The sequence below is a fragment of the Streptococcus suis genome (assembly GCF_046032535.1).
GTDB lineage: Bacteria > Bacillota > Bacilli > Lactobacillales > Streptococcaceae > Streptococcus > Streptococcus suis_AK.
The window spans coordinates 1-57,027 of the sequence record NZ_JARQPL010000008.1; the positions used below are offsets into that span (position 1 = coordinate 1).

Genomic DNA, 57,027 nt, shown 5'->3' on the forward strand with positions numbered 1-57,027 from the left:
ACGCTCGCTTTATCAATTTTAATGTTTGTAAATGGCTAACCTCACACGTTGCTATTAAAACATCAAAGTTAAAACAGACTTATAAAATTTGTTTTTCAGACGCTGTTTATGCCTGTCGAAAATTTCTTAGAAACAAACTCACTTCCTTCCAATTAGAAACCTACATTGCCAAGCATTTATCCATCATCCGACCCAATCGAACGTTCCAAAGAAAGATAAAAAGCAAGGCACCTGTAAGCTTCACTTATAGAGTAACATAATAGTTGAAAAATAGGGGTAAAAAACCTCCTTTTTGTGCGCCCTAAATACAAAAACTATTCCCGTTTGGTCATGAACTGCTCAGACGAGAATAGTTTCTTTAGTTGCTTAAATGCTTAACTTAATGACATTGAGGTGGTTCTACTCTCTCATACTCCTTACCCCATGTCCCCACCTTGTGTCTACGGAAATAAATCCCTCTAAAATCCCCCAGCATTTCAACCACCTCAACTGAGGTAGTCACTTTGATACTACCCCACCCAAAAGCAAAAAGCCTTGTCTCCAAGGCTTTTTAACATGCTTTCGTTCAAAGGTTTCTAAGCTTTCACCAGCAGACCAACTACCTCAACGTGATGCATATTTGGGAGTTCAAAGGTCCTGTGGACCTTTGAAGCAGCTTGCCAGAAAACAAGAGAGCAAGCTGGATAATCTAATTACGTTTTTCTAACAGACTCACAACTTCAACGTGTGCTGAGAGCTTTCTTCTATACTAATAGACGAAAGGGAGTGGAAATGATTTTAAGATTATACTGTGGAACGGAACAGTAGCCCTAATATTGACTATCTTTCTAAAATCTCCTCAATAAGTGGTTCTACCCCTGTAGCTAATAGTTCCTCAATTTTATCCCGTGCATGGAACCTATTAACGTCATAGGCTACATACCTTAGCATATCTGCTGCAACCTCATTAACTGGGTAGGGATAGCTCCCCTTCAATATCTGATAAGAGAGATTCGCAAATACATCAGCATCTTCAAAATGTTTTAGAAAATCCTTATCGCTTGAATGGATTGATTGAATCAACTTTTTACCCTGTTCCTCATCAATTTGCATATAGTGCAACAATGCTATTACAAGAACACTATCTTTCAAAATACATTTTTTACACAAATCTGCACCTGTCATTTCATAGATATGCTTTTTCTATCAAAAAGACTAGCAAAAAATCACCACCTCAAAACGAAACGGCGATTCTGTTATTTATTTAATTCTTTGTAAAGCTCAATCCCTTCTTTCTAGTATTATTGACTTTTTTATAGCCTGCAGATTTCTGTGCTCCTAGTTTTTCAGCCTCTTTTATCTGCATCAAGCAATCTCTCCCAAATTGCACCTATAATTTCATCATCTTCAGCAGCAACTAATACTACTTCTCGATCTAAATCAATCGTCTACTTCTATTAACACGATTTTACAAAGAGCCAGTACTTACATCTCTTTTTCTCCTGTAAAACTATTGTATCTTGATACTTCAAGGAGTTTCAATCATTCGATCTGTTAACCGTTATTTTTTGGATCTAAACTTAATAACATAGCATTAATGGCGACGATGACTGTTGACACAGACATTAGGATTGCTCCTAATGCAGGGCTTAATGTGATACCAATAGGAGCCAAAATTCCTGCAGCTAGAGGGATAGCTATAAAGTTATAACCAGCTCCCCAAAATAGGTTTTGTTTCATTTTACGAGTTGTTTTGTGTGCTAATTCAATGAATGATTCAATATCTCCTGGATCGGATTGAGTCAATATGACATCAGCTGAATCCAATGCAACTTGAGTTCCAGCACCTATAGCTATACCAACATCTGCTAAGGCAAGAGAAGGGGCATCATTTACACCATCACCTACCATGATAACTTTCTTCCCTTCATCTTTAAGTGTTTTAACTAACTCATATTTGTCTTGTGGAGATTGATTTGATCTATATTCAATCCCTAAATCTACTGCCACGCCTTGAGCCGCTCTTTCATTATCACCTGTTGCCATAATTGGTCGAATATTGTTCTTTTTAAGAGCTTTAATTAACTCTTTACTCGTTGGTTTTAATTCGTCCCCTAAAGCTACAGCACCAATGGCATCATCGTTTTCTACTAAGACACTAAGAGTTGCTCCTTTTGGAGTATCCATATCAAGATTACGTCCATAGGCTTTTTGACTGATTAATTGGTAACGGTGCCCACCTGCTTTACCCTCTACTCCAGAACCGGAAATCACATCAATCGAATCAAAAGATGCTGGACGTATATTTTGCTGCTCGGCGAAACTTATAATTGATTGAGCAATTGGGTGGCTAGATCCTCCTTCAATACCTGCCAATAAGGCAATGATTTCCTCTTTTGTATATTTGTCATTAAGAAGTTTTACATCTAATACTTTAAATTCACCAGTTGTTAAAGTACCCGTTTTATCTAAAATCATCACATCTGCATCTTGAGCTATTTCTAAGGCTTGGCGGTCTTTTACTAGTAAGCCACGGCTAGCTCCTAAGCTTGTGCTACGGGCGGTTACCAATGGAATAGCCAGACCCAGTGCGTGCGGACAAGCAATAACTAATGTAGTAATAGTAAATATAACTGCCGTTGGGATATCTCCAATAATCATCCACACTACAAAAGCAATTAGCGCGACAATAACAGCAATATAGAAGAGCCACCCTGCAACCTTTTGAGCAATATTTTCTGCTCTGGAAGGCTGACTTTGAGCTTGGCTGATTAAATTCTGAACTTGAGAGATGAAGGATTGATCACCTGTCTCATTAACTTTAATATAAAGAACCCCTTCTCCATTTGTTGAGCCTCCGATTACTTCATCGCCAGGGCCTTTTTTTACTGCTTTTGACTCCCCAGTTAGAAGAGCTTCATTTAAACGTGATTCGCCACGCTCGATAATCCCGTCTGCTGGCACATTTTCTCCGGCTTGAACACGAATTGAATCACCTACCTTTAAGTCAGTAACTGGACGTGTTTCAATTGAATCGTCTTCTAACACAACGTGAGCATCTTTTGGTACCAACTTAGCCAATGCTGCTTGTGCGTCTCCTGCTTCTCCAATAGCTTTCATCTCAATCCAGTGACCTAATAACATGATTAATAATAATGAAGCAAATTCAAAGAAAAAGTCCATCACGTGTCCACCCGTTACGTAGGTAATGATAACAGCATAAATACTGTATAAATATGAAACACTTATACCTAAAGAAACTAGAGCCATCATTCCAGGTTCTTTTTGTTTAAATTCGTCAACTGCGCCTTGATAGAATGGACGTCCACCATAAATAATTAATATAGTAGATAAAATAGCTACTACAATATCAGAATATGGAAAAGTAAACTGGAATGGTAGTTCAAATCCATGCATAGGGGATAAGAGCATAATAATGATTCCTAGTGGCAATGACTTTAAGAAAAGTTCCTTAAAGCTTCCGTGATGATGGTGGGCATGCCCACTGTGTCCGCTGTGATTATGCCCACTGTGCCCGCTGTGATCATGTCCACTGTGCCCGCTGTGATCATGTCCACTGTGCCCGCAGTGATCATGCCCAGCATGATGTACTTGATGTTGATCCTTATGGTATCCATGTTCATCTGTGATTCCATGCTCGTGTTTTAACTTATCCATGTTGTCAGTATTCATTTTAAATTCCTCCTTATGCTTGATGATGTAAATGACATTCGCATTGTCCTTCTGGACAATTGCAATCCACTTCTTCTACTGCGAAAGATTTTTTCATTTCTAATATTTTTTCTAGTCGATCTATATCATCGAAGCTTAAAACATGATCTTCAATGATGCTTCCTATTACATTTCCGACTTTCTTATTGCAAATCCATTTAAAAATATCTTCTGCATAATCCCTTACGGCTTCTGTCTCTTCAATATTGGCAGTGTAAATAAACTTTCTACCTTCATGCTCTGTATTTAGTACGCCTTTTCCAACTAATCGACCTAAGATCGTTTTGATAGTGGATTCTGTCCAGTCCATTTTTTCTTTCAATACAGAGATGACTGTTTTACTAGTTACTCGATCATTTGCCCAAACTACACGCATTACTTCCCATTCAGCATCTGTGATAGAAGTATTAAGTTCTATTGTGCTCATTTTCCTTTCCTCCTTGTTGTTTACGGATGTAAACGAATATGTTTAAAATAAGTCTACTATTGTAAACGAAATATGTCAAGTCTTTTTTATAAATGTAAACAATGATATTATTGTAATTAATGTTACGACGAGGATTTCAAACAATCGTTCGTTAATCTCTATCAAACTGGTAAAACACAGACTGAATTTTTCTTGAATATTCTTCTTTAAATTTTTTACTGAACAACATTTTTAATATTCTCATATCCTTATCCTGTCCTCGTAATTTCTATATTAGAATCTTACACTTAAATTGTGGGAGCATTATGAAGATATAAAATATTATTTATTATTCTACTTTAATTTGTCCCATCATACCTGCTTCTTCATGTTCAAGAATGTGACAGTGGTACATATAAGTACCCTTCTTATTAAACTTAACTATAAGTTTTACTTTTTCGTTAGGTTCAATATATACAGTATCTTTCCATCCGCTCTCCTCTGGAGAAGGCGCATTACCGTTTCTTGATAGAATTTGAACCTGTGTGCCATGAATATGGAATGGGTGCCCCATTTCATGCATCATAGATCCTGGGTTTGTAATTTCCCAAATCTCTGTATCTCCAAGCTTCACTGTTTCATCAATTCTATTCATATCAAACTTTTTACCGTTTATTGATACCATTTGACCCATACCTTGAAGCTCAAAGCTTCTTATCTTAGTAGCTTGTGTTTCTGACATTCTTTCTATATTCGTTAAAGTGCTAGGTACTTCAGTATCATCTTTCCCATCGCCTTTAACATTAAAGGTCATAATGGCTTCCTTATTACTCATAAGTGATAGCTGCGTTCCCTTTTCATACTTTGAAAAGTCCACTATTATCTCTGCTCTTTCCCCAGGTGATAACATAATATTTCTCTGGCTAACCGGTTTTTCTAAAAATCCACCATCAGATGCTATTTGATAGAATCCATCTCTATTATCTAACTTCAAATTATAGTTACTTGCATTAGCACCATTAACTATTCTAAATCTCATCTTGACTCTATTCACCTCTAAATTAGGTTTAATAGCTCCGTTAACTATGATAGTATCCCCTGTTGCTCCATCCATCATATTTGTATTATAAATAAAACTGCCGTCCTTGCCAAAGCTTCTATCTTGAATTACTAAAGGTATATCATTTACTCCATATTCCTTAGGAATATTTAAGCTTTTTGATACTTCATCATCCACATAGAATAGTCCTGCTAAACCTTTATAAACTTGGGTAGCAGTATTTCCTCCAAAGTGCGGATGATACCACAATGTTGCAGCCTGTTGATTTACTGTAAAACTAGGCTCCCAAGTTGTTCCTGGTTCAATTCCTTGATGAGGGCCCCCATCCTTTTCTCCTTCTACCTCTAGTCCATGCCAGTGAACTGTAGTTGCTTCTTTTAGCTTGTTATTTACGTGCACATTTACTTGCTCACCTTTACTTACTCTGATGACAGGGCCTAAGAAGCTTCCGTTGTAACCCATAGTTCGTGTCTTGGTATTTGGTAAAAATGAAGTTTCTCCTTCTTGAGGTTCTAAAGTAAAATCCGCAATATTAGGATCTGGATTTTTATCCTCTAATAGTGGTGGTATAGGAAGTGTACTTTTTGTTTTACTTGTTTGAATATCTATATTAACTGCACTCTGGTTTATTTTAAAATAACTAATCATTGGTTCTAAAAGTGTAATATATCCAACTGCAGTTAATCCGACTGTAAGACCAATACCTAATAACATATGTTTATTCTTACTCATTTTTATTCCTCCATAAATTATTATTCTAATTTTCTTTCAATACAGAGATGACTGTTTTACTAGTTACTCGATCATTTGCCCAAACTACACGCATTACTTCCCATTCAGCATCTGTGATAGAAGTATTAAGTTCTATTGTGCTCATTTTCCTTTCCTCCTTGTTGTTTACAGATGTAAACGAATATGTTTAAAATAAGTCTACTATTGTAAACGAAATATGTCAAGTCTTTTTATTAAATTCTCACTTTTTTGGGGTCAGTCCCTTAAAACTGAAAGTTTTTAAATGAAATTAGCCATCTACCTATACTGTGAGATGAAGGCTACGACTCATTCTGATAAGTCATCGATTTCATTTGATGACAGGTTTGGAGCTGTTAGGCAAATTTGCCAAGGCTAATCATAGCCTTGCTTTAGCCCAAAAAAGACATCCAAGAGATTTCTCTTGAATGTCTGTAAACGCTGATATAATCGTAGGTCGCTTTGCTTTAAATTATACTTTTTTCTTAAACATTTGATACGAGTAGGTATTTCTTGTGAGTAATTTTCATCAAAAATTTCATATATAATCTCCCTATAATCATGGAAAAGTAGTAAAAATAGTTGTTATCCTAGTTGATTAAAAAAATCTCTGATTTCCTCATCTTTTATAAAATAATATATAATTTTCCCCTCTCTTCTAGTGTCCAAGATGTTTTGATTGGCTAGTTTACGAAGATGGTGGGAGGCAGATGCCATACTGAGATTTAATAAACAGGCTATATCGCAGACACAGAGTTCTTCGACGGCAAGGAGATAAAAGATGATATTTATCTGTTTATTATCGGTAAATTTTGATAAAATGCGAAGTGATTTTTGGACTTTTTCCTTTTCAAGGTAGTTCGTTGCGGTTGTAACATTTTTTTGATTTATAACATTCACATGGCAGATACTATCTTTTTTCAAAATATTTTCTCCTAGCCTAACACAGTCCATAGCATGTCAAAGCTGTTGTTTTCAATCAGGATATACATCCCCAATCCTAAATAGACAACGGCAATAAACCATCTGCTATATTTTTCCAAAGTTTCTCCAACAGAAGGGACTTGTGCTAATTTTTGGGCAGAAAAAACCAAGAGATAAATCATGACTAGAAAAGTAAGTAAAGTCACTATCAAATTCGCTAAATTTAAGGTGGTAAAATATGGGACAAAGACACCAATATTGTCAGCGCCACAACTTGCAAAAGTAATCATAGCGACTAGAAAAATCAGGTTTTTATTGTCTTTTCGCAAACCATCATTTGCAATAGCTTCTCCATCAGAATCTCCTAAAAGCAAAACTTTGAGGCCTAGGAAAATTGGAATCAAACCGAGTAATCCTAAAATCTCTTTACTAGGAATATAATTTAAGACAAATGCAAAAAGCAAACTTAGGAATATTAGACTAATAGAGCCTAGAAATTGTCCTAAATAGATGTTAATGATGTCCTTTCTACTTCTTCTTTTGGCAAAAAATAACATTAGGATAATAAGTAAGTCTACGGCTGTCCCAGAATACAGGATTATTGAAGTAACAATATTTTGAATCATAAAACACCTCATTCAAATACATTTTTGAATGTATTCTAACATTAAACTTTGTAGATGTCAACTTAAAATCCACCAATTAATAATTGCATGTCAATATTTGTATTGTGTAGTTTTAGAAATATATTGTAATTCAAATTGTAGAAAATTACATCAAATATTATAATGAAAAAAGAATCCAACAAAAATTGGACTACCTGTCTCCGGTTGAATACCGGAGACGGTAGCCCTAGGGTGTTTTTATTAAATTCTCACTTTTTGGGGGTCAGTCCCACGACCGTTGATTGAGCTTAAAACTATTTCGATTTGTGTGCCATTGGAAATCTCGTATGATGTATATATGTCTAATTGCAAACATTAACTAGAGTAATAGCCTAGTTACAAGTCTACCTCAGTTCCTTCTAAAAATCTGACAGTTATCTGTCCATCCTCTACAATTGTAATATTATCCAATGCCTGACACATCTCATACGAATCGAATTCCCAGGATGGCTTGTTTATTATATCAGCCATCTTTGTACTATAATGCTTTTCTAGCGGACGATTTTCTTCTATAATCTTATTCCACTTCCCATGCAACAGATCCACGTTCTCACTCAATAGTTCTACAGCCATTACTACGGCTTTCTCTAACGTTTCTTCATCAATATGGTTATTCTGACAGCCAATCTGTCCTTTGACCCTATATCGATTGTTACATTGCCAAACCTTGCGTTTACCTCGACTGGTGGTCCAGTTCTTCCGACCAAAGGCTGAACCACATTCTTTACAGAACACCTTAGTTGTAAAAGGGTTATCGTCATTTTGCATGATATAGGACTTGAGCTGATGCTCCTCTCGGTAGGCTTTCCTCCTTGCCAATTCCAACTGTACTAATTCCCAAATGTCTTTGTCAATAATAGCTTCATGGCTATTTTCTACATAGTACTGGTCAACCTGACCGTCATTTTGAACTCGTTTCTTAGTCAAAAAATCAACCGTAAAAGTCTTTTGCAATAGGGCATCACCTTTATACTTTTCATTTTGAAGCATTTTCTGTATAGCACTTGGATACCAGTTAGCCTTTCCAGTCCAACCAGGTATTTCATTGTCATTCAAATATTTAGCTATGGACTCAGGACTATACCCCTCTAAGAATTTCTCGTAGATAAATTTGACAGTTTCTGCTTGCTCTGGATTGATGATAAGTCTACCATTCTCATCCTTGTCATAACCCATGAACTTAGTGGTATTCACACGAACTTCACCACGTTCAAACTTCTTACGAATCCCCCAAGTCGCATTCTCTGATATGGAACGTGACTCATCCTGTGCCAAGGAAGAAAGTATCGTCAACAGAACCTCACCTTTCGAATCTAGGCTGTCAATATTCTCCTTCTCAAAAGTCACGCCAACCCCCAGTTCTTTCAGCTCTCGGACATACTTGATACAATCAAGGGTGTTTCTGGCAAACCGACTGATCGACTTGACCAAAATCCTATCCACCTTACCTGCCCTACAATCTTGTATCAAGCGGTTAAAGGCATCACGTTTTTTGGTATTGGTTGCTGAAATGCCCTCATCCGCATAGATGTCAACTAACTCATAGTCCTCGTGTTTAGAGATGAACTCTCGGTAATAATTTACTTGGTTTTCATAACTTGATAGCTGTTCTTCTTGGTCGGTGGACACTCGACAATATGCGGCTACCTTGATTTTCTTCCTGACCTGATGAAGAACGCTGGTCTGCACTTTCTTGGCCGGAATAACTGTAATACTTTTCCCCATCTATATCTCCTTCTATTACTGTAACTGGTGAGTTTATCTCCCAATTTGAAATATCTACTTCTGGTACTCGCATCCCCTGACAGGCTGCTTTTCCCTCTTTTATGTATTTGGAACAGCACCAAACAATTTTTTTCTTATAAGAAACCTGTCTCTTTAAAGTCGAACCACAATGCTGACACTTTAACAACCCTGTAAATTTATAGGTTTTGTTTCTACCTTGTTGCCATCTTCTACTATTTAGCTTATCTTGGACACTTTGCCAATCTTCTTTTGAAATAATGGCTTCATGATTATCTTCTATCAAGTATTGTTCAAGTTCTCCTTGGTTCAATTTTTTAGGACCATTCACACCATCATGGAAATACTTTTGCAGTAAGACTGAACCTTTGTATTTTTCATTGCTTAACATTTGACGGATTGTTGTGTCATGCCATTTAGCACCTGTAACAGTCGCAACTCCCTTTTCATTTAAGTGTTTGGCAATACGATGTGTACCATTTCCTGCAAGATAAAGTGCAAATATTTCCCTTACTATTAAGGCTTCTTCTGGATTAATAATCAACTCACCGTTTTCGTCAACATCGTATCCTAAGAATCGCTTGGTGTTAATGACCAGCTCTCCTCGTTGGAATTTCTTCTGAAAAGCCCAACGTTGATTGCCACTCATACTCCTTAACTCATCTTCTGCAATACTAGCTAATACTGAAAGCATCACTTCCCCCTCACTTGAAAGGGTATGAATGTTTTGCTCCTCAAAGAATATGTCTACTCCAATTGCCTTCAGTTCACGACTAATTTCAAGAACTGTAACCGTGTTTCTGGCAAAGCGAGCAATTGACTTGGTATGAATAACATCAATCTTGCCTTTACGACATTCTTCAATCATAGCTTGAAAATCTGGACGTTTATCCTTAGAACCAGATATACCTCTGTCATGATAAACACCCATAAAATCAATATCGTCTCTATTGGAATACAGTTTTTCAAAATACTGCTTCTGATTTTCTAATGAATCTAACTGACTTCCATTAGTCGTCGAAACTCGAATGTAGGCACAGACCCTCTTCCTATGTTTTTGTCTATTGACTCTAATCTTCTTTACGGACATTTACTCTCCTTCCTATATAATGGCACACTATATATCACTCTAAAAAGGATATTAGTCAAGTTATCAGACCAACTAATTCGACCTGATACATTTATGCCATAGTTCATGGAATACAAATATTCCTCCTACATTACTAGGTAGGTTTGGGAGTATTTTTTCCGCACTTATTGAAAAAAAAGTCAAAAAAATAAAGCCTGATGTTTCCACCAGGCTAATAACATAATTATGAAATTCTAAACCAACCTACAACTTTACCCAGTTTAACTGTTCCAGTTGAATCGTAGAGTGAGCCATCCGCCATCCATTGTCGTTTCACACGACGAGTGATACCTCCGCCACCAATTTCCAATTGGTCATTGATACCGTTCTTATTATGGTCAGAATACCCATCAATATTCTGTTCCACGCCATCAATACTTTTTCCATCTGAATCCGTCACACAGACACCAATGTGACCATATACCAAACCATCCGTCTGAATGACATAAAAATCGCCTGCTTTAGGATTCACACCCCAAGCATCGTAGATTACTTGGAAACCATTTGATTTTGCTTTCTTCAAACAATCAATGGCATTAGTATAGGACATATTCTTATCCGTAAGTTCTTGAACAATCTTATCCACCAAAGCAACACACTGTCCACCATATGGGTTAGATGGAACAGTCACCTTTTGACCGACCTTAGATAAAGCGGACGCAACCACACGACTTGCAACACTGGTTGGAATAGCTGTTGTTGTCCTTGAAGCTGCGTTGACCTTTAGAGTTTGTCCAACTCTTAAAATATCCGTTTTCTTCAAGCTATTTACCGCAAGAAGGGCATCAACTGTTAAACCAAACTTCCGAGCGATTCCATAATAGGTATCGCCTTTCTGTGCTTGATAGGTCTGCTCACTATGGCCTTTAGTTGTTCCTTCTACATCCTGTTCAAGCACCCATGACTTGATTCCATCAAGTAGATAAGCTCTCTTACTGTTGGACTGGTGAACATTCTTCACTTGGAGGATTTTGTAGGTGCGCCCCTTGACCCAGTTGGCGACTTTCTGACCAGTCTGATAATGAGTCGCATGAGGCAACACCCTAAGACTATCACCAACAAGATAGATTGGCTTTGAAGGAGTTCCTGAACTCCCAACGGTTGAACTGGGTGTCGAGGGAACTATGGTCTTGACTTCGACTCCTGTTATAGCTGATACAAGACCTCTCGCAATGTCCTCTTTCTTGTTCTCAAAAATCGACATATCTTGCTCATTATCGATGAAGGCAATTTCCACCAAACGATAAGTATAACCACGACTTGCTGCTTGGTTGGCATTATAGAGCCAATCTACCTTCTTAATGCCACGATTTTGGAAATAACATGAAAGGAGAGAGAGGATTGCCATATCTTCCTTATCTGCTTCTAAGGAGGATTGAATCAAGACTTCTGTTCCTTTGGCACTACCATTAAAGGCATTGAAGTGCAATTCAGTAATTGAGTCGTATCCCTTACCAATACTAGTAATACTCCGATAATCATAAACATTTTGTTCGGTAATAAAATCAATCTGTTGTCCACTGTACTTAGACATGATCTTGGCTAATTCTCGAACCTTTCCTGCTTCTGTGATGCCTAGTTTGGTATTCACAGCTCCAGGATCATAGCCTGTTCGCCCTTGCCCATGACCACAAATGACTAGATGTTTTCCCATATCTTCTCACCTCTCGTTGATTTGTTTTAAGATTGCTTGTAGTTTCTTTGGTATCGGTAAACCAATTCGAACGGTATTTTCTAGAATACTTAACCCCTCATTACTGAGATAAAAGAAAATGACCATGGTTCGAATGGTTCCACCCTGCTTGATAATTGCAGTATCAATCAGATGACCTAGAGAAACTAAAAATAAAATGGCTATCTTTTTAAAGATGCCACGAAAGCCGATACTACTAGACAATTGTTTCTCTACAACCGCCGCAAAAATTCCTGTTAGATAGTCAATAAAAATGAAGACAAGTAGGGCATATAGGATACCATCCAACTCTCCAAATAGACTACCAATCAAGCCTCCAATCATGGAAAATAAAATTTTATTAAGAGTTAACAGTTCCTTCATCGGTCACCTCACTTTCTACTGAACCTTCCTGCACAATGGTAGGGTCTGACCAATCCGGTTGACCGTTCTCATCAAACCGCATCAGATAAAAACATTCATGGAATAAATCAGAAAGGTTCAGAGTTAATGTCGTACTACCCCACTGATTAAAAGCCCAAACTGTTTCTGTTGTAACCAACTGCCGCTTTCCATTTTTAATAGCAGGTCGCCTTACTTCTTCAAGATACATGTAAAAATCCTGCTCTGCTGTCTTACAACGAATGAATTCTCCATTCTTACGCATGTAAACGAGAGCTGTCTCCAAATCAAATGGTTCTGTTACTTTGTCAATATTGAGTAATGCCATGATAACTATTCTCCTTTCCCTTCTTCAGGTTTTGTCTGAAATTCTAACAGTTCTGTCAATTCCTGTTTTTCTTTACGCAATAGGCTAAGTTCCTCATCCCTTTCCACCAATTGGATGGCAATGAGGTTCTTAGCGGTAATTTCATCAGATAGCTTGGTGACAAGCTCCTGGATAGTTAGTTTTAGTGATTGGTTGATTTGTTCTAGATTCATCTGTGAACTCCTTTATTTAATCGTGTCCCACGTCAAGATGACGTCACCTCGACCTGTGATATTTACTAAGTGTTTAAAATTGTGATTGAATTGATGAAGGACGTCTTTCAAGCTGACATAAGTTGTCCCATTTCGATAGATGCGGATATCTCCGATATTCAAAATGGAACTTGGTCGATCAGATGCTTTATAGGCATCAATACTCAGTCGGTTAGGCAACGTTACAATCTCCCACCCATCTGGATTGGTATATGGAGCACTGGCTAAACGTACTTTATCACCTACCACATCAATTTGGTCGGTATCAGTACCGTTCCATGCTCGAATCCCTACAAAGCCACCGTCATTGGCATTCCAGTTGTTCCATCGATTCGAACCGATAATGGTTACACCACATGGCTTACCATTTGATGTTCCTGTCTCAAAGGAAACCCATTGATGGGGATATCCACTAACCTCACGAGAAATGGATGGAGAGTTTGTAAAGAACTTGATATTTCCAAGTGACAGATTGATTTTCATGGCTCCGTTGATTGCTGACAAGATTCCACCAGAAATTTTGTTGGCAGATAGGGTTACTGACTGCACTTGGGTTATAAAGGCTGATTTGGCAAACAACTGCTTGAGATAGGCTTCTGTAGCCATAAACTTGGTAAAGAATGCTTGGTCAACCTTTAACTTATCCGCAGTGATTGCTTCTGCTCCAATACGAGCTGCTGATATGATGCCTGACGTAATCTTGCCTGCATCAAGACTTGCAATCTTACCACTTGCAATGACACCATCTTGGATATAGGTAGTTCCTGTAATTTGAACGAGTTTTCCATCAATCTTGACTGTGCCATCCTTATTGAGATTGAGCTGACTCAGGACTGTTCCCGCACTGGTCAAATTTCGAACCGACCACGACCCTGCAAGTGTTGAAACTTGAGTTTGAATGGCATTCACTGCCGCCATTGTCGCTCTACTTGTTTCTAGATTGCCCACTCGTGTCATAATCCCATTTGCCGTTTGAACAACCTGACTGATTTGATTGGTGTGATCTCCAATTGTTCGAGTGTGACTACTTACAGTATCCCGCACTTCATGAAAGGCGGTCACTGTCGTAAAGTCGTCTAATGACGGTGTCCAATAGTCTGGAAAGATATCACCAGTTGATACCATTAAAGCTCTCACATGAAACTTACCTGTCTTAACTCCATCAATTCTGACTTGAAGTTCAAATCCTTTAGAGTGTTGGTACATCTCTTGAGTGATGATAGAGGTTAGTTTAATTAACCGATAATTGTTACCCTTTGTAAGATTACTGCTCCACTTATTGTAGAAAGGGTGATACAAATTCCAGTTAGTCCATGTCCAAACATTTTGACTATCCAAAATTGAACCTTGTAGTTTCATAGAACGAGTCGTCACAGCAGGGTCAAAGGTAATCTCATCCGCTGAGATATGAACATATAAATGCACTTTTGACCCAACATAAATTCCACTACTATCCCCAAATTGCACTCTTCCTAACGATGCTATCCAGTTACTATTGGCATTTATCGTCTGATAAGCACTCCATCTATCCGAAGTACCAGCTATCAAGTTGCGATGTGAAACTGAGGTAGGGATTCTACTTTCCGTTTGACCGATTCGCTGGGTAAAACTATCAGAGGTGGTTCTAACCAAATTCTGCACACTAGTTGTCGTCGCATAGGGTTGGAGAGAACTGCTGGTTAGATAGCCACGACCAGTAATATTTGAATCAACCTGTGACTTGGTTTGGTAGCCTTTTGAGTTAATGGCAGATTCAACTTGCGTACTTGTTAGTCGTTGTTCAATTTGACCAGCTTGTGTTCGGATAGTGGTTTCTGCACTTGTTACTCGACTAGTCAAACTATTAAAATCAGTCTTTGCGACTTTCTGTGAGATGGCGTCATTGGCAATCCTTAAATCTGCCTTTGTTTGAGTAATCTGACTTGAGTTTGTATTGGCCTTAGCCAATGCGTTGTCAGCAGTTGTTTTGACCCCCTCAAGAACGGTCTTATCAGCCTTAAGCAAAATAGATTGTTGCGTCTGTTGGATGGATGTAGTATGTCCCTCAACAGTCTGTTTCAAGTTATTGAAATCCGTTTGACTGACCTTTGAGGATACATCCGAAACTAATTGTCGAATCTGGGTTTCACTACTAGAAATCTTTCCACTCGCCTCGGTTAATCTTGTAGAAACCTGCTCTACACCAGAAGCCGTTTGAGTGATGAGTGTCCGTTGGGTGTTCAATTCACCAGCAATATCTGCTGGATTTTCTGAATAGCCTGTGTCTAGTGAGGTCTTTGCGACTTTCAATCCTGCCAAATAGAATTTATTGCCATTTGGGATAGTGCTGCCATTGTACTCCGTTCGAAATTGGAGTGAACCATCAGATATGACATGAACTGTTTTCCAGTAGCGTTTCCAGTCACTTGTGACGGATATAATATCGTCCGATTCTCTTACTCTTGCCACTGGAGCACGATAGACACTAGAACCGGACCAAATCGCTGAAACTTTGATGGAAGAAAGTGGCTGATTCGCTTTGGCATAAAAGCTAAAAGTAATGACATCTCCTGCTTTCACAACAATATTCTGATGACTTCCGTTGAACCCTGCTTGGGTTGAACGAACAACCAGTCCTCTGAAATTCTCTGTTTCGGTAGACCAGTTGTTTCCTAAATGCCATGCATTTCCTTTATTTGACCAATCACGAGTACCAGTCATCAAATTGAGACCGTCTAGGCTAGTTGGAATTTTCGCATCCACTTGACTGATTTCAGTTGTTATACGATTCCCCAATTGCGTAATCGATGACTCGGCAGTTTCGATTCTCAGTTTCGCTTGGTTAAAATCACTGGTTTTTACACGCTGGGAAATTTGGTCTGCTTGCACTTGAATCATGGATTCTGCACCCGTTACTCGACCAGTCAGACTATCCACCAGTTGCTTACTCGCAAGAAATTTTATATCTTCCTTGGTTTGTGTGAGATTGGTACTGACAGTAGCTAACTGCCCACCTAATAGAGCTTTTGCTACATCAACCAATCGACTGGCTTCAGATATGGCTTGTGATTTTGCTGTCGCAATCTTTGACTCTGTTTGACTACGCTCCGTTACAGACAAGCGATTAGCTTCTTGAATGGCATCAAGCTTGGCTTGTTCTGCCCTTCTGAGGGCTTCAGTTGCCCCAGTTTGAGCCTGTTCTGCCTTCAGTTTGGCTTCTGTGGCTAGGTTGGTATTTACCCCAGCCTTTGCCATTAAATCACGAGTTGTACGTTGCTGCTCCTCTTCCTGTTGCCGCATCTATTGGTGAATAGAAGTAAGTTCATTATCAATGCTGGCCTTTAATCTATCCGCATAAACCTCCCCATGACTTTGAGCCTGTTCGATAGCGTTATCTATGGCTACTTGACGTTTCTCAAATTCTGCATCAAAGGCTCTGTTGGCATTCTCAAGGGCAATTTCTACGGCAACATCCTCACTCCGCTTATTCCCATCAATGAGATTATTTGCTAGTGTAGTTAGACTACCACCTGTTCTACCTGTACCGATACTTGCCTTATCATCAAATGTGATAGAGCGATAATTATTAGCTAAAGGATCATAATCATAGGCGATGGCTTTCTTCCTCACATCAATGCCGTGTAGCTTGCTTTTTAAAGTCACTGTATCGCCTAAATGAACTGTTTGTCCATCTAATTCAAATGCCTCAATGATGATGGCATCTTTTGGCTTATCCATTCCCTCTAAGCGAAACTTGCTACTAGCCCACTCTATTAACTCTTGACGAGACCTGAGGTTATTATTGGTATAGGTCACTTCATTGATGAATGGATAGGAGTTTATCAGTGGACTGTCTACTGTGACTTGAAGTACAGTTTCCCTATCCTGCCCCTCTTGTTTAAAACTTGAAGTGGCATGAATGCGAGTGATAATCTGTGAACTTTCTTTTGTTCTCTGATACTTTTTCAAATTGTAGTGAGTAGAAATGACCACCCCACGGTCTTGTCCTCGCTCACTTTTAATTGATAGGGCAAGGTTATCTCGAACCAATTCTCCCTCCCAAGTTCCAAGGATAGAGTGTTTACCATCCAGTAGTGTGGAGTAAAGCGTCTGTTCCTTGTCCGTTGTATAGGTTCTGTTCTTGACAATGTCGCTGGTAAAAGAAAAATCTCCCAATGGAGACTTGCTTGCCATGACCATGCTTGATAGTGCTGTTGCACAGGGTACCTGTTCACACCTAAATGGCGATACTAACCTCGTCATGATGTCATCTGAAATGTGATAGGCCACAACTTCAAGACTGGTGTCTCCTTCGATGACTTTCTTTATCCGAAACAACTGATGTCCCAATACTGGAACTGGGCTACGAACGAGGTAGTCCTCTTTTAACTCTCGAAATAGTCCGCTGTCTGTTATCGGATAGGTAAAGTTCAGGACAAAATCCCCATTCAAGGTTTCCTTGACACTTGCCTTAATGGTTTCTGGGAGTGGTTTTCCATGCCATTTTGCTGTTCGAACAGTTTTGTCTAATAATGATAGCACTATGCCCACCCCCAATTCGTTTCTATTGTTAATGATGTGATGCCAGAACCTAAGACAACTCCAACTGAGTCATTTCTGCCTGCATCAATGGTAATGAAATCGCCAGTCCATTTTACAGGCTGACCTCTTTGTGTCTTAAAACTTGGCTGACTAGGATTATTATCCATAATGAGTGTTTCCTGTAATCGCTCCAAGCGGATGACATCATCCCCAATCGTAAAGCTAGTTTCACTACTTGAGTTGCCACTTATGGTAATCTTTGGAAAAGCAATGGCTGAACCTTGACTTCTCAAAGTACCACTAGACCTAAACACCTGCGAGGTCGTCGTTTTGAACCACTTGGTTGGGTGACAAGAAAAGGTAACCTTAAGCTCATACACCCCCAGCTTATCCTTTTGAACTGGAGTATGGTGAACTTTGTAACACCAAAATCGTATAGTCTTGAAACTAGCGTTCTCAAGCCAAAATCCTTCTTTCAAAAATAGCTTCAAAAAGGAAAATAACTGTTCTTCACTAGGTTTTACAAGATAGAGGGTGTAGCTCAGTTCCATGACACTTCTGCGAGGATTGGTTTGAAGAACCGCTCCTGACAGGCCTTGGTGTTCTATCAATTGCGACTTACTTTCACTTACTGTGATAGAAGGGCTATCTTCCACGATTACCTTAAAAGGAAAACTAGACGTGGATACTCCACCAATGGTTAATGCATTATGTCTAATCATGGTTTCACTCCTCTCAATCCTTGTTGGCGTTCTAATTCATACACTAGTTTCTCTCCAACCATCTCTGCAAGTCGGTGAAGGTCAGTCTCTTCTCTAACTGTGTTACCTGAAATAGTGATGTGAATGGTTGGTAGATTACTTGTCATGGTCTTTGCGATTCCTCGACCAATTGCACCCAATGTTTGTTCATTCAAAGGCAACACCGCTTCTTTTCCTGCTTCACCACCAACCATCAGGCTATTACCATTCATTCCAAATGCCGTTGGTTTGGTTAAGATACCTCCCTTGGCATACCAATCAATAGAAATTCTTGGAATACCACCCTTCAACCAATCAAGAGGATTAGCAGATCCTGACACCCTAAAGTGAGGGAGGGGAATATGCGGCCAGCGAATTTGGAAGTTGAAGAGATTTTTGATGGCATTAATAGCGTTACTTACGGCATCTCTCGCTCCATTGATGGCATTTGAAATGGTATTCTTGACACCATTCCAAACAGATGACACCGTGCTTGAAATGCCATTCAAGACACTAGAGACCGTGTTTCGGATACCGTTCCAAATATTGGATACCGTGACTCCAATATTGGATAAGATATTAGATATGGTTGATTGGATTGCTGACCAAATGGATGAAACGACTGAACTGATAGCTGTCAGTAAATTTGAGATGGTATTCTTGATACCTGTCCAAGCAGTTGAGATGTACTGGGCGATGAAATTGAGGGCTAAGGAAATAAGGGACTTGATGCCCTCCCATGCCATCGACAAGACCTGTTTGATGGTTTCCCAAGCGCCAGTCCAATCACCAGTGATAACCTGCATGACTGCCTTGATGATACCAAGTACCACATTGATAGCAGTCTCGACCACAATCTTTATCATCTCCCAAGCGGCTGTGATGATGAGTTTGATATTCTCCCAACTTGCTTGGATGAGCGGTCCAAGAATAGTCATCACCGTTTGAATAACCGTAGTGATGGCATTCCATACCGTCGTTGCAGCATTTAGAATCAATTGCTGGTTTTCAGTCCACCATGTGGTTAGCGTTCCCCAGATGGACATAACAAAACTAGAAATCTGCTGGATGATCATGGACAGAAAGGCATAGATACTATTCCAGATTTCCGTCACAGCCGTTCGAAAGCCTTCGTGATTCGTCCAGAGTTCTTTTAACCCAACAATCAGTAAGGTAATGGCAGCTACAATACCAACAATAATCCCCACAATCGGCAAAAATGCCGTTATCATTCCAACAACGGTTGTCCCCATAGCAGCTGCTGCAACCTGTAAGCCCAAGAAAACAGGAAGTAACATCCCTACCACGGCTAAAATACCTGTGAAGATAATGACGACTTCCTTGATGGGACTGGATAAGTTGGTAAACCAAGTCGCTAGTTGACTAACAATGTCTGCCAAACTTTGAAAGACTGGAATAAGCATCTCCAGAATCGGTTGACCGATTGCTGCTAGAGCATTAGTTCCAGACTGTCTTAAGTTGCCCAGAACGTTTTCCAGTCCGTCTGATTCCCTTGCAGCTTGTCCCAAGGCTCCAGAGAGTTCATTGCCGTCCTCTACCATTTGAAGGAGGGTTAACTGCTTCTGAGCTTCTGATAGTTCATTGAAGGACTTTCCATAGAGCTTGTTCGCCGCTGTATTACGAGTGGTTTCTGTTGCAGAAATACCTAGAGCTGCGTCATTTTCATAGTTTCCTTTGAGGAAGGACTGCAGGTTTTCGGTGACTTCTTCGATGGATTTGTCGTAAAATGCTGCCCCATCAGCCGCTGCTCTGGTGGCACGAGTGGTCAGATCCAAAGCCTGAGCCGTATCCATCCCAGAGGTTTTGGCAAAGGAAGCCATCTGAGTGAAGGAGCCTTGAAGACGCTCTGGAACAATGTCCATCTCTTCCCCAATCTTATTGAGTGCATCCTTAGCAACATTCTCCATATCTCCAAAGACGGTAGAGAATTGGGCATTGCTGGCTTGAAGTTGCGCTGCCGCAGACATGGACTCTGTTCCGACTTCGAAGATTTTCTGAGAGATGTCTGCTAGCTTCTCACTGGTCGCTTGAAGTGCCTCAGCCCGAATGGTGTCAGACATGGCTTTCATGCCATCTTGAGCACCATCAGCAGAGGATTTGGTCTCATCCATCTCGTTGTTCAGGTTATTGAGAGCGGTCTTTGCTTGGTTCAACTCAGCTTCCATCTTATTGGCTTCAATGGAATTCTCACCATATTCACTCTTTGTCAAGGCTAGTTGCTTTTCGAGATTGGAAATTTGTTTAGAAACAATTTCTGACTGTGCTCCAATCTTTTGTTGGGCTATGGCATTGCGTTCTGCTTCGGAACTATTGGATGACAAAGCACTTTCTTGTAACTCAAATTGAGACGTGACCTTGTTCATCTCACTTGCTAACTGCCCCTGCTCCACTTGGAGTTTATCTAATTGTTGAGCCACTGAACTACTGGCTCGACCGTGATTCTCAAGTGTTGATGACACATCAGCTAACTTAGTTTCATAGGACGTCAGCAGTCTTTGAGTAGTTTCCACCTCACGTTGAAAGGCACGGTACTGGTCTGCCCCAATATCCCCAGCCTTAAACTGAGCCTCAACCTGATCCTGTGCTTGCCTTAATGTTGCTAGCTTTTCTCGAGTTGTTTCAACTTGTTTAGCTAATACTTCCTGCTTTTGAGTAAGGAGGGTGACATTGCCTGTATCAAACTTGAGAGCCTTATCAATCTGTCTTAATTCTTTGGTAGCTTCAGATGCTTGTTTGTTTACACCCTTAAGTGCATCTTGTAAGGGTTGGGTATCGCCACCAATTTCAATCGTAATTCCCTTTATGTTTCCAGCCATAATCCCTCCTTTCTACCATCAGAAATTATCAAAATCAGCCTGAGTTGCTCGTCGTGTTTGAGAAGTTTCTCGAGTACGCATCTCCACATAGTCCGTTTGGTAGTCAAGTGCCATCCCAATAGAGATATGTTTTAAATCGTCAATGGTCAGACCAGTCTCCTTACAACAGGAGAAATAACTCTCTACTGTGAAGATTTCTTCACTCGCTGTTTCTGTTTCATCTGCTTTTTTCTGGTTGACATCCCTTGGTTCAACATATTCATCAAGACAGGGGCTACTTCCTGAACTGGAAATTCCTCCAATTCCATGAAGAAATCCACAAAAGGCTTCACACGAGGATTGGCAGATTTGGCAAAAACCCAAAAAAGACGATGGAAAAATGTCATATCGAAATCAGATAAGATAGACACATCAACCTGACTTGCCTTGAGTTCTTCCCCTTCCTCCAGCTGGTCTAGCTTATCCAAGATAGCTTGACTATTGACCATAGAAAAGAGATCCTGAAAATAGTCCTTACCAAACTGCTCTTTATAAGCGATTGGGGTATAGGCATTGGTTGCTAACTCGTAGGTTGTTCCTGCTATGGTAATACTTTCTCTCATTGCCTACTCCTTACTTACGAGGTTCAAAAACTGCCTTGAACCAGTTTTGACGGATCTCATCACTCGTTTCCTCCGTTGTTCGTCTACGTACAACCTTATCAAGAGGGCGAGGACTGGCAGTAAAGGTCAACTCTACCTCATTGATATCCGAACCTGACTTGGTTTTTGAACCAACAGTCGGACGAGATGCGTAACAATAATACAAAACGTGTAGTGTTTCTTTTTTATCCCCTTCAAAACGGAACATCAACGCAAAATTTTTCTTTTCGCTATTTGCGATTTCTGAAATGGTATTTGTCGTCACATCCAACTGTTCTCCGAGGACTCGAGTCAAAAATTCCTGCGTTAGAAGAGCAACTTTTAGCGTTCCTTCATAACCATCGTTTGACTCCGTTGTATAAAAATTGATATTGTCTGCCTTATAAGAACCCTTGTCTCCTGTTGGTTCAAGGGTTAATTCTGCAGCACCACGAAGTCGTTCTACATTGCCGTATGTCAATGTACCATCAGAACCTTCGCTTGTAACTTCTGCCCAATGGACATCTTGTAGTCCAAAGGTGACCTTATTCTTTTCAGCCATACTATCCTCCATGTAATGTGATGTAATAGGTTATTTGGTAGAGTTTCTCTGATGAGATATAGGTCTCTACTTTTTCAAAATAAATAAGGTGGCTGTCAAATAATGACTCCACCTTGTGTTCAGTTGCTAAATCTTTCTTAGTGGTATAGAGTTCCACTTGCAGGTTATTCAGCTTATGATAGGTCCAATTGTCTGCACCATGATTATCTGAATCAGTCATCAAATATACTAGATACGGTGGTCTTGGACGACTCCCTTCTTCAAAATGATGGTAGGCGACTGGGAGCTGTAATTCTTTGAGAATGGAGTACATTTCACTCAGTAGCATGTCTTATCACACTCGCTTTCTCAGCTTTTCTTCTAAGGATTGTATCGCTTGTTTCTCAATGGGAGCGATATGCTTGATTCCCTCAACTCGCCCACCAGAGCTTTTGGCATGACCATTTTCTAATAGATGCGTCAAGCCTGGCGTTCGATTATGAATGGTTTTGGTTAAACCTGTACTGGTATCAATCGTTGCTTTACTCTTCCACCCTTTGGCATAAGATCCACTCTTTCTAGGTGACGTTGCTTTCAAGGTTTCGATGGATTCCTCAGTGACTTCCTCTACAACTTCACGCATCACCTCTGTTGTATCCTGCACATACTCAGCCAGCTCATTTGCGACGGCAGATTCTAGTGCACCCAATTCAATTCTAGTCATAACTCTCCTCCTTAATGGCGACGATGTAAATCAGTTGCCTTGGCACTGTATCTCCATCAATTGACTCAATCTCATAGGTTTGACCACGAAATTGAATGCGAGTCGTTAAGGAATGAAGTCCAAGAATCGCCTTTTCATACCTGAGGGTGAACTGGACTTTCTCTTGTTCCAGTTTTGTCACACTCCCATCCCTTTCGGTCAAGGTGAGAGGACGGCAAGAGCACCACCGTTCAAATAAAGGTATCCATGTCGAAGTTTCATTGCCAATATCATCTTGAAAAATCTGTCGAACATGAAACGACAAGCGTTCCCTCAAAGGTGCAATCTTCATCAGAACACATCCTTTCGTTCAGCCAACAATAAGTGATAAAGCGTCTCCTTCAACTCTCTATGATTTGCATCTTCTCTGTGTTCATAAAGATAGGCAACCCCGAATAGGATTGCCGTCTTTAGAACTTCTGAATAAATTGATTGTCGCAAAATATCTTCACAGAGTTGTTGACTGGTTTCAAGCAATTGCTCAATCAGTCCATCCTCATCATCGTGTTCCACTTTGAGATACAGTTTTACTTCTGCTAAACTGACCATCATTACTTAGCCTTCACAGTTAAAGTCTTAACGGCTTCAGGTAGGACTAACTTACCATCCACACGTTGTGAAGCAAGAAAACCAATCTGTCCATTATTGGCATAGAGTTCATTCAGTCGTTTGAAGGTACGACCCTGACGATCCGCAATCCAATAATAAGAAAAATCGCCAAATGCAATGGCTTTATTTCCTGCTTCAGGTAGTGGGGCAAAGGTTGATGTGTAGTATGGACGATTTAAAATCAAATCCGGTTGTCCAGCTTGTGTGGATGGCTGCCAAATGTAATTACCGTTATTGTCCTTGAGTTTACGGATAGCTTTGACAGTCGTATCATGTAAAATCCAAACTGCGTTCTTACGATAGGGTGCTGGTAGAGAATGATACAATTCAATCATGTCGTCAAAGGTAATATCCTTTGTAGCAGTCGTTGGACCTGTAACTTCTGCCTGAGTAAAGATTCCAGTTGGTTTCTTAGAACCATCACCAATCAAGAATGCTTTTTCTTCTTCCGTTCCAATACGACGCGCAAATTCAGCTGTCATATAGGATTCAAGGTCAAAGACTGAATCGTTAAGCAACTCTTCTGAAATGCGAATGGCAGTCCCAATCTTATGAGAGTCTAGTGTCACCTGACCAAAGGTTTCTTCTGTTTCTGGATAAAGACCATTTTCATCCATCCATGATGCTGAACCATGTCCAGTCACAACAGGAATCTTACGCTCACCACTAGAGGTTTTGATAACAGTCGCAAGGCTACGGAAGAAGTTTTCTTCCTGAAGACCTTGCACCAATTTCTTCTCGTATTCATCAGGGACAAGATGTCCACCTTCGGTATCTTCCCCAACTCGAAGGACATCTTTGACATCAAAGAAGTGACGTTTACGAACACTTGTCCAAAATGTCTTGGCATAGCTATCTGAAGCCACACCTTGCTTTTCCTCTTCAGTAGTCTTGTCATTCAAAACTGTAGTGGGCTGCCCAATTAGAGCCTGTGATGCTGGTTGAGAAAGTTCAAGATCAATCTTTTCTTGACGCTCCAACCGAGCAATCTCTTGATTGTAGAGGTTGATTTTTGCTTCCATTTCATCATAGCGTTTGGAATCTTCCTCTGACACCAGTCCGTCTTCTGAGCGAACAGAATCAAGGAAGGTTTTTGCTTGTTGCCAAGCTTGGTTACGTTTTTCTTTCAATTCAAGTAATTTAGACATCAGTTCATATTCCTTTCGTTATTTGAGCAAATTCAATCGTTTTTCCAACTGATTGAGAGGGATTGTTTTCTTTGGTTGTTGGACTTCAAGTTTCGCCTGCATTTTTACAAGTAAATCTTGTTGGGCGGCGGTTCGACTGAAGGAATAGCTCTTAGTCTCCAGTCCCTGATCCTCTTTTTTGTCAAAGAGAATCTTGTCCGCAAAGCCTAGTTCAATAGCCTTTTTAGCATTGAACCAAGACTCTGAGTCCATGAGGTGTGATAGCTTGGTTCTTGAAAGTCCTGTTCTTAGTTCATAGGCATTGATGATGGATTCCTTAATTTCTCCCAACATTTCAATGACCTTCTGCATGTCCTTGGCTTCACCTTGTGCGACTGTCCAAGGATTGTGAATCATCATCATGGCAACAGGACTCATGGAGACTGTTGTACCTGCCATGGCAATGACACTAGCAGCACTTGCGGCTAATCCATCAATCACTACATGGACATCACCTTTGTAATCCATCAACATGTTATAGATTTGAGCAGCCGCAAAAACATCACCCCCTGGACTATTAATCCAGAGGGTGATGTCTCCGTTTCCTGCATGTAAATCATTTTTAAATACTTGTGGCGTGACTTCATCGCCAAACCACGTCTCATCAGCAATCTGTCCTTCTATACGAAGTGTTCGACCACTATCATCTTCTGTAAAATTCCAAAACTTATGCATCTATATCCTCCTCAGATTGAGTTTCTTGTTCTGGCGGTGCTTGTTTCATAAAGCCACCCGCATCCTTCAGTTTCGTCATGTTTCCGTTTATCAAGTAGAGATTACCTCCTTCTTCATCTGAAAGGAGGTTCAAATCCTCAAGTTCACGAATATCATTCGTTGAGAGCCAGCCGTTTTGTCTACCAATCGCATAGCCATTCATTCGACTCTGATAGTCTCCACGTAGAAGACCATCCACATTGAACTTCACAAAGTAGGTTTTCTTTTCTTCAGGTAAAAAAAGAGACCTCTTGAAAGCCTGTTCTAGACGAACTACCCAAGGGTCTAAGGTATATTTAACAAATTCTAAAGACTGTTGCTCAATGTTTGAAAATGAGGATTTCTCCAAGTCACCAACCATATGAGGTGGAATTCGGTAGAGTCTTGCAATTTCATTGATTTGGAATTTTCTTGTCTGAAGAAACTGGGCTTCTTCAGGTGGAATGCCTACTTGAGTGTATTTCATCCCTTCCTCAAGAACTGCCACTTTATGGGCATTGGTTACCCCATTATAGACTGCATTCCATGAATCTCTCACTCGTTTGGGATCTTTGAGAATACCTGGGTGTTCCAAAACGCCACCCGGATTTGCACCATTCTTAAAGAATGAAGCTCCATAGTTTTCTGTAGCCAAGGTCATACCGATAGCATTTTTTGCAAGGGCAATTGGAGAATAACCTATCAAGCCATCAAAACCCAAACCAGGAACATGGAGAACATCATCTGCTTTCAATATAGCATCTCCTTTTTCCCTAAAGTTTGGATTTTCCTCTGACTGACGCTTGTATTTGTAATAGAGCTTTCCACTCTCATCTCGATGAACTGACATCTTATCTGGTAAAAGTGGGTAAAGACTTATAACTTGTCCACTCCTATCTCGGATAATCTGGACATAGGCATTGCCCCATATCAGTAGATGGGTCATCAAGGTTTCTCTGAAGACAAAGGATGACATCTCAGGGTTAGGTTCATCATGCAAGAGAAAATAAAGGGGATGTTCTACCTTTTTCTCCTTTCCAGTTGCCGTTCTCTCATAAACATGAATGGGTAGTGAAGCTACTGCTTCAGCCAAGATGCGGACACAAGCATAAACAGCAGTCGTCTGCATAGCTTTAAACTCATCCACATTTTCCCCACTGGTCGTTCGTCCAAACAGATAGGAAAAGTCCTGACCTTCATAACTATTTCGTGGCTTATCTCTAGCCCGCTTACGTCCCAGTAAATCTAGTAGTCCCATAGTTCCTCCTTTTGAGTACGAAAAAAGCACCTCGATTGAAGTGCTTATCGTTTGTTCTTAGATGTTTTTCATCTCTCCTTCTTCAAGAAGATACCATGTTCTATCACTTTCTTGAAAAAGATAAATGTAATCTGCCAGGGTATCCTCTGCCAATTGACTGATGTCACCGATGAAACGATGTTGCTGGGCATTCCCCTGTAAGTCATCGTGTTCAATTTTGTCAAGACTATCTTCAAGCTGAATGATATCACCTTTCTGAAGTAATGCACGAATTTCTTTGCTTGATTTAAAGTGTTTCTTCAGAAGTTCCCCAGTGTATTCTGGATATCCTTCATACGCTACCTCGATTGTTTGTGCTGTATGGTTTTTCGTCAATAATCCAATCCGTGCTTTTGTTGCCATTGTTTTGTTCCCCTCTTCTTTTTGTAGTCACATATTACCGTAGAAGCAAGGACTTATCAAGTCATTTTGGCGATATTATCAACTATTTTTTGAACACTTTGAATAGAAAAAGCACCTCCGCTTTGAGATGCCAATATTAGTTCACATCATTATCTTCTGCGATATCTCTCAATAATGCATCAATGTTAGAAGTACCATGTAATACTCGAAGTACAGTTACAACCTCTCCAACAAAACGATAAAATATAACATAGTTTTTAACAATAAGTTTTCGAATCACAATACCCTCACTCTCAAACCCTTCAAGAATAGGACAACGTTCTGGAAACGTTGATAAGGATTTGATGGATTGTTCAAAGAGATGGATATTTTTATCTGCTGTTAAGGGTGATTGTAGCTCTATCGCAATAAAGCGATAAATGGCAGTCAAATCGTCACTGGCTTGTTTTGTCAATCTCACGGGATATTCAATCATTAATTTACCCCTTTAATACCTTTGAAAAAATCTTCCGCCAATATCGTTTCTTCATGATCCGCTGAGTGATAGCTCTGCACCAACAGGTCTTTCAATTCACCAGCAGACAGTGGTGAGACATCCACAGAAGAAGGTGCTTGTGGTAAGGCAATATCAAACGGAATGCTTCGTGTCATAGAAACCTGCTTTAATAGTAGGGTAATCAATGTAGACATAGGCATTCCAAGCTCTTTCAAGACACTTTCTGCATTTAATTTATCATCCGAATCAACACGTACATTTAAAGTGGCTGTTTTTCCCATACTACTTCTCCTTTGAATTTTGTACTGCAATTGTAACGTATTTTGCTTTATTTTGTCAACTAAAAACTCAATATACCACGTTCATCATAAACACTTCCTTCTTCGGTTTGGTGACGAATACAACGGTCCAGCCCCATAATGAGTGCAACAATACCGTCAATCTTCTCGACTGACTTTTCCTTATCAGGCTTAATATTGCCAGCAGGGTCTTGTCTCATGACTACGTTTTGTCCCATCCATTTCAGAACTGGATGCCCACCATGTTGAATCTTGCCTTCCATCATAAGTTTATAGAGTTCCTTTGATGGTGGACTCATATCCTTGTATCCCTGACCGAAAGGCACCATGGTCAAGCCCATTCCTTCTAGATTCTGAACCATCTGTGTCGCATTCCAACGGTCATAGGCTATCTCCTTGATATGATAGATTTCCGATAAATCTTCTATAATCTTTTCGATAAAACCATAGTGAACGACATTACCCTCTGTAGTTTTGATGTAACCCTGACGCTCCCAAATATCATACATAACATGGTCACGTCGGCATCTCAGTTCCAATGTATCCTCAGGTAGCCAAAAGAAAGGTAGAACGATATAGTTTTCCTCTTCAAATCTAGGAGGGAACACCAAGACAAAAGCTGTTATATCTGACGTACTAGAAAGATCTAAACCTGCATAACAGCTACGACCCTTGAGACTTTCATATTGGATGGGATCATTTCCCTTCGCATAAACATGTTCTGGAATCCAAGCAACACTTGAGCTTGTCCACATATTTAGACGGAGCTGCTTAAATACATTCTCTTCTGCAGGATTGTCTAGTGCCTGTTGGTAGGCTTCTCTAACTCGGTCAATCCCAATAGTATGCCCTAGTGAAGGGTTGGCTTTGAGCCAGTTGGCTTCATCATTCCAATCATCTTCATCTGATAAACCATAAACCACTGGATAGAAAGATGTGTCTTTCTTTCTACCATTCAGAATATCCAATGCTTTGGTATGTAATTCATAACAGATAGAGTTTCTATCCGTTCCAGCTGTTGTGATAATAAAAAAGAGGGGTTGTTCCCTTGCGTCTCCTGACCCCTTGGTCAATACATCATACAAATGACGATTAGGTTGGGCGTGGATTTCATCAAAGACCAAGCCAGATACGTTTAGTCCATGTTTTGTCCCAGTCTCTGCAGAAAGAACTTGGTAAAAACCAGCGTTAGAATAATTTACAATACGCTTGGTTGCTCCCATTATCTTTGAACGCTTTTCCAAAGGGCGACTCATCTGCACCATTTGCTTGGCTACATCAAACACGATTGACGCTTGGTTTCGGTCACAAGCCGCACCATAAACTTCTGCACTGGCTTCATTATCCGCATATAGTAGATAAAGAGCGATAGCTGCCGCTAGCTCTGACTTGCCATTCTTCTTTGGAATTTCTATGTAGGCTGTCAGGAATTGACGGTTGCCATCTTCCTTGACAATTCCAAATAGGTCACGGACAATCTGTTCCTGCCACGGCAACAAATCAAATCGCTTTCCTGCCCACTTGCCTTTGGTGTGGGAGAGGTTATTGATAAATGTTACTGCCCTATCAGCCTTTGCCTTATCATAGTGTGAGGTTGGGAGCATGAATGGACTTGGTTCATAATGATAGCTCATAAAATTCCTCCTAACAAATCTTCCATTTCATCACCAGTACCAACTTCTGAATCCATCGTTGCTAGACGGTTACGTGCTGAAGGTGTCAAACCAAATTGTTCACAGAATTTAAGCATGATTTTGAGGTTGGTCTGGCTGATAGAGACTTGAGGGACTTGTTGGAGATAGCCATTCGGAGTTTTGATAATGGAGCCATGCTTGGAAAGGAACTCTTCCGCCTCTTTCCAGCGAGCGTAAGCTTGACAATAACCTGCAAATGCAGTCATGTCCATTTCGGTTAAAATTCCCATCTGTTCGAGAATTTTTCCCATCCGTTTCCACTCCTTCTTTGCATCATCTTCAAGCCACTGTGGGCAACGTGGGGCTTTTTGTTTGGGTTTGACTTCATTCGTAGGGAGTGGTCGCTTACCAGGATTTCCCTCTAGTATTTTCATATTCGTAGGCTTGGGTTTTCGCCCCCTGATTGCCACAATCTCACCTCCTTTAGAGTAAGAAAAAAAGAACTCAATTCGAGTTCCTTCTTAAAGTTCATTAAAGTTATCAAGAACAGCCTGACAAACTGTTCTATCAATGTCGTCCATGTTATCTATTTCATTCCCATATCTATATTGGTAGATATATTCACCATCACGTTTTATTGTCAGTATACTAATCCATGCACCGTCTATATTCCTTGGGTCTGTTGTGTCTTCACGGAGAAACTCACAAACGTAATGTCTGTCTTCAACCGTTCGAGTCATAATTTCCCACATCTCACATTACCTTTTCTACGATATCAATTCCATACAAAACATTTAGGCAACTGCCATTTTCCCACTTAACTAAGAGTGAACCAATGTCATCCACTCCAATAACTGTACCAAGTGTTCCTTTAGGAACTGGATGTGGGTCATCCATTTTTACTAATCTAACCTTAGTCCCAACAGGATAGATTGTCTTTAGGTTATTGAATATTTTTGCATCCATGTTATTCTCCAATCTTTTCAAATGCCCACTTAACTGCATGTCCAAAGTCTTCGAATGTTCCTGCTTCTTGATAAATACGGTCAAATCTGCGTTCGAAGTTATCAAACTCTTCAAGACTATCAACCGTTTCGTAAATCTCAACTTCTGTTCCTTTATATCCATTCGATGCAACGATGACCCAATCTTTGTAAGGAATGATACTTGCGGTTGCTAGGTAGATTTCGTAAAGTTTTTCAAGTGTTGTTGTCATGGATTTGTTCTCCTCTTCCTTTGTTGTGTACATATTAACTCTTAAGGAGACATATATCCAGTCATTTCTCGATTATTTTGAAGATATTTTCGATAATTCTTCGCTCGCTAGAATGGCACACCCAATGGCATAGACAACTGTTACCGTCACTCCATTTCCAGCTTGTTTATACAGTTGGGCATCTGAGTTTACTGCTTGAGCTTTCTCGAATAAATCATCTGAAAATCCTTGTAGACGAAAACATTCTCGAGGGGTTAAACGTCTGATTTTTACAACTCGATCATTCCAAACCACAGCACCCATTTGACCACCACAGGAGAGGTTATGGGCAATTCCCTTCCCAACTCTTGCTCGTCTCGTTGGAGAGTTTGGATAGGATAAATCCACCGAATCTCCAACCTCTGCAACTTGATAACCTTGCTTCGTACCATTTCTGACCTTGATGCCTTCAAGAACACCATGGCGGTCTTGAGAGGTCAATGTGAACATTGGCTCATCCTGTTCCTTGAGCCTACGTCCATTTTGACGTTTGTTGATTCGATTGGGTGTCAGAATGGGTTGTATTTCGAGTACTCCAGAATTCATCGCAGTCCGTTTTGTAGCTCCAGCAGTATATCGTGCAGTGATACAACGTGCCTCATCTGTCAACTTTGGTTCTGTCAAAGATTGGTCAATTAGATAAAGACCTGTTTTAGCACCTAGTCCTCCACCCTCACCAACAAGAGTTGTGGCAATTCCACTAGGGTCGTAGACACGGTAGCTTTGCATACCACCTACAAGTTGCTTAAGATGGCTACCGCTTTCTCCGCTGATAGGTAGTACTTTTCGTCGACCTCTACTTCTAAGATGTCCGAGAGTGTAGATGCGTTCTCGATTTTGGGGAACTCCGTAGTCTTTTGAATTGAACACTTGCCACTCAAGGTCGTACCCTGCTTCATCCAAGATAGAGAGATAGTCGAGATAATCTCGTCCCCCGCCACTTGATAAAAGTCCCTTAACATTTTCAAGGAGTATCCACTCGGGTTTATCTTCTTCCTCTTGGCTTTGGAGGAGGTCAACAAATGTAAAAAAGAGTCCACTTCGTTCACCGTATAGTCCTGCTCGCTTCCCTGCGATAGACACATTTTGACAAGGGCTTCCCGCAGTCCATAAATCTGCTTTTGGAAGTTGTGTTGGGTCAATGCTTGTGATGTCGTCATGAAACCATTCTCCTTTCGTGTCATACATTGCTTCATAAGATTTTCGTGCAAACTTATCCTTTTCACAGTAACCGATACATTTGAAACCAGCTAATTCCAAACCACGACGAAAACCACCCACACCTGCAAAGAAATCAAGAAAAGTTAAGGTCATACCGTCTCCTCCCTATAATTTGTTAAAGCGAATGACTTATAATTCCTACATATTTTCTCAACTTTATTACGAATCCAGTTTGGTACTTCAGGAACTTTGTTATAACGACCGTACTCACCAAACAACAATTCAATGCCAACATTCCTAGCTTGGGTTGCCTCTAGGAATGTATCATAATAACCCAGGTGAATATCACGTTGAGAGATTTTGATTCTGGCACGATATTTTTGTCTTGGTTTATAATAACTAACCCCTGTTACTCCAGAAGTATTATTTGATTGTAGACCTTGATTTATTTGGTTTTGTTGATGCGTACAAAAACGAATATTCTCAGAACGATTATCAAAGGTATCTAGATTAATGTGGTCGATTTCATATCCATGGCGATGACCAAATAAGTAACGATGAAGATATTTGCCTTTCGCACAAATAATGTACGACTTTGCATCTTCATCGTTACTTTTATTTCGGTAGAAGTTAATATCTTCTATAAGTGAGAATCTGTCTCTATCAAACCTAAATTGAGTGCCATCTTTCAAAGTTCCTATACCAATTGAACCAATAAATGAATAGTGAACATTAGACATTACATCCCCCCTAACTGTTTCACTGCTTCTTCATAACTGATTGATTGACCTTCACGGACTACCGTCACATCTGTATTGTCCGTTGCTTCCATGTAGCGTTTCACAATGACATCCACAAACTTCTCATCAAGTTCAATCCCATAACAGATACGTCCTGTCTGGTCTGCCGCAATGAGGGTTGACCCAGACCCAAGGAAAGGATCCAATACCAAAGTCCCTCTCATGGATGAATTTTGAATAGGGTAAGCCATGAGCTGAATCGGCTTCATGGTTGGATGGTCTTTGCTGGACTTAGGACGGTCGTATTCCCAAATGGTCGTCTGTTTACGGTCACTGAACCATTGGTGTTTGCCTTTTTGACGCCACCCGTATAAGACTGGCTCATGTCGCCATTGATAAGGACTACGTCCAAGCACTAATGAGTTCTTCTTCCAAATGCAACATCCACTGAGATAAAAACCAGCATCCTTAAATGCCTTACGGAAGTTCAATCCTTCCGTATCCGCATGAAATACGTAGATTGAGGCGTCGACTTCCATGTGGTTCTCAACTTGAGTAAACATAGCTAAAAGAAACTGATAAAATTCAGAATCACCCATATTATCATTTTGAATTTTACCTGCCGTCTTTTCAACATCGCAATTATACGGCGGGTCTGTCACAACAAGATTGACTTTCTTATCACCTAAAAGTTGGTCGTAGGTTTCTGCCTTAGTTGAGTCACCACAAATCACTCGGTGTTTACCAAGTTGCCAGACGTCCCCACGTCTTGCTACTGTCGGTTTCTTCAACTCCTCGTCCACATCAAAGTCATCTTCAGATAACTCCTTGTCATGAATGTTGGAGAGAATGTCATCAATTTCTGGTGGTTCAAAACCAGTCAGGTCGAGATTGAAATCCGACTCCTGTAAATCCAAAAGCAAATCCGCCAAAAGCTGGTCGTCCCATTGACCGGTGATTTTGTTAAGGGCAATGTTTAGGGCCTTTTCATCTTCCTTGGATAAATCGACAATAACACATTTGGCAGTTTCATAGTCTAAGTCCTTCAATACAGTTAATCGTTGATGGCCACCAATAACCGTCAAATCTTTATTGACGATGATGGGGTCAACGTAGCCAAACTTGAGTAGGCTTTGCTTAATCTTTTCATATTCCTTGTCACCCTTTTTGAGTTTTTTTCGAGGATTGTAAGAGGCTGGGTGTAGTTCAGATAATCGAATCTCTCTAATTTCCATTGTTGGTTGACTTGTCATTGATTTCTCCTTTATAAAAGCGTGATTGGATGTAACACGAATGGCTACAATATTTTCTATTTGGATTAGCATAAGATAAAAATGACCTGCCACAATGTTGGCAAGTCAAATCTTCATATGCAGTTTTTGATTTGTCGTGTTCGTCAGAATGAGTTGTCCACCAAACCTTACGACATTTATCCGAACAGAACTTCTTTGGTCTACCTATTTTGTGAGTTTTAAGTACTTGATAACACTGAGGGCAACGAAGTCCATCATTCTGGTCGGCTTTTGCCATCTGCTTTGTCGCAGCACCATGTCCAAGCAATTCTGGATTTCGTTTACAGTATTTCTTAACGGAATCTCTAGATAAACCTGTAACCTTACCGATGAAACCATAGCCAAGACCTTCTGCGCGCATTTTCCAGATTTGTTTACGTTGACTTTCGTCCATTTGTTTTCCTTTCCAGCAAAAAAGGACTAAAAACAACTATTTTCACCATTGTTTCTAGCCTTTTTCACTATTTTATTACCAAAATTACATACTAGGGAACGCTACATCCCCACATTAGAAACGTGATAACGGTGGGAAGGAACGTCAAAATTGAGCAATTTTAATGTACCCGCTTGCGAATTTTGCGAAATTGCACGTTTGAGGGGGCGTCGGTCTTAGTCTCCCAAGGGTTTAGAGATTTCATCCCCCCTCCCCCAATGGGTGAAAAATGAGATACTTTTGTAACGAAACTCCAAGACTAAAATCGATACGTATACTCCACATATCGGTCAGTCGTCTTGGTCTTTCTATCATGACAAGACTTACAAAGTGCTTGCCAGTTAGTTTGATTCCAAAAGAGTTCTTGGTCACCTCGGTGGGGTGTGATATGGTCAACAACAGTTGCCTTGGTCAGTCGACCTTTGGCTTTGCATTGAACACAGAGTGGATGAACTTTTAAGTAACGAAGTCGTGCTTTGGTCCACTGGCCATTGTATCCTTTTGCTTTGGTTGACTTGGCATCCAGTTGGTGGTTTACTTTATGGTTCGCACAATATTTCTGTCCATATGGTACTAAGTTTGGACAACCATTTTGTTTACAAGGTGTGCTTGGTCTTCTTGGCATCTTACTTCTCCCAAGGAAGATAGGCTTTCGTGAAATGCCCGACGCAAGATGTTTTGGTGTAGTCTACATTCAAGAGATGAAGTTCCTTAATGATCCCTTGTGGTGTTAAATCATACCGTTCACGAATCATTCCTTCCATTTGTTGTGTGGTGTAGCGACTGGTTCCAAAGGTTTCTACATGCACCGACACTGGTTCTACAACTCCAATGGCGTAGGCTAATTGTACTTCACATCGTTTCGCATACCCTTCACGAACAATATCCTTGGCAATCTTTCGTGCCATGTATGCTGCGGAGCGGTCAACCTTGCTTGGGTCTTTTCCAGAGAAGGCACCCCCACCATGATGTGCGAAACCACCATATGTATCTGCAACAATCTTACGTCCAGTAACTCCTGCATCCGCAAATGAACCACCAAGAACAAAACGTCCAGTTGGATTGACTAGAACGTTGAAATCTAGATTCTGATTGTAACGAAGAGCTACTGCCATCATAGCCTCAGTCACAATTCGCTTCACTTTGGCTAGGTCTACTGTATCTGCATGTTGGATGGAAACTAAGAAGGTGTCAATCCGTTTCTTCTCATATTCGTAGGATACCTGTGCCTTAGCGTCCTTTCCAAGTATGGGGTGGCCAAGTGACATCAGTTTCTCAAGGACTCGAGTGGCTAGAACATAAGGAAGGGGTAGGTACTCAGGTGTTTCATCTGTCGCATAACCGAACATCATTCCTTGGTCACCAGCACCACCATTATCAACACCTTTGGCAATATCAGAACTTTGGAGTCCAAGTAGGTTAGTTACCCGAACATTCTTCATACCAAGTGGCTCGACAACCTGACGTACAATGTTCTCGAGATTAAAGTAATGTCTAGTTGAAATTTCACCAGCTACCACAACTTGGTTATCCTTGATTAAGGTTTCAACTGCCACTCGACTTGATTTATCATACTTGAGACACTCCGTCAAAATGGCATCTGAAATCTGGTCACAGATTTTATCTGGGTGTCCAACCGACACTTGTTCACTAGAAATAATCATAATTCCTCCACGCAAAAAGCCCAACCCTTGGGCTAGGCTTTGGTTTATTTTACTGATTGTCGGCCTGCTTCGTAGGCTCTCTCCAATGCTCTTTTGATTCCCCAAACCGAAACATCGTAGAAATCAAGGTTGTCACTCCAACGTTTTTCCAAAGTTTCAACTAGTAGTTCTTCTTTAGCAATCTCTGTTAAAAGGGCATTGAGTTTTTCTTCTTGGCGTTTTGTCATTGTATTGTTCTCCTCTTCTTTTGTTGTGTACATATTAACTCTAAAAAGGAGATATATCCAGTCTTTTCTGCATTAATTTAAAGATATTTTAAACAGTTAAAACCAACAAAACCGCCTCAAGAATGGCTTCACGATTTTCTGTTTCAGGATAGATTTCCCATCCTCTGTCGTAAGAAACGATTGTTTCTTCAGCTACTTCAATATCTAATTTGAAAACACATCCAAGGTCAATTCCAACTTCTGAAGGTTGGGGACTAACCTTGGCAATGTAATCCACTTTTTGTCCTTGATAATCAATCCGTCCGTCAGTCCACATGGTTATTCTCCTTTGGTTTTTCTAGGTGTATATTACCCTATCAGCCAAAGAATATCCAGTCATTTGAGGGAGATTTTTATCTATTTTGACACTTACAATTCTACCACAAATTTTGACAAAGTGAGGTCAATGTTGGGTCACACTTAGTGCAGGGGTAGGTTACTGGTAGGTTAGGGAGAGGTCAGGGAGAGGTTACTTTTCCAAAGAAAATCCCATTTTCAGATAAACTTCCCTAACATGGTCTAAGACCTTACGTCGCCAATTTCTAACAGTACTTCGGCTAATATGAAACTCTCTCATCAAGCTATCCCAATTACTATCTGTCTTAAGCATGGATTGAGCAAAATCATATAAATCTCCCTTTAGAAATTTTAAAGCCATCTCAAAATTATCAAGGTCATTAGCCAATCGGATATACCGCTGAGATAAATCTGCCAATTGTTCCTCGTTTTCCTGAATCATCTTCTCACGAAAATTCAGTGCAATCATCTCTGATCGTCGATTGGTAGGTGTACTTTTAACCCTAGGTTCATCAGATTTCTCAAAAACTAGCGAACCAATAACCTCATTTTCTGTCACTGGTTTAAAATGATCCAAACGATACTTTAACATCTCCAAGTCACTTTTAAGTTCATTGTAATGCGTCAGAATGTGCTCTGCCTTATCCATCTGCTCCTCCTACTTGTGCTTTTACAGCTTCAATCAGCCGTTCTTGTTGTGCATCTTTGTTTTCTAGTGCCTTGAGGATTTCCTCATCAATCGTTCCTTCAGTCACAATGTGTTGGATAACAACTGTTTCAGCCTCCTGGCCTTGACGCCAAAGTCGTGCATTTGTTTGTTGGTATAGTTCCAACGACCATGTTAAACCAAACCAGACCAAGTTGTGACCACCTTTTTGGAGGTTCAACCCATGACCTGCTCCAGCTGGATGAAGTAAGCCAACTGGGACATTTCCCTTGTTCCATTCACGAATATCTTCTTCTGTTTTCAACACCCGACTCTTTACCCTGAGTTTTTCTAAACGATTAATAATCCGAGCTAAGTCATGTTTGAACCAATAGGCAACTAAGACAGGTTCTCCATTTGCGGATTCAAGGATATCTTCAAGGGCATCTAGTTTCTGTTCATGTAATGCCACAACCGTATGATCATCAGTATATACGGCTCCATTGGACAACTGAACTAACTTGTTCGTCAGGCTTGCAGCATTGGCGGCAGTCACTTCTAATCCATCTAACTCTGACATTACATACTCTTTCTTAAACTGACTGTACTTTTCTTTTTCCTTTTCTGACATACGCACCAGTTTCTTGGTTGAAATCAATTCAGGCATATCCAGATAGTCTAATGCTTTCATGGAAATGGTAATATCACTAATCTTGTCTTGAATTTGACACTCCGCATAGTCCATGGGGATGTATTCATAGACAATGTTTCCGTTGCGACGACCTTCTTCAAAGTAACGACTACGAAACTCACCAATGAATCGACCAAGGCGTTCTCCTCCGTCAATGACTTTAAACTCTGCAAACAAATCCATTAGTCCGTTTGAACTTGGTGTTCCAGTCAACCCAACGATACGTTTCATGTAAGGACGCATTGCCATAAAGGCTTTGAAACGCTTGGACTGCCAAGACTTGAAAGAACTCAATTCATCAATCACTACCATATCCCACTTGAAATAGGGACTACATTGTTCCACCAACCAAGGAAGGTTTTCACGATTGACAATATAGATATCCGCATCTTTCTGGAGAGCTACTTTTCGTTGCTTGGGAGTTCCCACAATTTTCGAATACCGTAAGTGACGCAACTCCGCCCATTGCTCAATCTCATCACTCCATACTGTATTTGCGACTCGAAGTGGGGCAATAACTAAAACCCTAGTGACTTCAAATCTATCAAACATCAATTCATTCACAGCGGATAATGTTGTAGCCGTCTTCCCCATCCCCATGTCTAGGATGACTGCTGCATAAGGGTGACCTATGATGAAGTCCTTGGCGACTACCTGATAGTTATGTAATGTCAATTTCATCTAGCACCTCTCCAATCATCTCAATTCGGTCAATAACGTAAACCTTGAAACCTAACCGCTCGAACAGTTTATGCCTTGACACTTGCAACATCCTTGGCTTTTGGTCAGGAGCTTTTACTTCCACCAAGCCAAACTTGCCATTGGGTAAAAACACCAAGCGATCTGGCACACCAGAAAAGGATGGTGATACCCACTTAGGACAAATCCCTCCACGCTTTTTCACTTCAATTACTAACTTCTGTTCAACAATTTTTTCTCTCATAACTGATCCTTTCGTCAAAACATCGCCAAGGTAAAAGTGCAGGTCAAGGTAGTCAGTTCCTTAACTTTCCTATATATTTTTTTATTCTTTTTATTTTTTCTTATATACAAGTTATAGAAATGACCTTCTAGACCTGCACTTTGAAAATCCCCTATGGCAACTTTTGTATGTGACCTTCTAGACCTGCACTTTTGACCATTAATGCAGGTCGTGACAATCCATTTCAAAACTCTCTACAGTTTTCAAAAAGAATAAAAATAAGATTTTGAAATGAGTTTACTTTTCGCCTATCACGACCGTCACTACTATTCCTTGGGTGAGTATGACGATCTGCACCGACTGTCACGCCTTAATTAAGAAAATCATCGTCTTCTTTCAGTCGTAAACCTTGAACAATCATTCCTTTACTTGTCTTTTTCTTGGTGAAACCAGCGTTAGCTAGGGCAGTATAAAAATCTGTTGTGCTGCGCGTGTACTCATTTACCTTTAAGCAATAAGTACGGTAAGTGGAGTATAGTTCTCCCGACTTCTCCGTGAAAGTAGCGTCAACATCGCAACAATCTGACAAGAACTGCCCCATCCAATCGTTTGCTTCACGGTAGGCAGCTACCGATTCTTGAACGACCTTTGGCAAAGTAAACTTGAAGTGAGCTTTGACGGATTTTTCTGCCCCTTCAATAATCCAAGTCATGATGGCTGGTGCTGCTTCATCGTAAAGGTAGTCCGCAAAATTCTTGACATCACTACGACCAGTAATCTTGGCATTGAAAGGAATGACAATCAGACGTCGCCAAATCCCATCATCGTTCGCTCCAACTTTAGGAAGGTGGTTAGTGTAAAGCACTAGCGTATGAGATGGGACAAAATGAAACGGTGCTTTGTACTTCTTCTCAGCCAAGATTTCATCAGTAGAACAGAGCTGTTTCACCATGGAGGTATTTAACCTCATGCCCTCACTCATCTCTGATGCAATGATGAGGCGTTTGCCTTTTAGTTCAGCCATTTCTGGACTGACATTACGACGAACACTCATAGTAAGCGCATCGGCAGACAGTTTGCCTGAATAGTTCCCAAGCACTCTTGCGATAGTGTTCCAGAAGGTAGACTTACCGTTCGCACCACTGCCGTAAGCAATAATGAGATGCTCTTGATAAACCTTACCGATGGCTGCCATACCAACCACCATCTGAACGTAGTCAATCAATTCTTGATCCCCACAGAAGAAGGTGGCAAGCGTCTCCAACCACAAACCTTTTCCTTTATCACTTGGAGAGGCTGTCGCCATTTTAGTCAAATAATCTGATGACACATGGTCTTTAACACCAGCTAGTCCTTTTGACAGGTCGATTGTGGCATTAGGTGTGTTCAGCAACATTTCATTATTATCAAATTCAGAGACACTCATCCGAACCATGTGCTTGGCAGTTTTGACAATAGCTGAGAGGTTGCGATAATCTCGGTACTTCATGACAAATTTATGGAAATCAAATGCCCTCTTATACTCCTTGAAAGCAGATGATTGTACTGGAGTGTCTATCGCCTTTTCTAGTACCTTAAGCCCTTTAAAAATCAACTCCTCTGGAATCCCTGTCTGAATCAGTTTTTTGGTTTTATCTTCCAAATCACCATTCGCAACCTCTAGCTGCTCATCTAAGAATGTATGAACTTGACGCATGGCTAATTGCTCATCCTCTACCCAGTATTTTCCGTTATAGGCTAGGTAATCTGTCTCACGTGTGAAGGCAATCCTATCTCCAAACTCACGAGCTAGTAAACCCGCTTCACCAATATCAGTAAAATCATCTGGACGCATCGCTTCATTATTGAAAACATCAGGTGCCACATAGCCTTTGGAGTTCTGAATCGTATTATTGTAGAATCGAACGGCACTACCCCAGATGGTGTCTAACTCCGCCTTATCTAGAGGAGGAACACATTTTTGAGCTTGTTCATCAAAGCCATCTCTTGCTTCTTTCGTTACTCCCAAGCGTTTTAGGATCTTAGCTGCAAATACAGACATCGTTGAATTACGACTCCCTTGCTGGATTGGTCCACTTGTAGGAGTATAGAAGTCTGCATCGAAATCTTCCTCATCATCAATAGACACAGCTTGAAACAAATCTTCATCAATAGTTAGCCATGAATCATGCCATATAACCTGTGCATTGGGATTTCCAAAGAAAAACCTTGCCGCATCCTTGGCATGATCATCAAAAAACTTGTATTGATTACAGAGTTCTTCCTTCATGGCTACATAAATATCTTTATCAGTTACCTCATTGATTTGGAAATAAATATGAAATTTTGGTCTTGGAGCTTTTCCTGCCTTAGCCTGCATATGACTTCGACTAGTTACCAAGGCAAAGTTATAATCCGCAAAGATTTCTTTTAGTCTCTCTACAGCTATCCACTCTTCTGGATTTTCAGAATGGTCATTATCAATATCCATGACCAGTACATCTGACTTGATGAAATTGGCATTTGAGCGTGTATTGTTTAAAAACAGCCCCGCCACATGGTCGAATTGCACAACAGTTTGTAGCGATATTTCATCAGTAATAGCTACTTGATTGGGGTAGACAGTGGTTGTCTGAACCCCAGTCTGTCCTGAATGAGATAAGGTAAATTGCATTATGCACCCTCCATATTTTTGCAGTATTTTTAGAAATATATCTTCTTAACTTACTAAGTAAGAATCTGACAAATCTTTCCGCTCTCTCAGAAAAAATTATTCAAAAAAATAGAAGTTTCCTATTAAATTGCACAGGAAACTTTTTTGATACTCAAAATTTTTTCAAATCTAACGGAAAAACATCACTTGGTTCTACTTAGTAATGTGTAAGGGATATGGCTAAAAAAAATCTCTTACAAAGTGGAAAAATTAATCAAAACCTTACTTAGTAAGATAGGAGGACCAAATATGGTAAACGAACCATACATCAAACCTGATGAAAACGTAGCTGATACTCTCATCGCTATCAGCGTCATCTCAAAACTACTCGCTCGGAAAATTATGGAGGAAGAAAACAATGAGCAAAATGAAAGAACTGAATAGACTAATTCATGATATGGAAGAAACTGCAAAGTACTACCTTCGATTGGTGGATGAGTTCAAAAAACTCCTATCTACTGATGATGAAACAGTACCTAAATCAAATCCACCAAAAAATGAACTACAAAAGGAAATTCAATTGGAGGATGTCCGTGCAGTCCTTGCAACAAAGGCAAAAGATGGCTTTAAGAATGAGGTTCGTGCTCTTCTAAATGCATACGGTGCTTCTTCTCTATCAGCTCTTGACCCTAAACACTTTGCGGCAGTCCTTGAAGAAGCTGGAGGGATTGGTAATGACTAACCACGCCATTCTATCTGCTTCTGCATCACATCGTTGGTTGAACTGCCCACCTTCCATTCGGTTAACAGAAGATATGCCAGATGTAAACTCTGAGTTTGCCCTTGAAGGTACGGATGCTCACGAGTTATGTGCTTATCTAGTCGAGAAAGCTTTAGGTAGGAATGCGCGTGATCCAACTGAGGATTTGGCATTTTACAACGATGACATGCAGAATTGCGCAGAAGAATACCGCAACTATGTCATGGAGCAAGTTGAGAAAGCCAGAGGCTACTCTCGTGACCCTACAGTTCTTATCGAACAACGACTGGACTTTTCTAAGTGGGTACCTGAAGGATTTGGAACTGGAGATTGCCTTATTGTGGCAGATGGACTTCTTCAGGTTATTGATTATAAGCACGGACTTGGTGTTCTAGTTGATGCAGACCATAACCCACAAATGATGTGTTATGCCCTAGGTGCTCTTGAGATGTTTGATGGGCTTTATGATTTCGATAAAGTCACCATGACCATCTTTCAACCACGAAAACATAACATATCTACCTTTGAGATAGAAAAGACTGAGTTGCTTGAATGGGCTGAAAATGAACTCGCTCCAAAAGCTGAACTTGCATTCAAAGGTGAGGGAGAAATGGAGTCTGGTAAACACTGCCAATTCTGCAAACTCAAGAATGTCTGTCGCAAACGTGCTGAGGATAATTTGGCACTAGCTAAGATGGAGTTTGCAAAGCCAGAAACACTAGATAACGAGGACATTGCAGAGATTTTGCCTAAACTAGATTTGTTGATTTCATGGGCAAATGACATCAAAGCATATGCTTTAAATCAAGCGACCGAAGGACATCACATCCCAGGATACAAACTGGTTGAAGGTCGCTCTGTTCGTAAATTTTCAGACGAAGCTGCCGTGAGTCAAGCTGTGATTGAAGCTGGCTTCGACCCTTACGAGAAGAAACTGCTCACTATCACTGCCATGACCAAACTCCTCGGCAAGAAAACCTTTAATGACCTCCTTGGTGGTCTCATAATAAAGCCAAGTGGTAAACCAACACTCGTTCCAATTGACGATAGCCGTCAAGAGATGAACCTAGCCAAACATGAATTTAAAGAGGAATAACTATATGACAACTAAAGTAATTACAGGACCAAACACTCGCTTCAGCTACTTAAATGCCAATGAGCCCAAGTCAATTAACGGTAGTATTCCCAAGTACAGTGCCTCACTCATCATCCCAAAAGAGGATACTGTCACCATTAACAAAATCAATGCCGCTATTGAGCAAGCATACAAAGAAGGTGAGTCAAAACTCAAGGGCAACGGTAAATCTGTACCTGCATTATCTACTCTAAAAACTCCACTTCGTGATGGTGACCTTGAACGCCCGGATGATGAAGCATACAAAAATGCTTACTTTGTGAATGCCAACTCTCCACACAAACCTGGGGTGGTTGACGGAAATCGTCAAGAAATCATTGATACATCAGAATTGTATTCAGGCATCTACGGACGTGCTTCTATTACCTTCTACGCATTTAATTCCAATGGCAATAAAGGGATTGCTTGCGGTTTGAATAACTTGCAAAAATTGCGTGATGGCGAGCCCCTCGGTGGTCGCACTCGTGCTGAAGATGATTTTGCGACAGAAGACGATGATGACTTTTTGAACTAGAAAGAGAGAATTAGATTAATGATGTATACTATTTTAACTTGTACTATTATGAGCCTCTGGGTGCTTATCGGACTATACTTCGGATATATGACCATTAGAGATGACATTCGAAATGAAATGGAACGAAAGGCAAAGCAAAATAAAGAAAAACTTAGTCAAACACCACTCAGTCGAAAAAACAAATAGAACTCAAGGTGGCAGTACTTCTGTCACCTTTTTCAGAAAGGACAAACTATGCCAATTAAAGAGATCAGTATAGACATCGAAACTTATTGTGAAATTGACTTACGAAAATCTGGTGTCTATCGCTATGCGGAAGATGACAGTTTTGAAATCCTTTTGTTTGCGGTATCTGTCGATAATGGACCAGTTACTGTATATGACTTAACTAAAGAGAAATTTCCACAAGATATCCTTGAGGCCTTGGTGAATGATAGTGTCATAAAATGGGCATTCAACGCTTCATTTGAGCGAATTTGCATATCCAACTGGCTCAAGAAATATCATCCTGAATTCTTATCAGATGGATTTCTCTCGCCTAATTCATGGCGGTGTAGCATGATTTGGTCCGCATATTTAGGACTCCCACTTTCCTTAGAAGGGGTTGGAACAGTTCTCAAACTCAAAGACAAAAAGATGAGAGAGGGGGCTGACCTCATTCGCTACTTCTGCGTACCTTGTAAGCCTACCAAAGTCAATGAGGGACGAATTCGCAACTTTCCACATCACGCGCCTGACAAGTGGGCTACCTTTATCGATTACAACAGACGTGATGTTGAGGTCGAATTGGCCATCAAGGAACGACTGAAAAACTTCCCAGTACCTGATTTTGTTTGGGATGAGTACCTCCAGGATCAGATTATCAACGACCGAGGTATTGGCATAGATGTTGATTTTGTTAAAGCAGCAATCAAAATTGATACAGAGAGCAAAGCTCAAATCCAAGAGGAACTGAAAGCTTTAACAAGTCTAGAAAATCCCAACTCTGTTCTACAGATGATTGGCTGGCTACGTGAACATGGAGTAACTACAGATTCACTCGACAAAAAAGCGGTGAAAGAACTTCTCAAAATGGTTGATCATACGACTGCTCAAGTTCTTAAACTTCGTCAGCAAGCCGCCAAATCAAGTGTATCCAAATATCAAGCCATGATGAACTGTGTTTGTAAGGACGGTCGAGCAAGGGGGATGTTTCAATTTTACGGAGCTAACCGTACAGGTCGATGGGCTGGCCGTTTGGTACAGCTTCAGAATTTACCACAGAACCATCTTCCTGACCTAGAGGAAGCTAGAGAACTTTTCAGAACAGGTGACTTAGAAGCTACTGAGCTACTCTACGACACACAAGATACCTTATCTCAACTTATCCGAACGACCTTTGTCCCTAGTAAAGGAAAGAAATTCATTGTTTGCGACTTTTCAGCTATCGAAGCTCGAATCCTGTCCCACTTGGCAGGGGAGAGATGGCGTAGTAAGGTATTTGAACTGGGAAAAGACATCTACTGTATGTCCGCTTCTCAGATGTTTGGAGTACCAGTTGAAAAACACGGACAAAATTCTGAATTGAGACAAAAAGGGAAAATTGCGGAACTTGCTTGCGGATATGGTGGTTCAGTCGGTGCACTCAAAGCCATGGGAGCAATTGATATGGGACTATCGGAGGAAGAACTCCAACCACTAGTGAACTCTTGGCGACAAGCAAATCCCAATATCGTTCTCTTATGGTGGGATGTCGATAATGCTGTAAAGACTGCTGTAAAGGAACAAATTCCAACATCTACTCACGGTATTCAATTTGAAGTAAGAAGTGGCATTCTATTCATTACACTCCCATCTGGTCGTAAATTAGCATATATTAAACCAAGAATTGGAGAGAACCAGTTCGGTGGAGAGTCCGTCACTTATGAGGGAACTGGAACTGCTAAACGTTGGGAGAGGTTAGAAAGTTATGGTCCAAAATTTGTGGAGAACATTGTACAAGCTATCAGCCGTGACATTCTTGCATACTCTTTGAAACAACTGAAAGAGTTTAAAATTGTAGGACATGTACATGATGAAGTAATAATCGAATGCCCAATGGAACAAAAACTTGATGAGATTGCATTATTAATGGGGATTGCACCAGACTGGATGTCTGATATTAACCTTCGTGCCGATGGATACGAATGCATATTCTATCAGAAAGATTAGCAAAAAATCGCCACCTCACAATTGAGATGGCGATTCTGTTATTTATTTAATTCTTTGTAAAGCTCAAACCCTTCTTTCTTAGTATTATTGACTTTTTTATAGCCTGCAGATTTCTGAACTCCTAGTTTTTCAAAGATTTCCTTATTCTCATAACCATCAAATAGCATTTCCAAAATTTCTGGTGCTTGAAAGTTTGATTCTGCAAGTTTTGATTTCAAAAACTCAAATTGATCCATGAATAGATAAAGCTCAATCCCATCATCAATAACTGGTAAATCTTGTTTCTCTGTGAATGCTTCCCAGGATGAAACTTTAGGGGCATTTTTACTCGGCTTACGAAAATCTTTGAGATAATCATTAACTGAGTTGTTATACCACCAGACCATCTGTTCATAGTCCTCTTCTGCGACTGGAACAAAGGCAGTTAGTATTGAAATACCCATGATACGACATTGACGAAACGTGCCACGTAGCAAACCTGAATGATGTGAAGTCATGTAGTAATCCTGTACAAACATAGGTGCTAGTACTTCACTTTCAGTTGGATGTACTCCAGTTGATGAAGATTGAGCTTGGCAGTAGTTGAAAAAGTTGACATTGATTGTCATGATTGATTGGCTTTCCAGTTAATACCGAAAGCACACATGACAAATCAAGGCATGCAAAAAATATTCTTGACCGCATAGTTACTTTCCTCTATGTTATCGGTCAGCCAATTTCACAAGCTGAAATAGTTTCCCACCATCTCTACATCTGAAATTATGGTCATCGTCATGACTCCGTATTGACAGAAGGTGTTCTTGATAAGTCTAGTATAGTACCATTGAACGAAATGGTACACAGCAAAAAATGAGGGGTAGAACAGCTTCCCTCATTCAATAAAATCGTTAAAATCAGTGTTTTTGAAACTTCCTTTCACATACTTAACTTGATGACCTCCACTCTCAAATACACGCATAACAAACAAAAAAACACCCCTCAAAATTTGAAGGGTGTCGTTAAAATTATTTTTCCCAAAATTCAGGAATCTTCATCTCTATCAACTTCTGGTTGCATTCATAAGCTCCCAAATGATAGTAATATCTCAGCAACATCTTATAAGCACAATGAGTCGGCATCTCATCTCTAAATGTTGTACCACTCTTTTCAATCAACTTAAAGCTAAAGTCAGGATATAGCTTCATTCCAAGAGTAATCCCCATCATCTTTTCCAGTTTCCTACTCGCATCTCTTTGAGTTTCAAAACGCTGAATAGTAGATAAACTAACACCTGATGCCTCAGCAAGATCTTCTTGAGTGATGTTTTTGCGTGTACGATGGTAGATAAGCATGGCACAAAAGCCACTCGGCATCTCATCATTGATTCTGACTACCTCTTCAAATATTCGTCCACTATCTAGAATTATTGAACCATTAACAATATTGGTGAACTCAGAGAAATCCACCTCTATTTCAACCGTCGATTTTCCACGATACATCACATACTCATTAAAGATAGTGATCGATATAGACTTATTTTTATCTGTCTTATAGAAAATATCAAACAATAGGCAACACTCATCCATATGTTTGTATGCATAGTCTGTCATTTCGTAAATACCGTACTCCACCATGTTCACATATTGAGGATCATTCAAGCAAAAATGGTTATCCACATAAACATATCGACCTGAATCCATCAACTTCCTAAACTGTTCATTCTTCCAACTCAACAGACAAGCGTTGGGAAAGGCAATAGTGAAGCTTTTGTTTTCAGTCATAGCTTTAAGTTCACAACCATAGCTTCGTAGATATTCATCTCCAACGAAATTATAAATGCCTTCAAATTCATGATAGCCCAATTGTTGTAACCGAATTTTAGCCGCTAGGCGAGAGACCTGAAAGAATTCTGCGAGGTCATCTATGATTCTTTCAAACATGGTTAATTTCTCATCACTAGCATATTTTAAGGAGTAGTCTGTAAAGAGTTGATTGACCTTTTGCCTTGTCATGGACTTAGGCATCAGAATTCTAGCAGCAATTCCATTTGCCTGCCACTCCATCCAGTCATAGTCTCTCCACTCTGATGAACTAGAGATAGTGTTATCTCTTAGACTACTACTTCGTTTATGATTCTGATCAAATAGCATTTTATACTCATTATGATGACGATGGAGCAACCAGTGAACTGATTCATGGACTATTGTATTATTATAACTCCCTTGATTACGCAAGCAGATAACTTCGGGATCTACTAAAATAGTCTTTTTCTTCACGAGTCTTGATTCTGGAGTATCCTCATCATAAAATAGAACTTCTGTATCTTTGAAGACCATCTCTCCAAAAATGGAACTATCCTCTGTTAACTTACCCTCCATCTTAGTCAATCCGATATTGGCAAGATAGCCATCAATCGGCAAAGCCATGGGAGCTTCTAGTGCTTGAGGGTAATATTGCTTCAAAATTCCTTCCGCAATCTCATCCATATCCTTAGCTTTAATGTATGGAACAAATTCTGGACTAAGACCTAATTCACTATTATCATAATCTTTTGGATCAAAGGGATTAACCTGAAGAACTGTAAAATTATGTATTCCTTCATTCAACTCATACTCAACCGTCATTCTTAACCACAGATTGGCACTATCTATTTCATAGCCATACTTCGTCTGCCCCTTAATTTCAAGAGAAGCAATGACCTGAAGTTCAGAAACAATTATTCCGTCTCTAACTTTACGAGACAAGACTTTCTTTATCGCAAAATCATCCAACTTCTTAAAGTTTGGGTCTTCAACAGTATGTGACTTGACCGATATATAGGAACGGTGGTGGTAAATATAATTATCTACTGCTTTGAAAATATCGTTATAATAGTTTGATTGAAGCAATTTTTCGAATGAATTAAACGCCATATCCTGTTCTCCTAAAACATAGTGCTATCGAGATTTGAATTACAAACATACCTACTCTTTACTCTTGCTTTATATTATACACTATGATATAATTTTGTCAATCTATAAAATGACAAAAGGGGTGAGAAAATGTTTTCTGCCAGTAAGTTAAAAGAATATCGATTAACCAATCATCTATCCCAAACAGCTATCGCAAACGAACTAGGGGTCACAAGAGCCACACTGTCTGCTTGGGAGACAGGCAAAACTGTCCCTAATAAGAAACACCTCAAAGAACTGGCTCAAGTCCTCCATATAGAAGCAAGTAACCTTCAAGAAGAACATCCCCACCTCACCCTCTACAAACAACTCAACAAGACAAACAAAAAGAAGGTCGATGAGCTAACTCACAACCTTCTCATGGAACAAAAGGGTTCTGTTGCAAAGTTTTAAATAAAGAATAAAATCCCTTACGGTATCTATGATTTAAGCTGGGATTCCCAATAATACCTTGATTTCAGTACAGACCGAAAACCCGAAGAGAGTGCCTTCTTTTCGGGTTTTCTTATATAATCCTCGGATGGCTTCCATACCTTTAATCGTGGTAGAGGCAGTGCGTAAACTTCGATAGAATTTATTGCGTCTCTTTACTGGACGATGGTCTTGTTCAATCAAATTATTCAGGTATTTAATGGTACGATGTTCTGTCCCTTGATAAAAGCCGTATTCTTTTAGTTTCTTAAAGGCACTTGTAATAGAGGGGGCTTTATCTGTGACTACAACCTTCGGTTCATCAAACTGCTTCACTAACCGCTTAAGAAAAGCATAGGCTGCTTGTGTGTCCCGTTTTTTACGTAACCAAATATCCAAGGTTAAACCATCTGCATCGATGGCTCGATACAAATAATGCCATTTTCCTTTAATTTTGATGTACGTTTCATCCATTTTCCATGAATAAAAGGATTTTTTATTTTTCTTTTTCCAAATTTGATAGAGTAGTTTGCCATATTCTTGCACCCAACGATAAATCGTCGTATGAGAAACGTTAATGCCACGATCATATAAGATTTCTTGAACTTCACGATAGCTAAGGTTATAACGAAGATAGTAGCCCACGGCTACAATAATCACATCCTGCTGAAATTGCTTTCCTTTAAAATGATTCATCGTCATTCCTCCTGCTATCTTTTTCTATTATTCTACCTTATTTGATAGTAGATTTAAAACTTTGCAACAGAACCGGATTAGTCTCTGCCATTAGAAAATCCTTCACCAACGTAAGTTGGCAAAGATGCCAAGTTCACTTCCTAAGAAATATCTTTACCACCATTCCTAAAAAAAATTCAAAATCTTTCAGAGAAGCTGTTAAAGGAATTTTTAAGTTCACAGATATTAACTTAGCGCGTGAGGCTAAAAATCGATTGATTCATGATTATATCGATCAACCAAAATATTCAAAAGCTTGCGCATCATTGGATGATGGATTCGAAGACGCCTTTCAATATACCGTACAAGGAAATTCCCACAATCGACTAAAGAGTACCAATCTAATTGAACGACTGAATCAAGAAGTACGCAGAAGAGAAAAGATTATTCGCATCTTCCCCAATCAAACATCAGCCAATCGCTTAATTGGAGCCGTTCTTATGGACCTACATGATGAATGGATTTATTCTTCAAGAAAATACATCAATTTTGATAAGTAGAAATGGTAAAAACATTGTATAGCATTTTACACAGGAGTCTGGACTTGACTCACTTCCTTTATTATTTTTCATTTTTTTAAACTATTTAATACTAATGTCTTTTATAATAGCTTTTCATATATTATATAATCAATCTTTATAAGTCCTTTTATAAATTTCTTTTCTACCATTTTCGATAAATTCCTGTTTAATATTTTTAATTCCATAAACAATAGTTTCAATAGGATAATATTCTTCAACTATATCTTGATATTCTTTTGCTTTCTCAATATCTATATTTCCATACATTCTTAATATATCTTCTCCAAAATTTGTTCCTATTTCTTCTTCACTATCTTCAAGTAAGTATATAAAATCACAATATTCATCTATAATTCCAGAATCTCCAAAATCAATTATTCCAGTTAATCTATTATTGCCATCTAACAATAGATGATTACAACTAAAATCATTATGGCATAAACACTTTTTACCCTCAAAAACTGTTGTTGCATTTAGTCTTTCCATAAAACTTTCTATATAATCTTTTTCTATATCAGTTAAATCATTATAAATAGTTTCACGCAACAATATATACTCTTCTAATACATTTTGTTTATTATCAATAGTACATTCACTAATATCTGTATAATCTAAACCGTGCATTTGTCTTAAAAAACTGGCAATATCTCGTTTTAACAAATTTTGTTCTTCTTCTGACATAGTAGAATAAATTTCTGGTGTTAAAAAAGTTCCTTTAATTTCTTTATAACCTAGTATAGATAATTCATCACTAATATACGAATATTCAATATTAGGAATTTTTACATTAGTTTCTAAATTTGTATTTAAAAAATTATATATTGCTTTTTCTTTTGCATAACCTTTTTTCTTATTAGTACTAAATTTTGTTTTAAAAATGTATTCATTATTAACTAAATATGCCACACTATCATAACCACTACCGATTATTTCAATACTATCTACTTTGAAATTATCAAAGTAATGCTCAATTAAATATTTCATTGCCTTAACATTTGTGGCATTATCATCATATCTATATTCCATTAAATAACAATCTTCTTTTTTGCCCTCGTGTAATTCATGTTCTGGCAAATCTTCAATAATTCTAAAACCAGATTTTTGGTATGCCCTTATTGCTCTTGGATTATTTTTATGAGGGTCTAAAATAACTGCATTAGCATTTCTTTCTTTTTTCAAAAATTCAAAAATCAATTTAATATATCTTGTACCAATTCCTTTACTCCAATAATTTGGCTCTCCTATAAATTGATCCATACCATAGACTATCTCATCAGTTTTTGGATAATGATAATCAGTATATAACTCATCATACATTTTATATATTTGTCCATATCCAATAGGAACATTGTTATATTCAATAATTACTCTAAAAACTTCATCTTCCCAAGGCTCTGTATAATGTTTTTTTAATGATTCTAATGTATATTTTTTATCTCTACCACCATAAAATTCTAATACTCTTTCATCAGTTAACCATTTTAACATCAAAGGAAAATCATCATCTATTAAAGTTCTTATACATATTTCATTTTCAACTATATTCATTTATTTATCACCTTTTTCATAATCATATACATATACTATTTCATCTTTATAATCATTTTTACCACCTAATTTTTCATATACATGGCAAGCTCTAGGATTACCTTTATCAGTTATTAAAAACATTTCAGAACAACCAATCTCTTTAGAATATTCCTTAATAAAAGATAATAATTTTGAACCATAACCTTTGTCTTGATAGTTAGGTAACATTCCTATTGAGTGTAAATAAAACATTGTTTTTCCATCAGGTCTTAAAAGTGTATAGCAATATGCAAATCCTATAATTTTATTATTTTCTTTAGCTATAAACCCAAATGAACTGGTATCATTAAGAAATCCTTTTAAATTATCAATATCAAAAACCATATAGTACTTTTACAATTTTATCAAAAACGGTTTTATGTGTAAAAATAGTTAGTAAATCATATTTTCCAATTGAGTTACGAGGTAATATACCTCTAATTTCATTTATAACATCAGTACTTTCCATACATTTACACCCCTTGCTTATGGTTAATAATCTTTGCTAATCTTTAAAAATAGTCATTTTCAACATATTTTTTATACATGTCCTCGGTATATCTTGTTATGTTCTTACCATACTCTGGATAATCAAACCCCAGTAGTTCTGCTACCTCTTTGGACACTTCCCTGAACAATTGGTGGCATATAAATAATGACTTCCAAATATTTTCATAGGAATCCATGCGATATGTAGATAATAATCTATTCCATAGATCTTCATCAATGTATTTGTTAATATACTTATAATTTTTCCCAACACTTAATGAAAATTCTGTCTTTATCCCAACCTTCCACGACATCATCCTAAGTAGTTCAAACCGTAGAATCTGGTTCAGATGATCGATTGCAAACAGTATCTCTTTGCGGCACAATCCTTTAATAACATAAGGTGTTACATTCCAAAATTCATTGCAGCAATCATCATACTCCCTTGCGCTTGGCTTTCTTACATGATAATCTATATCAGTCGGAACTATGTCCCTTTTAATTCTACAATCTTTATCAATTAGAACCTTTATTAATTTATCGCCCTTTAGGTAATTATCTAACTCTTCCAAGGGCAATAAGGTAAGATCAATTTTATTGTAATCATCAAATAGCATAAGATAGGAAAATCCCTTTTCTTCAGGTGGGAATAATTCCATATCCTCCGGCTTTTGCATCATTATTATATTCCCAAATTGATTAAGCCAGTCATCATTAGATATAAACGGTTCTATATCACTTACAAAATATGTAATATCATAATCCTGAAATTCATCTTTAGGTATATTAATATTTGCGCGTGACCCCTCAAGGGTCACAATTCGAATACGTTCATCCTGTTCTGCTAAAGAAAGTACTAAATCCATCATTTCTTTTTCTGATCTCATTTACATACTCCTCGTTTATTTTTTCTATATTATTACATCTTCTTTTTTGCCGATACAATCAGCATCATTGGGCGTCGCATTTCATCCGCCATCCCCGGAATATCCATCATGTTCTCTGGCGGCTGTGGCTCCACAATCTGATTTATTATAAAACTATTTGAAAGCAGTGTATTTAGATATGTGGTCAGTGTTCTATGATATTTTGTAACCTTTTCTTCCAAAAACATAGCTGTCCGTTTGCCCTCATAATAATAATTGTCCACCGGGAAATGCAGTATTTCTCCTTTTTCGTTATAATACCAGTCTTGTGTTCCATGAGCAGTAAAAACAGGATGTTCAACTGTAAAAACTAAATTGCCACCAGCCTTCAGCATCCTATATATCTTTTTTATTAAATTCTCATAGTCTGCTACATAGTGAAATGCAAGTGAACTTAGTATTTAAGCAATTGCTTAATCGAGACTTGAGTGTGCAAGAGCAACCCTAGTGTTCGGTGAATATCCAAGGTACGCTTGTAGAATCCTTCTTCAACAATCAGATAGATGTCAGACGCATGGCTTTCAAAAACCACTTTTTTAATAATTTGTGTGCTTAAATGGTAAGGAATATTCCCAACAATTTTATACCTCTGTTTGTTAGGGAATTGAAACTGTAGAATATCTTGGTGAATTAAAGTGACACGAGTATTCAGTTTTAATTTTTCTGACGATAAGTTGAATAGATGACTGTCTAATTCAATAGACGTTACCTGTTTACTTATTTTAGCCAGTTTCGTCGTTAAATGCCCTTTACCTGTTCCAATTTCGTAAACGGTATCGGTTTCTTTTAAATTCAATTGTTTTATTATTTGGTTGAGTACTTTTTCACTCGTTAAAAAGTTTTGAGAATATTTTATATTTTTGTTCATGTAATCTCTCCTGAAGTGATTACATCTATAAACAAATACAGAAGTTAAACGATTTGTTTGTAATTTTAGTTATCTGTTTAAAAAGTCATAAGATTAGTCACTGGTAGGAATTAATCTAACGTATTTATTTATCTGCGTAATCACTGTTTTTAGTCTGTTTCAAAACAGTAGATGTTTTATCTACATTACGCATTTGGAATACCAACATGACGAATCCCTCCTTCTTAATTACAAATTTTTAGCATCTAATTTAACTTCAATTCCTATTATACAAAATTTTAAGATAATGCACTATCAACACACTCTTAAGTTTGCTTCTAAGTCTTATTTCCATAACTTCTTTTACGTTTCCGCCATTCTTTGCTGTTTCGATTTTTATGATATGGTGCAAGTCAGCACGAACACGAACCGTCTTATCTCCCATTATATCTTTTTTTGCACTGATTGGTGTATCATTTCGTTTTTCTTTTTGTGCGCCTAAATTTCCCACAATCACTCACTTCTTTCTATTTCTTCTTATTCTTATTTTATCATCAACAATCACAAATCACTTGTGATTTGTGATAAGTGATTTGTGATAAGTGATTTGTGATTAATATATAAAAGCCCTCTTTAAAGGGCTTTTATGTTTATTTTGAGAAAGATATAAAATCAATATATCCCTTTTCTCCGATTTTTACAACGGCATTGTAGGACTTTCTATCTTTCGTTTTGATTCCTTTTACCAGGGTTTCTTTTCCCTCTAGTAATTCTTTTACATTTGTTTTGGTGAGTTTTTTCTTTCTAAAATGTTCAGCTAAAGTGAAGGTACATTCAGGATAATTTGAACAACCATAAAACGATTTTTTTAATACAATATTGTTGCCACACTTAGGACATTTTCCTACAAGGGGTCCCGAGCGCTTAGTGGGAATTTGTACCCCTTATCGATACAAATTCCCCGTAGGCGCTAGGGACCTCTTTAGCTCCTTGGAAGCTGTCAGTAGTATACCTAATAATTTATCTACATTCCCTTTAGTAACGTGTAACTTTCCAAATTTACAAAAGCGACTCATAGAATTATTTCCTCCCGTTAAATAATAGATAACTATTAAAAATAGACAATACTTGCTCATAAGTAACGGTACTTAAATTGTTTACTTTGGCGTGTTTCATTGCTTGATGAAACTGATTTTTAGTAAACAGTTGACGATATTCTCGATTGACCCATTTTGAAACAAAGTACGTATATAGCTTCCAATATTTATCTGGAACATCTGTGGTATGGCGGGTAAGTTTTATTAAGACACTGTTTACTTTTGGTTTAGGATGAAAGCATTCCGCTGGCAGCTTAAGCAATTGCTGAATCGAGACTTGAGTGTGCAAGAGCAACCCTAGTGTTCGGTGAATATCCAAGGTACGCTTGTAGAATCCTTCTTCAACAATCAGATAGATGTCAGACGCATGGCTTTCAAAAACCACTTTTTTAATAATTTGTGTGCTTAAATGGTAAGGAATATTCCCAACAATTTTATACCTCTGTTTGTTAGGGAATTGAAACTGTAGAATATCTTGGTGAATTAAAGTGACACGAGTATTCAGTTTTAATTTTTCTGACGATAAGTTGAATAGATGACTGTCTAATTCAATAGACGTTACCTGTTTACTTATTTTAGCCAGTTTCGTCGTTAAATGCCCTTTACCTGTTCCAATTTCGTAAACGGTATCGGTTTCTTTTAAATTCAATTGTTTTATTATTTGGTTGAGTACTTTTTCACTCGTTAAAAAGTTTTGAGAATATTTTATATTTTTGTTCATGTAATCTCTCCTGAAGTGATTACATCTATAAACAAATACAGAAGTTAAACGATTTGTTTGTAATTTTAGTTATCTGTTTAAAAAGTCATAAGATTAGTCACTGGTAGGAATTAATCTAACGTATTTATTTATCTGCGTAATCACTGTTTTTAGTCTGTTTCAAAACAGTAGATGTTTTATCTACATTACGCATTTTGAATACCAACATGACGAATCCCTCCTTCTTAATTACAAATTTTTAGCATCTAATTTAACTTCAATTTATAGTATAACACAACAAGATGATATGTTCAATATAAAAGTTATGGAATGAGTCTCATACTTCCAATTCGATGCCAGATTTAAAGGATATGACGAAGTGTTCTTCATAGACTGTAACGCTCTGGATTATCTTCCTTAGTAGCAAGCGATTAGCTTTCACAAAATCTTCTGTTTGTAGTTTTAAAAATTCATCAGGATTTTCTAACTCAACCTCAAAATATTTCATTTTACATTCCCTCATTTCATTTATTGATAAATTGAGTTTACAAAAAAGAGTGGAC

The 57,027-nt window shown here is 38.9% G+C and carries 62 protein-coding genes and 8 pseudogenes; 9 read left to right on the forward strand and 61 right to left on the reverse strand.

All coding sequences use genetic code 11. The features are described from left to right. Positions 1 to 260: pseudogene (locus P7J58_RS03885) on the forward strand (IS4 family transposase); the annotation flags it as partial. A 559-nt stretch (positions 261 to 819) separates the two neighbouring features. Here P7J58_RS03885 and P7J58_RS03890 read toward each other — a convergent pair. The 7 genes and pseudogenes from P7J58_RS03890 to P7J58_RS03920 form a co-directional block, all read right to left on the reverse strand. Continuing rightward, positions 820 to 1,164 (reverse strand): hypothetical protein, encoded by a 345-nt coding sequence (locus P7J58_RS03890; RefSeq protein WP_238716729.1) that lies wholly within the window; start codon positions 1,162 to 1,164, stop codon positions 820 to 822. A 369-nt stretch (positions 1,165 to 1,533) separates the two neighbouring features. Then, the gene (locus tag P7J58_RS03895; protein WP_408555817.1) at positions 1,534 to 3,672 is read right to left on the reverse strand and encodes a copper-translocating P-type ATPase; all 2,139 of its coding nucleotides are present in this window, start codon (positions 3,670 to 3,672) and stop codon (positions 1,534 to 1,536) included. A 13-nt stretch (positions 3,673 to 3,685) separates the two neighbouring features. Then, on the reverse strand, positions 3,686 to 4,138 hold the full coding sequence (locus P7J58_RS03900) for a CopY/TcrY family copper transport repressor (protein ID WP_238716731.1): 453 nt from the start codon (positions 4,136 to 4,138) through the stop codon (positions 3,686 to 3,688). 328 nt (positions 4,139 to 4,466) lie between these two features. After that, entirely contained in the window at positions 4,467 to 5,909 is a 1,443-nt protein-coding gene (locus P7J58_RS03905; protein WP_238716732.1) for a multicopper oxidase family protein, read from the reverse strand. 31 nt (positions 5,910 to 5,940) lie between these two features. After that, a pseudogene (locus tag P7J58_RS03910) lies at positions 5,941 to 6,054 on the reverse strand (BlaI/MecI/CopY family transcriptional regulator); the annotation flags it as partial. 458 nt (positions 6,055 to 6,512) lie between these two features. Then, on the reverse strand, positions 6,513 to 6,851 hold the full coding sequence (cadX, locus tag P7J58_RS03915; RefSeq protein WP_238716734.1) for a Cd(II)/Zn(II)-sensing metalloregulatory transcriptional regulator CadX: 339 nt from the start codon (positions 6,849 to 6,851) through the stop codon (positions 6,513 to 6,515). Positions 6,852 to 6,862: 11 nt separating this feature from the next. Continuing rightward, positions 6,863 to 7,477 (reverse strand): CadD family cadmium resistance transporter, encoded by a 615-nt coding sequence (locus P7J58_RS03920; RefSeq protein ID WP_341539736.1) that lies wholly within the window; start codon positions 7,475 to 7,477, stop codon positions 6,863 to 6,865. Positions 7,478 to 7,593: 116 nt separating this feature from the next. Here P7J58_RS03920 and P7J58_RS03925 point away from each other — a divergent pair. Next, a pseudogene (locus P7J58_RS03925) lies at positions 7,594 to 7,701 on the forward strand (IS3 family transposase); the annotation flags it as partial. Between the two features lie 151 nt (positions 7,702 to 7,852). On the opposite strand, the gene P7J58_RS03930 reads toward P7J58_RS03925, so the two are convergent. The 39 genes from P7J58_RS03930 to P7J58_RS04120 form a co-directional block, all read right to left on the reverse strand. Beyond that, positions 7,853 to 9,145: a recombinase family protein gene (locus P7J58_RS03930; protein WP_277836203.1), complete on the reverse strand. Its 1,293-nt coding sequence runs from the start codon at positions 9,143 to 9,145 to the stop codon at positions 7,853 to 7,855. Then, the gene (locus P7J58_RS03935) at positions 9,108 to 10,349 is read right to left on the reverse strand and encodes a recombinase family protein (protein ID WP_238716736.1); all 1,242 of its coding nucleotides are present in this window, start codon (positions 10,347 to 10,349) and stop codon (positions 9,108 to 9,110) included. The genes P7J58_RS03930 and P7J58_RS03935 overlap by 38 nt, the downstream gene beginning before the upstream one ends. Positions 10,350 to 10,572: 223 nt before the next feature. Then, positions 10,573 to 12,042: a LysM peptidoglycan-binding domain-containing protein gene (locus tag P7J58_RS03940; protein ID WP_238716737.1), complete on the reverse strand. Its 1,470-nt coding sequence runs from the start codon at positions 12,040 to 12,042 to the stop codon at positions 10,573 to 10,575. A 6-nt stretch (positions 12,043 to 12,048) separates the two neighbouring features. Beyond that, on the reverse strand, positions 12,049 to 12,444 hold the full coding sequence (locus tag P7J58_RS03945; protein WP_408555818.1) for a holin family protein: 396 nt from the start codon (positions 12,442 to 12,444) through the stop codon (positions 12,049 to 12,051). Then, positions 12,422 to 12,790: a hypothetical protein gene (locus P7J58_RS03950; protein ID WP_044755722.1), complete on the reverse strand. Its 369-nt coding sequence runs from the start codon at positions 12,788 to 12,790 to the stop codon at positions 12,422 to 12,424. Before P7J58_RS03950 ends, P7J58_RS03945 begins: the two co-directional genes overlap by 23 nt. Positions 12,791 to 12,795: 5 nt before the next feature. Continuing rightward, on the reverse strand, positions 12,796 to 13,002 hold the full coding sequence (locus tag P7J58_RS03955; protein WP_408555819.1) for a hypothetical protein: 207 nt from the start codon (positions 13,000 to 13,002) through the stop codon (positions 12,796 to 12,798). 12 nt (positions 13,003 to 13,014) lie between these two features. Further along, entirely contained in the window at positions 13,015 to 16,320 is a 3,306-nt protein-coding gene (locus P7J58_RS03960; RefSeq protein WP_408555820.1) for a gp58-like family protein, read from the reverse strand. After that, entirely contained in the window at positions 16,321 to 17,562 is a 1,242-nt protein-coding gene (locus tag P7J58_RS03965; protein ID WP_408555821.1) for a phage tail spike protein, read from the reverse strand. It abuts the gene before it with no gap. Beyond that, entirely contained in the window at positions 17,562 to 18,284 is a 723-nt protein-coding gene (locus P7J58_RS03970; RefSeq protein ID WP_257117658.1) for a phage tail protein, read from the reverse strand. Before P7J58_RS03970 ends, P7J58_RS03965 begins: the two co-directional genes overlap by 1 nt. After that, a complete protein-coding gene (locus tag P7J58_RS03975; protein ID WP_408555822.1) occupies positions 18,281 to 21,139 on the reverse strand; it encodes a phage tail tape measure protein in 2,859 nt (952 codons plus the stop codon). Before P7J58_RS03975 ends, P7J58_RS03970 begins: the two co-directional genes overlap by 4 nt. Before the next feature lie 182 nt (positions 21,140 to 21,321). Then, complete coding sequence (locus P7J58_RS03980; protein ID WP_024407624.1) at positions 21,322 to 21,741, reverse strand: hypothetical protein; 420 nt, start codon at positions 21,739 to 21,741, stop codon at positions 21,322 to 21,324. A 10-nt stretch (positions 21,742 to 21,751) separates the two neighbouring features. Then, positions 21,752 to 22,321 (reverse strand): major tail protein, encoded by a 570-nt coding sequence (locus tag P7J58_RS03985; RefSeq protein WP_112477660.1) that lies wholly within the window; start codon positions 22,319 to 22,321, stop codon positions 21,752 to 21,754. A gap of 1 nt (position 22,322) precedes the next feature. Continuing rightward, positions 22,323 to 22,649, reverse strand: a complete 327-nt coding sequence (locus P7J58_RS03990; protein ID WP_408555823.1) for a hypothetical protein — start codon at positions 22,647 to 22,649, stop codon at positions 22,323 to 22,325. Between the two features lie 6 nt (positions 22,650 to 22,655). Then, positions 22,656 to 23,024, reverse strand: coding sequence for an HK97 gp10 family phage protein (locus tag P7J58_RS03995; RefSeq protein ID WP_105141843.1), 369 nt, complete (start codon positions 23,022 to 23,024; stop codon positions 22,656 to 22,658). After that, a complete protein-coding gene (locus P7J58_RS04000; protein ID WP_105141842.1) occupies positions 23,017 to 23,355 on the reverse strand; it encodes a head-tail adaptor protein in 339 nt (112 codons plus the stop codon). Before P7J58_RS04000 ends, P7J58_RS03995 begins: the two co-directional genes overlap by 8 nt. Further along, a complete protein-coding gene (locus P7J58_RS04005; protein ID WP_162841273.1) occupies positions 23,355 to 23,612 on the reverse strand; it encodes a head-tail connector protein in 258 nt (85 codons plus the stop codon). The genes P7J58_RS04000 and P7J58_RS04005 overlap by 1 nt, the downstream gene beginning before the upstream one ends. A gap of 2 nt (positions 23,613 to 23,614) precedes the next feature. Further along, positions 23,615 to 24,820, reverse strand: a complete 1,206-nt coding sequence (locus P7J58_RS04010) for a phage major capsid protein (RefSeq protein WP_408555824.1) — start codon at positions 24,818 to 24,820, stop codon at positions 23,615 to 23,617. Positions 24,821 to 24,838: 18 nt separating this feature from the next. Beyond that, positions 24,839 to 25,534, reverse strand: a complete 696-nt coding sequence (locus P7J58_RS04015; RefSeq protein ID WP_024411440.1) for a head maturation protease, ClpP-related — start codon at positions 25,532 to 25,534, stop codon at positions 24,839 to 24,841. Further along, positions 25,527 to 26,810, reverse strand: coding sequence for a phage portal protein (locus P7J58_RS04020; protein ID WP_336375550.1), 1,284 nt, complete (start codon positions 26,808 to 26,810; stop codon positions 25,527 to 25,529). Before P7J58_RS04020 ends, P7J58_RS04015 begins: the two co-directional genes overlap by 8 nt. Before the next feature lie 57 nt (positions 26,811 to 26,867). After that, positions 26,868 to 27,212, reverse strand: coding sequence for a hypothetical protein (locus P7J58_RS04025; RefSeq protein ID WP_014636338.1), 345 nt, complete (start codon positions 27,210 to 27,212; stop codon positions 26,868 to 26,870). Positions 27,213 to 27,348: 136 nt separating this feature from the next. Continuing rightward, on the reverse strand, positions 27,349 to 27,687 hold the full coding sequence (locus P7J58_RS04030) for a type II toxin-antitoxin system RelE/ParE family toxin (RefSeq protein ID WP_014636337.1): 339 nt from the start codon (positions 27,685 to 27,687) through the stop codon (positions 27,349 to 27,351). After that, entirely contained in the window at positions 27,687 to 27,989 is a 303-nt protein-coding gene (locus P7J58_RS04035; RefSeq protein WP_014636336.1) for a type II toxin-antitoxin system RelB/DinJ family antitoxin, read from the reverse strand. The genes P7J58_RS04030 and P7J58_RS04035 overlap by 1 nt, the downstream gene beginning before the upstream one ends. A 59-nt stretch (positions 27,990 to 28,048) precedes the next feature. Then, entirely contained in the window at positions 28,049 to 29,641 is a 1,593-nt protein-coding gene (locus P7J58_RS04040) for a terminase large subunit (RefSeq protein ID WP_105256851.1), read from the reverse strand. Continuing rightward, a complete protein-coding gene (locus P7J58_RS04045) occupies positions 29,638 to 30,111 on the reverse strand; it encodes a phage terminase small subunit P27 family (protein ID WP_003058374.1) in 474 nt (157 codons plus the stop codon). The genes P7J58_RS04040 and P7J58_RS04045 overlap by 4 nt, the downstream gene beginning before the upstream one ends. 51 nt (positions 30,112 to 30,162) lie before the next feature. After that, complete coding sequence (locus tag P7J58_RS04050; RefSeq protein WP_024407634.1) at positions 30,163 to 30,393, reverse strand: hypothetical protein; 231 nt, start codon at positions 30,391 to 30,393, stop codon at positions 30,163 to 30,165. Position 30,394: 1 nt separating this feature from the next. Continuing rightward, positions 30,395 to 30,607: a DUF4314 domain-containing protein gene (locus P7J58_RS04055; protein ID WP_024407635.1), complete on the reverse strand. Its 213-nt coding sequence runs from the start codon at positions 30,605 to 30,607 to the stop codon at positions 30,395 to 30,397. 1 nt (position 30,608) lies between these two features. Continuing rightward, positions 30,609 to 30,857, reverse strand: a complete 249-nt coding sequence (locus tag P7J58_RS04060; RefSeq protein WP_024407636.1) for a hypothetical protein — start codon at positions 30,855 to 30,857, stop codon at positions 30,609 to 30,611. Positions 30,858 to 30,929: 72 nt separating this feature from the next. Next, positions 30,930 to 32,210: a DNA cytosine methyltransferase gene (locus P7J58_RS04065; RefSeq protein ID WP_024407637.1), complete on the reverse strand. Its 1,281-nt coding sequence runs from the start codon at positions 32,208 to 32,210 to the stop codon at positions 30,930 to 30,932. Then, the gene (locus P7J58_RS04070) at positions 32,207 to 32,797 is read right to left on the reverse strand and encodes an HNH endonuclease (RefSeq protein WP_024407638.1); all 591 of its coding nucleotides are present in this window, start codon (positions 32,795 to 32,797) and stop codon (positions 32,207 to 32,209) included. The genes P7J58_RS04065 and P7J58_RS04070 overlap by 4 nt, the downstream gene beginning before the upstream one ends. After that, positions 32,797 to 34,050 (reverse strand): site-specific DNA-methyltransferase, encoded by a 1,254-nt coding sequence (locus P7J58_RS04075; protein WP_024407639.1) that lies wholly within the window; start codon positions 34,048 to 34,050, stop codon positions 32,797 to 32,799. Before P7J58_RS04075 ends, P7J58_RS04070 begins: the two co-directional genes overlap by 1 nt. Further along, positions 34,022 to 34,483, reverse strand: a complete 462-nt coding sequence (locus P7J58_RS04080; protein WP_024407640.1) for a hypothetical protein — start codon at positions 34,481 to 34,483, stop codon at positions 34,022 to 34,024. The genes P7J58_RS04075 and P7J58_RS04080 overlap by 29 nt, the downstream gene beginning before the upstream one ends. A gap of 298 nt (positions 34,484 to 34,781) precedes the next feature. After that, positions 34,782 to 35,147, reverse strand: a complete 366-nt coding sequence (locus P7J58_RS04085) for an HNH endonuclease (RefSeq protein ID WP_029180477.1) — start codon at positions 35,145 to 35,147, stop codon at positions 34,782 to 34,784. A gap of 1 nt (position 35,148) precedes the next feature. Then, positions 35,149 to 36,186: a methionine adenosyltransferase gene (gene metK / locus P7J58_RS04090; protein WP_408572555.1), complete on the reverse strand. Its 1,038-nt coding sequence runs from the start codon at positions 36,184 to 36,186 to the stop codon at positions 35,149 to 35,151. A 44-nt stretch (positions 36,187 to 36,230) separates the two neighbouring features. Then, entirely contained in the window at positions 36,231 to 36,413 is a 183-nt protein-coding gene (locus tag P7J58_RS04095) for a DUF6900 domain-containing protein (RefSeq protein ID WP_014638129.1), read from the reverse strand. An 88-nt stretch (positions 36,414 to 36,501) separates the two neighbouring features. Next, entirely contained in the window at positions 36,502 to 36,729 is a 228-nt protein-coding gene (locus P7J58_RS04100) for a hypothetical protein (protein WP_029180475.1), read from the reverse strand. A gap of 192 nt (positions 36,730 to 36,921) precedes the next feature. Then, positions 36,922 to 37,398 carry a hypothetical protein gene (locus P7J58_RS04105; RefSeq protein WP_029180474.1) on the reverse strand — a complete coding sequence of 159 codons (477 nt, stop codon included), beginning with the start codon at positions 37,396 to 37,398 and terminating at the stop codon, positions 36,922 to 36,924. Beyond that, positions 37,391 to 38,767, reverse strand: coding sequence for a DEAD/DEAH box helicase (locus P7J58_RS04110; protein WP_024414185.1), 1,377 nt, complete (start codon positions 38,765 to 38,767; stop codon positions 37,391 to 37,393). The genes P7J58_RS04105 and P7J58_RS04110 overlap by 8 nt, the downstream gene beginning before the upstream one ends. Continuing rightward, positions 38,748 to 39,029: a VRR-NUC domain-containing protein gene (locus P7J58_RS04115; protein ID WP_024411454.1), complete on the reverse strand. Its 282-nt coding sequence runs from the start codon at positions 39,027 to 39,029 to the stop codon at positions 38,748 to 38,750. Before P7J58_RS04115 ends, P7J58_RS04110 begins: the two co-directional genes overlap by 20 nt. 349 nt (positions 39,030 to 39,378) lie before the next feature. Then, a complete protein-coding gene (locus P7J58_RS04120; RefSeq protein WP_024411455.1) occupies positions 39,379 to 41,661 on the reverse strand; it encodes a phage/plasmid primase, P4 family in 2,283 nt (760 codons plus the stop codon). A gap of 288 nt (positions 41,662 to 41,949) precedes the next feature. On the opposite strand from P7J58_RS04120, the gene P7J58_RS04125 reads away from it, so the two are divergent. From P7J58_RS04125 to P7J58_RS04145, 5 genes are all read left to right on the forward strand, one after another. Continuing rightward, on the forward strand, positions 41,950 to 42,084 hold the full coding sequence (locus P7J58_RS04125; protein ID WP_256547040.1) for a hypothetical protein: 135 nt from the start codon (positions 41,950 to 41,952) through the stop codon (positions 42,082 to 42,084). Next, positions 42,059 to 42,382: a hypothetical protein gene (locus P7J58_RS04130; protein ID WP_024411456.1), complete on the forward strand. Its 324-nt coding sequence runs from the start codon at positions 42,059 to 42,061 to the stop codon at positions 42,380 to 42,382. The genes P7J58_RS04125 and P7J58_RS04130 overlap by 26 nt, the downstream gene beginning before the upstream one ends. Next, on the forward strand, positions 42,375 to 43,496 hold the full coding sequence (locus P7J58_RS04135) for a DUF2800 domain-containing protein (RefSeq protein WP_024411457.1): 1,122 nt from the start codon (positions 42,375 to 42,377) through the stop codon (positions 43,494 to 43,496). Before P7J58_RS04130 ends, P7J58_RS04135 begins: the two co-directional genes overlap by 8 nt. Positions 43,497 to 43,500: 4 nt before the next feature. Next, the gene (locus tag P7J58_RS04140) at positions 43,501 to 44,049 is read left to right on the forward strand and encodes a DUF2815 family protein (RefSeq protein ID WP_024411458.1); all 549 of its coding nucleotides are present in this window, start codon (positions 43,501 to 43,503) and stop codon (positions 44,047 to 44,049) included. A gap of 234 nt (positions 44,050 to 44,283) precedes the next feature. After that, complete coding sequence (locus P7J58_RS04145; RefSeq protein ID WP_024411459.1) at positions 44,284 to 46,239, forward strand: DNA polymerase; 1,956 nt, start codon at positions 44,284 to 44,286, stop codon at positions 46,237 to 46,239. Between the two features lie 38 nt (positions 46,240 to 46,277). Here P7J58_RS04145 and P7J58_RS04150 read toward each other — a convergent pair whose 3' ends face one another. Both P7J58_RS04150 and P7J58_RS04155 read right to left on the reverse strand, forming a co-directional pair. After that, entirely contained in the window at positions 46,278 to 46,847 is a 570-nt protein-coding gene (locus P7J58_RS04150) for a hypothetical protein (protein ID WP_024376920.1), read from the reverse strand. A gap of 396 nt (positions 46,848 to 47,243) precedes the next feature. Continuing rightward, positions 47,244 to 49,130 (reverse strand): XRE family transcriptional regulator, encoded by a 1,887-nt coding sequence (locus tag P7J58_RS04155; protein WP_024376919.1) that lies wholly within the window; start codon positions 49,128 to 49,130, stop codon positions 47,244 to 47,246. Between the two features lie 129 nt (positions 49,131 to 49,259). Between P7J58_RS04155 and P7J58_RS04160 the strand changes: the two genes are divergently transcribed. Next, positions 49,260 to 49,562, forward strand: coding sequence for a helix-turn-helix transcriptional regulator (locus tag P7J58_RS04160; RefSeq protein ID WP_029743928.1), 303 nt, complete (start codon positions 49,260 to 49,262; stop codon positions 49,560 to 49,562). Between the two features lie 33 nt (positions 49,563 to 49,595). On the opposite strand, the gene P7J58_RS04165 is transcribed toward P7J58_RS04160, so the two are convergent. Further along, positions 49,596 to 50,276 (reverse strand): IS6-like element IS1216 family transposase, encoded by a 681-nt coding sequence (locus P7J58_RS04165; protein ID WP_001015311.1) that lies wholly within the window; start codon positions 50,274 to 50,276, stop codon positions 49,596 to 49,598. Between the two features lie 74 nt (positions 50,277 to 50,350). On the opposite strand from P7J58_RS04165, the pseudogene P7J58_RS04170 reads away from it, so the two are divergent. After that, positions 50,351 to 50,815, forward strand: a pseudogene (locus P7J58_RS04170) (transposase); the annotation flags it as partial. Between the two features lie 129 nt (positions 50,816 to 50,944). Here the strand turns inward: P7J58_RS04170 and aph(2'')-Ia are convergent. From aph(2'')-Ia to P7J58_RS04230, 12 genes and pseudogenes are all read right to left on the reverse strand, one after another. Further along, positions 50,945 to 52,384, reverse strand: coding sequence for an aminoglycoside O-phosphotransferase APH(2'')-Ia (gene aph(2'')-Ia / locus P7J58_RS04175; RefSeq protein WP_001028144.1), 1,440 nt, complete (start codon positions 52,382 to 52,384; stop codon positions 50,945 to 50,947). Further along, on the reverse strand, positions 52,385 to 52,750 hold the full coding sequence (locus P7J58_RS04180) for a GNAT family N-acetyltransferase (protein WP_002303448.1): 366 nt from the start codon (positions 52,748 to 52,750) through the stop codon (positions 52,385 to 52,387). A gap of 1 nt (position 52,751) precedes the next feature. After that, positions 52,752 to 52,874 (reverse strand): annotated as a pseudogene (locus P7J58_RS04185) (adenine phosphoribosyltransferase); the annotation flags it as partial. 43 nt (positions 52,875 to 52,917) lie between these two features. Further along, complete coding sequence (locus P7J58_RS04190) at positions 52,918 to 53,781, reverse strand: aminoglycoside nucleotidyltransferase ANT(6)-Ia (RefSeq protein ID WP_002294505.1); 864 nt, start codon at positions 53,779 to 53,781, stop codon at positions 52,918 to 52,920. A 32-nt stretch (positions 53,782 to 53,813) separates the two neighbouring features. Then, a pseudogene (locus tag P7J58_RS04195) lies at positions 53,814 to 54,221 on the reverse strand (methyltransferase domain-containing protein); the annotation flags it as partial. Continuing rightward, positions 54,221 to 54,688 (reverse strand): annotated as a pseudogene (locus tag P7J58_RS04200) (rRNA adenine N-6-methyltransferase family protein); the annotation flags it as partial. The pseudogenes P7J58_RS04195 and P7J58_RS04200, both read right to left, overlap by 1 nt. A 124-nt stretch (positions 54,689 to 54,812) precedes the next feature. Next, entirely contained in the window at positions 54,813 to 54,896 is an 84-nt protein-coding gene (locus P7J58_RS04205; RefSeq protein WP_001814874.1) for a 23S rRNA methyltransferase attenuation leader peptide, read from the reverse strand. A 48-nt stretch (positions 54,897 to 54,944) separates the two neighbouring features. Then, positions 54,945 to 55,184 (reverse strand): peptide-binding protein, encoded by a 240-nt coding sequence (locus P7J58_RS04210; protein WP_000635249.1) that lies wholly within the window; start codon positions 55,182 to 55,184, stop codon positions 54,945 to 54,947. Positions 55,185 to 55,317: 133 nt separating this feature from the next. Continuing rightward, a pseudogene (locus tag P7J58_RS04215) lies at positions 55,318 to 55,578 on the reverse strand (topoisomerase DNA-binding C4 zinc finger domain-containing protein); the annotation flags it as partial. Positions 55,579 to 55,747: 169 nt separating this feature from the next. Continuing rightward, positions 55,748 to 56,485 carry a 23S rRNA (adenine(2058)-N(6))-methyltransferase Erm(B) gene (gene erm(B), locus P7J58_RS04220; protein WP_002321849.1) on the reverse strand — a complete coding sequence of 246 codons (738 nt, stop codon included), beginning with the start codon at positions 56,483 to 56,485 and terminating at the stop codon, positions 55,748 to 55,750. Positions 56,486 to 56,609: 124 nt separating this feature from the next. Further along, complete coding sequence (locus tag P7J58_RS04225) at positions 56,610 to 56,693, reverse strand: 23S rRNA methyltransferase attenuation leader peptide (RefSeq protein WP_013641314.1); 84 nt, start codon at positions 56,691 to 56,693, stop codon at positions 56,610 to 56,612. 108 nt (positions 56,694 to 56,801) lie between these two features. Continuing rightward, positions 56,802 to 56,972 (reverse strand): hypothetical protein, encoded by a 171-nt coding sequence (locus tag P7J58_RS04230; RefSeq protein WP_002941306.1) that lies wholly within the window; start codon positions 56,970 to 56,972, stop codon positions 56,802 to 56,804. Positions 56,973 to 57,027 lie beyond the last annotated feature (55 nt).

Excerpts from the sequence above, each read along its gene's own strand:
- P7J58_RS03890 (WP_238716729.1), bottom strand. The coding sequence starts at position 1,164 with ATGACAGGTGCAGATTTGTGTAAAAAATGTATTTTGAAAGATAGTGTT.
- P7J58_RS03895 (WP_408555817.1), bottom strand. The coding sequence starts at position 3,672 with ATGAATACTGACAACATGGATAAGTTAAAACACGAGCATGGAATCACA.
- P7J58_RS03900 (WP_238716731.1), bottom strand. The coding sequence starts at position 4,138 with ATGAGCACAATAGAACTTAATACTTCTATCACAGATGCTGAATGGGAA.
- P7J58_RS03905 (WP_238716732.1), bottom strand. The coding sequence starts at position 5,909 with ATGAGTAAGAATAAACATATGTTATTAGGTATTGGTCTTACAGTCGGA.
- P7J58_RS03920 (WP_341539736.1), bottom strand. The coding sequence starts at position 7,477 with ATGATTCAAAATATTGTTACTTCAATAATCCTGTATTCTGGGACAGCC.
- P7J58_RS03935 (WP_238716736.1), bottom strand. The coding sequence starts at position 10,349 with ATGTCCGTAAAGAAGATTAGAGTCAATAGACAAAAACATAGGAAGAGG.
- P7J58_RS03940 (WP_238716737.1), bottom strand. The coding sequence starts at position 12,042 with ATGGGAAAACATCTAGTCATTTGTGGTCATGGGCAAGGGCGAACAGGC.
- P7J58_RS03945 (WP_408555818.1), bottom strand. The coding sequence starts at position 12,444 with ATGAAGGAACTGTTAACTCTTAATAAAATTTTATTTTCCATGATTGGA.
- P7J58_RS03950 (WP_044755722.1), bottom strand. The coding sequence starts at position 12,790 with ATGGCATTACTCAATATTGACAAAGTAACAGAACCATTTGATTTGGAG.
- P7J58_RS03955 (WP_408555819.1), bottom strand. The coding sequence starts at position 13,002 with ATGAATCTAGAACAAATCAACCAATCACTAAAACTAACTATCCAGGAG.
- P7J58_RS03960 (WP_408555820.1), bottom strand. The coding sequence starts at position 16,320 with ATGCGGCAACAGGAAGAGGAGCAGCAACGTACAACTCGTGATTTAATG.
- P7J58_RS03970 (WP_257117658.1), bottom strand. The coding sequence starts at position 18,284 with ATGATTAGACATAATGCATTAACCATTGGTGGAGTATCCACGTCTAGT.
- P7J58_RS03975 (WP_408555822.1), bottom strand. The coding sequence starts at position 21,139 with ATGGCTGGAAACATAAAGGGAATTACGATTGAAATTGGTGGCGATACC.
- P7J58_RS03980 (WP_024407624.1), bottom strand. The coding sequence starts at position 21,741 with ATGAGAGAAAGTATTACCATAGCAGGAACAACCTACGAGTTAGCAACC.
- P7J58_RS03985 (WP_112477660.1), bottom strand. The coding sequence starts at position 22,321 with ATGGCTGAAAAGAATAAGGTCACCTTTGGACTACAAGATGTCCATTGG.
- P7J58_RS03990 (WP_408555823.1), bottom strand. The coding sequence starts at position 22,649 with ATGCTACTGAGTGAAATGTACTCCATTCTCAAAGAATTACAGCTCCCA.
- P7J58_RS03995 (WP_105141843.1), bottom strand. The coding sequence starts at position 23,024 with ATGACTAGAATTGAATTGGGTGCACTAGAATCTGCCGTCGCAAATGAG.
- P7J58_RS04000 (WP_105141842.1), bottom strand. The coding sequence starts at position 23,355 with ATGAAGATTGCACCTTTGAGGGAACGCTTGTCGTTTCATGTTCGACAG.
- P7J58_RS04005 (WP_162841273.1), bottom strand. The coding sequence starts at position 23,612 with ATGGTCAGTTTAGCAGAAGTAAAACTGTATCTCAAAGTGGAACACGAT.
- P7J58_RS04010 (WP_408555824.1), bottom strand. The coding sequence starts at position 24,820 with ATGTCTAAATTACTTGAATTGAAAGAAAAACGTAACCAAGCTTGGCAA.
- P7J58_RS04015 (WP_024411440.1), bottom strand. The coding sequence starts at position 25,534 with ATGCATAAGTTTTGGAATTTTACAGAAGATGATAGTGGTCGAACACTT.
- P7J58_RS04020 (WP_336375550.1), bottom strand. The coding sequence starts at position 26,810 with ATGGGACTACTAGATTTACTGGGACGTAAGCGGGCTAGAGATAAGCCA.
- P7J58_RS04025 (WP_014636338.1), bottom strand. The coding sequence starts at position 27,212 with ATGGCAACAAAAGCACGGATTGGATTATTGACGAAAAACCATACAGCA.
- P7J58_RS04030 (WP_014636337.1), bottom strand. The coding sequence starts at position 27,687 with ATGATTGAATATCCCGTGAGATTGACAAAACAAGCCAGTGACGATTTG.
- P7J58_RS04035 (WP_014636336.1), bottom strand. The coding sequence starts at position 27,989 with ATGGGAAAAACAGCCACTTTAAATGTACGTGTTGATTCGGATGATAAA.
- P7J58_RS04040 (WP_105256851.1), bottom strand. The coding sequence starts at position 29,641 with ATGAGCTATCATTATGAACCAAGTCCATTCATGCTCCCAACCTCACAC.
- P7J58_RS04050 (WP_024407634.1), bottom strand. The coding sequence starts at position 30,393 with ATGTGGGAAATTATGACTCGAACGGTTGAAGACAGACATTACGTTTGT.
- P7J58_RS04055 (WP_024407635.1), bottom strand. The coding sequence starts at position 30,607 with ATGGATGCAAAAATATTCAATAACCTAAAGACAATCTATCCTGTTGGG.
- P7J58_RS04060 (WP_024407636.1), bottom strand. The coding sequence starts at position 30,857 with ATGACAACAACACTTGAAAAACTTTACGAAATCTACCTAGCAACCGCA.
- P7J58_RS04065 (WP_024407637.1), bottom strand. The coding sequence starts at position 32,210 with ATGACCTTAACTTTTCTTGATTTCTTTGCAGGTGTGGGTGGTTTTCGT.
- P7J58_RS04070 (WP_024407638.1), bottom strand. The coding sequence starts at position 32,797 with ATGTCTAATGTTCACTATTCATTTATTGGTTCAATTGGTATAGGAACT.
- P7J58_RS04075 (WP_024407639.1), bottom strand. The coding sequence starts at position 34,050 with ATGACAAGTCAACCAACAATGGAAATTAGAGAGATTCGATTATCTGAA.
- P7J58_RS04080 (WP_024407640.1), bottom strand. The coding sequence starts at position 34,483 with ATGGACGAAAGTCAACGTAAACAAATCTGGAAAATGCGCGCAGAAGGT.
- P7J58_RS04085 (WP_029180477.1), bottom strand. The coding sequence starts at position 35,147 with ATGCCAAGAAGACCAAGCACACCTTGTAAACAAAATGGTTGTCCAAAC.
- metK (WP_408572555.1), bottom strand. The coding sequence starts at position 36,186 with ATGATTATTTCTAGTGAACAAGTGTCGGTTGGACACCCAGATAAAATC.
- P7J58_RS04095 (WP_014638129.1), bottom strand. The coding sequence starts at position 36,413 with ATGACAAAACGCCAAGAAGAAAAACTCAATGCCCTTTTAACAGAGATT.
- P7J58_RS04100 (WP_029180475.1), bottom strand. The coding sequence starts at position 36,729 with ATGTGGACTGACGGACGGATTGATTATCAAGGACAAAAAGTGGATTAC.
- P7J58_RS04105 (WP_029180474.1), bottom strand. The coding sequence starts at position 37,398 with ATGGATAAGGCAGAGCACATTCTGACGCATTACAATGAACTTAAAAGT.
- P7J58_RS04110 (WP_024414185.1), bottom strand. The coding sequence starts at position 38,767 with ATGAAATTGACATTACATAACTATCAGGTAGTCGCCAAGGACTTCATC.
- P7J58_RS04115 (WP_024411454.1), bottom strand. The coding sequence starts at position 39,029 with ATGAGAGAAAAAATTGTTGAACAGAAGTTAGTAATTGAAGTGAAAAAG.
- P7J58_RS04120 (WP_024411455.1), bottom strand. The coding sequence starts at position 41,661 with ATGCAATTTACCTTATCTCATTCAGGACAGACTGGGGTTCAGACAACC.
- P7J58_RS04125 (WP_256547040.1), top strand. The coding sequence starts at position 41,950 with ATGGTAAACGAACCATACATCAAACCTGATGAAAACGTAGCTGATACT.
- P7J58_RS04130 (WP_024411456.1), top strand. The coding sequence starts at position 42,059 with ATGAGCAAAATGAAAGAACTGAATAGACTAATTCATGATATGGAAGAA.
- P7J58_RS04135 (WP_024411457.1), top strand. The coding sequence starts at position 42,375 with ATGACTAACCACGCCATTCTATCTGCTTCTGCATCACATCGTTGGTTG.
- P7J58_RS04140 (WP_024411458.1), top strand. The coding sequence starts at position 43,501 with ATGACAACTAAAGTAATTACAGGACCAAACACTCGCTTCAGCTACTTA.
- P7J58_RS04145 (WP_024411459.1), top strand. The coding sequence starts at position 44,284 with ATGCCAATTAAAGAGATCAGTATAGACATCGAAACTTATTGTGAAATT.
- P7J58_RS04150 (WP_024376920.1), bottom strand. The coding sequence starts at position 46,847 with ATGACAATCAATGTCAACTTTTTCAACTACTGCCAAGCTCAATCTTCA.
- P7J58_RS04155 (WP_024376919.1), bottom strand. The coding sequence starts at position 49,130 with ATGGCGTTTAATTCATTCGAAAAATTGCTTCAATCAAACTATTATAAC.
- P7J58_RS04160 (WP_029743928.1), top strand. The coding sequence starts at position 49,260 with ATGTTTTCTGCCAGTAAGTTAAAAGAATATCGATTAACCAATCATCTA.
- P7J58_RS04165 (WP_001015311.1), bottom strand. The coding sequence starts at position 50,276 with ATGAATCATTTTAAAGGAAAGCAATTTCAGCAGGATGTGATTATTGTA.
- P7J58_RS04180 (WP_002303448.1), bottom strand. The coding sequence starts at position 52,750 with ATGGTTTTTGATATTGATAATTTAAAAGGATTTCTTAATGATACCAGT.
- P7J58_RS04190 (WP_002294505.1), bottom strand. The coding sequence starts at position 53,781 with ATGAGATCAGAAAAAGAAATGATGGATTTAGTACTTTCTTTAGCAGAA.
- P7J58_RS04205 (WP_001814874.1), bottom strand. The coding sequence starts at position 54,896 with ATGTTGGTATTCCAAATGCGTAATGTAGATAAAACATCTACTGTTTTG.
- P7J58_RS04225 (WP_013641314.1), bottom strand. The coding sequence starts at position 56,693 with ATGTTGGTATTCAAAATGCGTAATGTAGATAAAACATCTACTGTTTTG.
- P7J58_RS04230 (WP_002941306.1), bottom strand. The coding sequence starts at position 56,972 with ATGAAATATTTTGAGGTTGAGTTAGAAAATCCTGATGAATTTTTAAAA.